This window comes from Streptomyces sp. NPDC043738 (genome assembly GCF_056436545.1).
This window is the reverse complement of sequence record NZ_JBWKCJ010000023.1, coordinates 1-47,294: the sequence shown is the minus strand read 5'-3', so window position 1 is coordinate 47,294 and position 47,294 is coordinate 1. Positions and strand designations below refer to the sequence as shown.

Sequence of the window (47,294 nt, the reverse complement as noted above, 5' to 3'; positions counted from 1 at the left end):
ACAAAAAACGACCCCTGCCGCGCAAAAAAAAGAGGAACACCCCGTGGTGACTCCCCCCCCCCCCCCCCCCCCCCCCCCCCCCCCCCCCCCCCGCGGTACGTGCGCTCAGGCCCGGGTCAGACCCTGGGGGAAGCCGAACACCTCGTCCGGGTCGTAGTCGCGGGCGACGGAGCGCAGACGGTCCAGGTTCGGTCCGTAGTAGGCCGTCGGCCAGTCGGGCAGCGCCGGGTCGATGTAGTTCACATAACCGCCTCCCATGCCCAGGGAGGCGAGTTTGGTCACGACCTCGCCGACGCTACGCGTCACTTCGGCTTCGGACGCCGCCGTCGCGGCCGCGTAGATCTGTGCCGTGGCGAAGGCGTCGCGGTGCGGGAAGGCGGTCTGCTGGGGTCGCACGTCGGCCACCGCACCACCGAGCGGGTCGAGGATCAGACTCATGCCCGCACGGCCGGTGAGCAGGCCGACCACGGCGCCCGGATCGGCGGCGGGCGAGCCGAGGACCCGTGAGGAGGCGACGAAGGACTCCCGGTCGGGCTTGCCCGAGAAGAAGCGCATGGCCTTGAAGTAGTCGCGGTCCTCGATTCGTTTGGTCGGTACGACGCCGCAGCGTGCGATCAGGTCGTCCAGCAGCGGATGGCAGGCGGTGCTCGGGCCGACGAAGCAGCCGGCGACCGAGCAGCTCGGTTTGGTCCCGCCCGAGATGTTGCAGTTCGCCCACAGCTCACGGGGCGCTTCCTTGATCCACGGTTGCCATGCGGTCAGCACCGCCGGCACCGTGCCCTCGCGGAAGGCGAGCCGGAAGATCGTCAGCGCCGGAGCCGGATCGGTCTGGAAGGTGAACTGGGTGACGACCCCGAAGTTGCCTCCGCCGCCCCCGCGCAGCGCCCAGAACAGGTCCGGTGCCCGGGAGGCCGAGACGGTCAGGGACCGGCCGTCGGCAGTGACGATCTCGGCGCCCACGAGGTGGTCGCAGGTGAGGCCGAACTTCCTTTGCAGTACGCCGATTCCGCCGCCCAGGGTCACCCCGGCGATGCCGACGGTGAAGCAGGAGCCCGCGGGTATGCAGCGGTCCGCCTGGCCGAGGGCGCTGTAGACCTCCCGCAACGTGGCGCCGGCACCGACGGTCGCGGTGCCGTCCTCCCGGACGTTCACGGCCGACATACGGCGCAGGTCGAGGGTGAGCCCGCCGTGCGGCGCCGAGTAGCCGACGTAGGAGTGCCCGCCGCTGCGGGCGGCCAGCGGAACCCGGTGGGCGGCCGCCAGCACCGCCTCGCGGACGTCGGACACCGACTCGCACTGCGCCACCGCTGCGGGTACGTGGTCGTCGTTGAGCGGGTTGAAGAGCTTCCTGGCGTCCTCGAACCCGAGATCTCCGGGCCGCAGTAACGATCCGCGCATCCGTTGGCGGAGGCCTGCCCAGTCCACGTTGGCCTGGAGGGCAGCCGTTCGTGCCGCGGTCCAGGTGGTGGTCTCCTCGGCTTTCCGGGCCTTGGTGCCGGCCCGGGGCGCATGGAACAGGTGGTTCCGCGCCATGGTCACCATCTCCCTCTGGTGGTTCGAGGAAAGCGGGGGAGAACGGGCGAGCGCAGCTATCCGCACGTCCGTTCGATGCGGATACGTTCACGCTAACACGGTGTGATCACCCCCTCCAGTCGAGGAGGGAGTGCCCCGTCATGCGTCGGGCGCGCCAGGGGCGAAGTCCGCTGCCGCGCCGCCGTCATCACACTCCGTAGGACTTCTGGGAGCGGTTTTCGAGACACGCCGACTCGAAGGGGTGAATTCGTGCACCCATTGTGACGCCTCCGCCTCGCAGCCCGGAGTGAGGCGATCCTACGTTTGAGGCCTTCGGGGAGATATGCGTGTCCGCCCAAGGAAAGGCCCCTAGATGGACAACTCGACGGACCAGCAGATAGTCCAGGTGAAGATCCACCCGGCCATCGGCATCGCCCGCGTCGGCAACAGCCCCCAACCGCACTTCATCGGCCCCGAGTCACCGGACCAGCCGCCGCTGGCGCACGGCTCCTACAAGGACGCATCCGGGAAGATCATCCGGCAGGCCGCCCGCTTCCGGCTCTACGGCTACAACCAGGCGGGGGAGGTCGTGCGGGAACTCACCCTGGACGACCCGGACGTGACCGAGATCAAGTGGTCGGTGCACCTGGCCAACAAGAAGGCCGCCTGGTACCAGTTCCACATCCCGCTCGACATCCCCGAGGCCACCAGCCTGACGACCGACAAGCGGAGCCGGCGGAACGCCGACGTCACGGGCGCGGCGCGCAAGGGCCTCGTCAACGACCCCGGCCGCAAGACCCTCCGCGCCTCCGCGCACGAGACCGCCACCTTCGACGGCAAGATCATGCAGAAGCCGGTCTCCCTGGGCTCGGCCTCCACCCAGGACGACGGCCGGCTGCTGGTCGTCGGCGGCGTCGGCACCTCGGCCTCCTGGGTCCAACCGGAGAAGCCGATCAGCGGCGTCGCCAACAACGACACCTGGTACGACGACGTCTCCGACGGTCCGGTCACGGCGGAGGTCACCATCGGCGGCGCCACGAAGACGGCGTCCCCGGCCTGGGTCGTGGTCGCCCCGCCGCACTACGCACCCGGCGTGAAGACCGTCCGGACCCTCTACGACGTGCTCTACGACGTGTACGTCACCGAGCAGACGCTGCCGGTGGAGCCGAAGCCGTCGTATCCGGACGACATCGAACCGCTGCTGACCCGCTTCTGCGACCTGCAATGGGTCAACCACGGCTTCGCCACCCAGTTCGGCTGGAAGGGCCCGCACGACTTCCGCCACCCGGACATGCGCAGGCGGCTCGCCGACCCGGGCACGACCAGTCGCGAGCTGCGCCGCCAGGTCTACATTCACATGCGCGACTACTGCCGGGACGGGATGTCCCCGCTGCCCTGGCCGTGGCTCTACGGCGATGCCATGTCCAGCAAGCCCAACTCCGTCCGGCAGCACATCACGCTCTCGCCCACCCAGGACACGATGCTGGCACTGTGGGCCGAAGGCCACTTCACCACCGGCCCGCCCCGCAAGGGATACCCGGACGTCGATCAGGCGCCCGTCGCCGAACGGCCTGGCCTGCTGGACCGGGCCGCGCTGGAGAACTGCGCCGCCGACGCCTTCCACCCGGGCTGCGAGGTCACCTGGCCGATGCGGCACAAGACCATGTACTCCGAGCCCTTCCGCATCCTGCACCGCACGAGCCCGGAACCCGACTACGGCGATCACTTCAACCTCCAGGAGATGCTGGGGAAGAACGGTCCGCTGCACGCGCAGGGGCCGGGCGACCTCACCCGCTGGATGGCCGCCCCCTGGCAGTGCGACACGGCCAGCTGCCGCTCCGGTTATGAGGTACTCGCCAACCTGGGTCCCCGCTACAGCCCTTATCTGCCGACCTTCTGGCCCGCTCAGATGCCCAACCACGTACTGAAGATGTCGGACTTCACCACCGTCAACACCAAGCCGAGCGGCGGTGACGACACCGCCAGGGAGAAGGCCTTCGAGAACCGGGCGGTGTGGCTGCGCGGTCTGATCGGCACCGATTTCAACGAGCAGCGCCGGCAGATGATCAAGGACTGGTACAAGTTCGGCATCGTCGAGCCCCATGAGTACACCGTGGGCGACGGCAAGTTCCCCAAGTACATCCAGGTCGAGTCGGAGCCGGGATACGAAGGCGTCCCCGACCACGCCAACCTGATCAACATCCAGGTACCCGAGGCGGGCGTACCCCAACTGGCCGCCGTGGCCGGCACCTGGCGAGGCAGCATCCCGGCCGAGGACGTCGAGGCCGATCTCGTACAGCAGACCGTCCAGGAGGTCATGGCGGCGACCGGCCAGGACGAGGCGGCGATCGCCGCCGGATACCTGGAGAAGCTCGATCCCTTCCACGGCACCCAGCAGTGAGCCCCCCTCCCGCCTACGACGTCGTGGTCGCGGGTGGCGGCCCGGCCGGCTGCGCGGCCGCGCTCGCCCTCGTAGGGGCCGGGCGCACGGTCCTGCTGGCGGACTCGGGCACCGGCCCGCCCAAGACGGGCGAGGCCCTGGTGTCCGTGGGGCGGCTGATCCTGGCCGACCTCGGCGTCGCCGAGCCGGTCCTGGCCACCGGTCATCTGCCCTGCCACGGCAACCTGTCCGCCTGGGGTTCCACCGAACTGCACGCCGTGGACTCCCTCAACGACCCCTACGGCCACGGCTGGCACCTCGACCGCCCGCTCTTCGACCGGCGGCTGCGCGCCGCGGCCCGCGAGGCGGGCGCCGACGTCGCCGAGCACACCGCCGTACGGCGCCCCTCACGGCAGCCGGACGGCACCTGGCGACTCGCCCTGTGTGACCGCTCCGGCGGCGGCGGGGAGCGCACGGTCCGCTGCCGCTGGATGGTGGACGCCACCGGACGGGGCGCCGCGATCGCCGTCCGCTCCGGCGCCCGGCGGCGCCGCGACGACCGGCTGACCGCCCTCCACCTCACCCTCGACCCGGCCCCGCGGACCGCGCCCGACGGCCGTTCGCTGGTCGAGTCCGACAAGGACGGCTGGTGGTACACCGCGCTGCTGCCCTCCCGGCGGCGTCTGGTGGCCTACTTCACCGACCCCGACCTGCCCGGCGCCGCCGGTGGCGCCGAGCGGTTCCGCGACCGGCTGCTGGCGACCCGGCACATAGCGCACCGGGCCCGTCCGCACGGACTGAGCCCGCTGCCGCCACCCCGCCGAGCCCCCGCGCACAGCGCACATCTGGACCGGGTGCACGGCGACGGCTGGACGGCGGCCGGCGACGCGGCGGTCGCCTTCGACCCGCTCAGCTCACAGGGCATCCTCACCGCCCTCTACACCGGGCTGAGCGCAGGTGAGGCGGTGCACGCCCGGCTGCGCGGCGACCGGTCGGCGCTGGCCGACTACGCGGCGAAGGTCACCACCGCCCGCACCGCCTACCAGCACGGCCACCGTGCCGTGCACGCCCAAGAGACCCGCTGGAGCGAACGGCCCTTCTGGGCCCGGCGCCGGCGCGACACCCAACCGAGCCCCACCCGATGAAAGGCGACAACGCACCATGACCAGCCACCCCGATTCCGACCACGCGGAACACCAGCACATCCACCGCTTCCTGATCCTGGGCAAGGAGAAGCTCTTCTTCTACCACCTGGCGCTGTACAACCCGCAGTCCGGCCACAACTACCAGGCGGTGTTCAGCTTCACCATCAAGGACAGCGGTGAGCTGAAGAAGATGTACCTCGACGACCGGGCGAAGCACGAGGACCAGCGGGTCTTCTACTCGCTGCGCTGTCCGCACCACTTCGAGCTCCCGGAGCTGCAGAACGGCAAGCAGTTCAAGGTCCACCTGGAGCGGGTCGTGGTGAAGCCGGACGGCAGCCGGGACTTCCAGCAGATGACGACGGCCGAGACCACGGTGGACTGCAAGAAGGAAGACGTCCTGTCCTTCCGCAAGCTGGGCGACCTGTCCTACCCCGACTACCTCACCTATCTGGTGTTCGGCGAGGGCGACGAGATCCACCTCGCCCACCAGCTCGCCGAGCGCCCGAACTGGGACGAGGCCGTCACCATCGCCCCCATGAAGGCCATCGACGCGGCGACGCTGAAGAAGGTCCCGACCCTGGTCATCGACTCGATCCAGGATGCCCACGGCAAGCTGGTCGAGAGCCCGCTGAAGAAGGGCCAGCAGTACCAGGGCAAGCTCAACGGGAACGGCGCGACGGTCGACTTCACCGTCGGACGCCAGGGCTGGTGGAACCACACCAGCCTCAACAGCTGATCCGCACCGCACCACACCATTGAGTCTCTCCCTGGCCCGGGTCGCGGCACCGTTCGCGGCCCGGGCCAGCCGGAGGGACACTCCTGTCGCCCGGAGCTACCGGGTCCGCTCGTAGACCGTCACCCGGCGGCCTCCCGTCTCGGCGCCGCCGGTGGCGGTGAAGTGCCGGTCGAGGACGGCGCGTTTGACCAGGTCGCGTGGCGAGGGCGGAACCGGGGAGGGGCCTTTGTCCGTGCCGTCGGCGTCGCTGACGACGACGATGCGCCGGTGGGCGAGCATCGCGGCCCGGATGTGTCCGGGGGCCGCCTCGACGCCGTACAGCGTCCCGGAGGCGACGGGGCTCCTGGCCAGCGCGACATCGTCGAGCCCGCGGAACGCACCGGGCGTGACGAGCGCGGCATCCCGCCGCTGGTCGGGCAGGAACACCACGCCGTCCCCCGGGTGGGCCAGCTCCGCGACCTTGTGGGCGGCCACGCGTACGTCGTCCGTCCGGCTCGCCCAGGTCCGCAGGCCCGTCTCCAGCGGCAGCAGCGCCAGGAACACGACCGCCATGACCCCGGCGAGCAGCGTCCCGCCCCGCATCCGGCCCCAGTTGCGGCCCCGCGCCCGGCCGTACGCAGGCACCGCCCGCACCGCCCAGGCGACGGTGGAACCGACCAGCAGCGACAGCCCGATGTACGTGAAGAGCACATAGCGGTCGACATAGAGCGGCTCGACGAGCAACGAGGCCAGCAGCAGCCCCAGCTGCGGCACGGCGAGCAGCGGCAGCCCCACCGGGACCGGCGACGGCTCCTCCGGTGCGCGGCGCGGTATTCGGGCGCACACCAGGCCGACCGCCAGCATCGCGGTCACTCCCAGCAGGCTGGCGGCGGAGGCCGGCGGTATCCACGCCACCTGCGACGCCTGCGGACGGCTGGCGAGTATCAGCGGCAGCGTCCCCGGCACGAGCACCGCCGCGCTCGTCAACCACCGTGACAGCAGCGGGCGTCGGCCGCGGCGCCGGGCGAGGACGACGGTCACCCCGTGGGCCGCCCAGGCGAACAGCGAGAGCCAGTTGAGCAGCGCGGTGACGAGCATGACCGCCGCGTAGGCGCCCCAGCGCCACCCCCAGGCGTCCCACCACCGGCGGCCGTCGCGGGCGGCCGTGGGCCCCGCCGGGTACACCGCCCCCACCAGCAGCCGGGTCGCCACCGCCACCCCCGCCGCGACCAGCGCGAAGGAGCGTCCCTCCTGCGCATACCGCTGCATCACCGGCAGCAGGGCCAGCACCGACCCGGCCGCGAGTCCGGCCAGGGGCCCGGCGAGCCGGCGGCCGGTCGCCGCGGTGGCCGCCACGGCGACGACCAGGCCCAGCACCGAGGGCAGCCGCAGCGCCGCCAGGCTCGCCCCGAAGACCCCGAACACGGTGTGGATCAGCAGGTAGTAGAGCCAGTGGACGACATCCACCTGCCCGACCAGGTGCCAGATCTCGGGTACGGACCGCCGCGCCACCTCCCATGTGGCGGCCTCGTCCCGCCAGATGGCGCCCTGGCGGCGCAGTCCCCACAGCCCCAGCACGAGTGCCAGCAGCGCGGGCACCGCGCAGACCAGCAGGCTCCGCGCCCGGGATGCCCCTACGCGGCCGCGGGCGGCGCCTCCCCCGAGGACGGCAGCGGTTCCGTGGCCAAGATCGAGAGACATGCCGGGCACTCTATACTTGATGCATACATGGCACCCCTGAGTGTGCGCAGCTGCGCACGCCCCGATCACCCGGGGCCGTGGGGACCCACCACACCAGACGCCCCAGGACGATCCACCAAGACCGGGGAGACACCCCCTAGACTCGCCGGATGGCGAAGTATTTCGACGTGCACCCGGAGAATCCCCAGCGGCGCACCCTCAGCACTGTGGCCGACAGCATCCGCTCGGGCGCTCTCGTCGTGTACCCGACGGACTCCTGCTTCGCGCTGGGATGCCAGCTGGGAAGCCGTGACGGCATCGACCGGATCCGCTCGATCCGCAACCTCGACGACCGCCACCACTTCACCCTCGTATGCCAGAACTTCGCGCAGCTCGGGCAGTTCGTGCACGTCGACAACGACGTGTTCCGCGCCGTCAAGGCCGCGACCCCGGGCAGCTACACCTTCATCCTCCCCGCGACGAGGGAGGTCCCGCGCCAGCTGCTGCATCCGAAGAAGAAGACGGTCGGCGTCCGGATTCCCGACCATGTCGTCGCGCAGGCCCTGCTGGCCGAGCTGGGTGAGCCGTTGCTCTCCAGCACCCTGCTCCTGCCCGACGAGGACGAGCCGATGACGCAGGGGTGGGAGATCAAGGAGCGGCTCGACCACGTCGTGGACGCGGTGGTCGACTCGGGCGACTGCGGCACCGAACCGACCACGGTCATCGACTTCTCCGGCGGCGGATTCGAGATCGTCCGCCGAGGCGCGGGCGACACCGCGCGGTTCGAGTAGCCGCGGCCGGGGACTCGGTGCGGTCCCGCGCCGCGGTGCTCCCCGCGCGGCGGGGTCGGCCTGCGCCTAGCGTGGGAAGTCGGAGAGGAGTGAGCCATACCATGACCGATTTCCCCGAGGGCGCCCCCTGCTGGGCGGACGCCATGTTCAAGGACGTCGAGGGCGCCAAGAGCTTCTACGGCCAGGTGCTCGGGTGGACGTTCGGCGAGGCCTCCAGCGAGTACGGCAACTACATCCAGGCCTACTCCGGCGGCAAGGCCGTCGCCGCCGTCGTCCCGCCGATGCCCGGCAGCGAGGACTCGCCCTCCGCCTGGTGTCTGTACTTCGCCTCCTCCGACGTGAACAGGACCGCCGAGAAGATCAAGGGCGCCGGCGGCACCCTCCTCATGGAGCCGATGCAGGTCGGCCCCTTCGGCTCGATGGCACTCGCCAAGGAGCCCAGCGGTGCCGTCTTCGGCGTGTGGCAGGCCGGCGAGCACCACGGGTTCGAGAAGACGGCCGAACCCGGCGCGTACTGCTGGGCCGAGCTCTTCACCCGCCGGCCGGACGCGGCCGACGACTTCCTGAAGAAGGTCTTCCCCTACTCCGCCCGGAAGATGGAGCCCGGTGACGCCCCCGAGGCCCAGGGCATGGACTTCAAGGTCTTCAGCCTCGGTGGCACCGACAACCCGGTGCTGGGCCGGATGAAGATGGGCGAGGAGTTCCCGAAGGAGATGCCCAGTTACGTCCAGATCTACTTCGACGTCGAGAACTGCGACGACGCCGTCGGCAAGGCCAGGAAGCTCGGCGGCCGGCTGCACTTCGGCCCGATGGACACCCCGTTCGGCCGCTTCGCCGCCCTCACCGACCCGCAGGGTGCGGCCTTCGCGGTGATCGACATGCGTACGACGGTCGGCGAGATGCCGCAGATGCGCGAGGCGTAGCGGGCGTCAGCCCGTATCCCCGTCCCTGTGCGTGGCCCTGTTCCTGTCCGTGTCCGTGGCCGCGTTGCGTACGGCGTAACCGAGGGCGCGCTCGCCCAGCAACTCCTCGACGAGGTCGAGGAGTTCCAGCGCGGCCCCGGCGATCTCGTCGGGTTGCTCGCCCGCCTCGATGCGCCGGCCGATCTCGCTGTAGAGCAGTGCGTGGAACCAGCCGATCTGGCTGGCCACCAGGCGCGGTGTCTGGTCGCCTGGGGCGGCCGCGGTCTCCTCGGCGAGGACGTCGGCGAGCGCCTCGGTCATCTGCCGGCCGAGGTCCTCCAGGCGGGCGGTGAGGGTGGGGGCGGCCCGCATCATGGTGAAGACGCGGCCGAAGCCCGCGGTCAGGCCCACCTTGCGATCACGGCGGCGCAGTTCGCCCCGGAGATGGTCGAGTACGGCCCGCGCGGCGGACTCGCCCGGCTGCCGGCCGCGGACGATGTCGGCGAGCCGCTGCGGGGACGCCTGGTCGGGCGGCAGGACGAGGTCTTCCTTGGCCTCGTAGTAGTTGTAGAGGGTGTTGACCGAGACCTCCGCCGCCGCCGCGACCTCGGCGATGGTGACGTGGTCGAAGCCCCGCTCCACGAACAGGCCGATCGCCACGTCGGAGATGCGCTGCCGCGTCTGCCGCTTCTTGCGTTCCCGCAGCCCTTCGCTCATGCCGCAACCCTAATCGCCTCACCGCGGTGCACTCGCTACTGCGGTGCACCCGCTCCCTCCGCTCAGCCGAAGAACACCGGCAGCGAGGACCACCACGACTGACCCTCGGCTACCCCCGGCCCCGTCGACCGATGCGGCCGGACCGCACGCCGTCCGCGCAGGTGGGGAGGCCGGCCTCGCGGTCGAGCGGTTCAGTTGCACGGTCAACCACTTACCCGGGTCCTAAGCTGGGAAGGAGCCCATGTAGGGAGGTTCGCCGATGTCAACAGGCACCCTTCTGGCGATCATCATTCCCATCGTGGTGGTGCTCGCGCTGCTCGCCGTCGCGATCACGCTTTACGTGCGGCGACGCAACCAGCTCCGCGAACGCTTCGGCCCGGAGTACGAACGCACCGTCGAGTCCGCCGACAGCCGGCTGGCCGGTGAGCGGGAGCTGAGATCACGCGAGAAGCGCCACGATTCGCTGGACATCAAGCCGCTGCCCAGCAGCAGCCGCGAGCGGTACAGCCGCGACTGGGTCAGCGTGCAGGAGGAGTTCGTCGACCGTCCGGAGACGGCTGTGCACGATGCGGACCGTCTGGTGACGTCGCTGATGCACGAGCGGGGCTACCCGACCGAAGACTTCGAACAGCAGCTGCGGGACCTCTCCGTCGAGCACGGCCGCACACTGGAGCACTACCGCGCCGCCCATGAGGTCGACGCGCTCGGTACCCAGCACAAGGCGACCACCGAGCAGCTGCGGGGCGCCATGGTCCACTACCGCGCCCTCTTCGACGAACTGCTCTCCGACGGCGGCCAGGCACGCCACGCCCCCGCCTGAACGCACACCGCCCACCACGACACCCAAGGGACGAAGAAATGCAACGAGCACCCAACACCGGACGCGAGACGGGTGGACTGACCACCGAGGATCTGGCCCAGCCCGGCGGGCGCGAGCCGCCTCCGGACGAGGAACCGCAAGCAACCGCCGACGCACCCACCCTCCCCGGCGAGGCCACCGCCGCGCACACGCAAGCCTCGACGGCACCCGCCACAGAGGACGCAGGCGCTGCCGACGAAGAGGCTCCGCAGCTCCTCTCCTCCGAGGACGCCGACGGGTTCCGCAGCCGCTGGCAGGAGCTCCAGAGCAGGTTCGTGGACGACCCGCGCGACGCCGTACAGGGTGCCGACGCACTGGTCGCAGAGGTCATGCAGAGCCTTGCCGCGACGTTCGCCGACCACAAGCAGACGCTGGAAGAACAGTGGAATCGCGGCGATCAAGTGGACACCGAGGGCCTGCGCATGGCACTGCGCCACTACCGGGCCTTCTTCAACCGCCTGCTTACCGAGTAGCCTCGTCGACCGGCCAGGCGCCCGCCGCCACCAGATCGGGGCGACGGCGACCGAGCGTCCCTTTGACCACGCGCCGACCTGCGAAGAACCGGCTGCGCCCGGGTCACTGCCGTGGTGGCGGCGGGCCCTCCAGACTCGGCTCGGAGAACGCGGCGAGGTCGCGGCGGCGCAGCTCCTCTTCCTCGGTCTGTTCGATCCTGCGCATCGCGATACGCAGGACGGGGGGAGCCATCACCGAGGTCACGACCGCGACCAGGACGACGATGGTGTAGGTGGCCGTGGTCAGTACGCCCAGGCGCAGGCCCGCCGTGGCGACGACGATCTGGATGACGCCGCGTGCGTTCATTCCCGCGCCCATGGCCAGCGCCTCCCACACCCCGAGCCGGGCGAGACGAGCCCCGAGGAACGCGCCGGAGAACTTTCCGAACACGGCGACCGCCAGCACCACGAGCGCGGCGACCGCCACCACGGGATGAGCCAGGGCGGCCAGGTCGATGTGCAGGCCCGCGGTGGCGAAGAACAGGGGGGCGAACACCGCCATGACGACCGCCCGGAGCGGAGCGAGCTTCCTGAGGTCGACGTTGCTTGCGGAGCCGATGAGAACGCCGCCGATGAACGCTCCGAGCATGGCCTCGAGGCCGAGCGACTGCGTGGCGGCGGCGCCCAGTACGAGGACCGTCGTGACCACGGCGATCGTGGGCGCGGTATCGCCGGCCCGTTCCGCCATGGCCAGTGCCCGGCGAACCAGGGGCCGGACGACGGTCAGCGCCAGGATCACCACGCCCGCCATGTACCCGACGGAGACGAGCACATGGCCGGCCTGGACCTGGCTGCCGGCCATGGCCGACACCACCGACAGCAGCAGCCAGCCGATGGCGTCGTCCACCATGCCGGCCCCGAGGATGAGCTGCCCCACGGTGCGATGAAGCAGCCGCATATCGGCGAGGATCTTGGCGATCACGGGGATGGCACTGACGCACAGGGCCACACCGAGGAACGCCGCGAACACCGGCTGCTCGCTCTCCACGGCGACCAGTGACGACGGCAGCCAGAACCCCGCCGCCACCCCGAGCCCCAGCGGTACCAGCAGCCCGGTGGTGCCCACGGTCAGGGTCGCCGCTCTCCTGCGGCGCAGCATCTTGGTATCGATCTCGATACCGGTGGTGCCCACCAGGAGCACGACGCCGAGCTGTCCGATCGAGTCCAGGGGGCCGTGCGGCACGGCCGCGTCGGGCAGCCAGGACGACAGGGCGGGGACGGCGTGGCCGAGCACCGAGGGGCCCAGCAGGATCCCCGCGCACAGCTCACCGACCACGGGCGGCATGCCGACGCGTACGGCCAGCCGGCCCAGCACCAGGGCCGTGGCCAGCAGCACACCGGCCTGTACGAGAAGTCCGCCGCTCATTCCGCGCCGACCACTTCCCGTCGCCCGCCCGTCGCCCGCACGGCGGTCACGGCCTCGAAGACGGAGACCCGGTCCGAGATGTCGGGAAGCGGCCTGCGCCGCCGGAGGCCCCCCGGAGGCGTACCGATGTCCAGGGACCCCAGCAGCCGTTCCCCTTCCGCCATGTGTAACAGGCCGCGCGGTCCGGGGCTGGTGCACAGCCGGCCGGTACGCCAGATGCTGCCGTAGCCACGGGCGTGCAGCAGCATCATGAGCGCGTGCGTCATGGAGCAACTGGCGGCGAGCTGCTCCCATTCGGGAATCTTGTGTGCCGGAACGGGGGCGAAGACCAGCAGCGCCCGCAGCGGCGGCTCCGGGAGGCTGCCCGAGCCCTTCTCGACGGCGCGGGGTTCCCTGGGGTCCAGCGTGCGAGCCAGAGCGGCGCGCGCTTCACCGCGCACCAGTATCCAGCGCCAGGGGCGCAGTCCGCCATGATCGGGCGCGGTGGCCGCGCCGCGGAGGAGGTACCGGAACTCCTCGTCGCTCGGGGCGGGTTGGGCGAGTATCTGCTCGCTCCTGCGGGTGACGATCGCGGTCATGACGTCCATGGGGCGTCGGTTCCTTCCAGGTCGGGTGGCAGGGCGGAGTCAGGACCAGGCGACCAGATCACCCGCCGGGGTGAGGCCGAGGAAGAACGTCACGGTGATCCGCCGGCCCTCCCCGCCCTGTCCGTTCGGCAGCACGCGGTGGTAGTGGTTGGGGTTGAACAGCAGGGCGTCACCGTGGCCCGGGGCGATGGTGACGCGCCGACAGCCGTCCACCACCCGGGGGTCGTACCCGTACCGTTGGCGGTGGACGTCGTCGGCCGCCTCCCAGCGGTGCTGCCACAGGCTCGTCCCGCCGCCCCCTTCCGGTACCACCAGGTAGGCGTTGTAGGTGAGCTGGGAGACGATCTCCTGGTCGAAGAGGCCACCGGGGTATTCGAGGTGGATGTCGTCGTAGTGCAGCAGGGTGCCCGCGTTGATCTCGCGCATCATCCCCACGAAGGCGGGCCGCCCACCGATGGTGGCGATCGTCACCTCCGCCCCCCATGCCTCCCCGAGCATGTCCAGCGATATCAGGGCCGGATCCGGATCCATGCCGGCCTCCCGCCACATCCGCTCCGCGGCGTCGGCGTCCGGCCAGTAGCGTTCCGTCTGCAGCACACCCTGGGGAGTCCGGTAGTCGTTGAGGGCCGGGCCGAACCTCGTCATGGCGACCCGGACCGGGTAGTAGTCGACCGTGGGCAGACGGTGCAGTGCGGCCGTCATGCTCTCGAGGGTCGCCCGGTCGAAGAAGCCGGGAATGCGGGCCGCGGCGAGTTTGCCCGCCGCGATATCGGTGATGTGCTGCCTGGAGAAGGCGGAGACGTCCTCGGCGGAGAAACTCGGATCGAGTGCTGTGCTGGGCATCATGCCTCCACATCCGAAATCAGGACCGGGGGTGCCGGGTTTGCAAAAGGCAAGGCAGAGCAGCGACTTCGCACACGGGAACGCACGGGCTCCGGAACATTGGCGGCGCATCGGGTGGGGACGGGGCGGTCGTCAACTCCCGGCATGAGGAGCCTGGTGGATGTCGGACGCACCACGGTATGCCCCGCTGATTATTCGCGCGAGTGGGCGGGGTGGCAACGGGCTCCGGATAGAACGCGGTCGTCGAACCGTCGAGAGGTCGAAAATGGCCGTCGTGCGATTCACGCCACGTTAATCGAGCGATGGACTGGTGAGCGGCCCGGAAGATCCAACGTGTCGTACCTCGAACGCCCGTCTGCCCATACCCCGACAGTCGATCACCCGCCACTTCGTGGTCCGGCACCTGTCGCGCTTCCCCAACCCGCGATGAGTGCACGGAGATTGTCTCCCGAGTTGACCGGAATTCACGCCTTCATGTGATCGCGTGGTTGATCAGGGCCGGGAAACGCACCTACGGTCCTGAACGCGCGTTCCACCAGGCACCACCTCTGATCAGCGCAGCCGATCCCGCATTCACCAGCCGAACATCGGAGACCCTTCGTGAGCGGTAACGGACTTGGCCCCAAGAGTGTCTGCGCCCCGCTGGACGACAGCGAAATCCGCCGGATGTCGCACCATTACCACCGGTACGGCATCGCCACCGTAACCGACCTGATCGAAGAGCACACACGTCAACTGGTTCGCGCCGAAGCGGAACGCCTCCTCGAGAAGCACGCCGAGCGGCGCGATTTACGCCTCCAGACCACCGGCTACACCCGCCGCTCCATGTCCGTGGTGCCCAGCGAGATGATCGCGGCCAACAGTGAACTGGTGACCTCGCTCTATGCGAACCCCGACCTCTTACGCGCTCTCGAAGCCCTGGCCGGCGAGAAGTTGCACCCTTGCCCCAAGGCCGACGAGGAGTTCCTGATCACTCGCCAGGAACAGCGTGGGGACACGCACGGATGGCACTGGGGCGATTTCAGCTTCGCTCTCATCTGGGTGCTCCTGGCACCGCCGATCGACGTCGGCGGCCTGCTCCAATGCGTACCCCACACCACATGGGACAAGGCGTCACCGCGGATCAACAGCTATCTCGCCGAAAACCCCATCAACACCTACCACTTCGCTTCAGGAGACGTGTACTTCCTGCGGACCGACACCACGCTGCACCGCACGATCCCGCTGCGCGAGGACACCACCCGCATCATCCTGAACATGACGTGGGCGGGCGACCGGGACCTGAAACGCGAGCTCGACGCGGACGACCGGTGGTGGGACGACGCCAATGTCTCGGCGGCGGCCGCCATCAAGAAGTGACAGCACCCGACGCCGATTCCCGTCCACGAAGAGAGACGACGATGACCGAGCTGAACACGCCGGACTCCACCACCACAGCCGTATGGGACCACTTCGACAACGTCGAACCGGGAATCCGCCGCCGGATAGCCGTCCAGGACCCGGCAATCAAGGAATACCTGGACGGCATGCTGGCCCGCATCGCCGGGCACCGTGGTGTCGAACACCCGTACCTCAACGCCTACCGCACCACGCGGCTCTCCCCCGAGCAAGAACGCCTCATGTACAGCGAGTGCCACTACTTCTTTCGCCATCTCCCCTTCTACATCACCGGGATGGCGATCAAGACCCGGGACGAGATGATCCTCCGGGAGATCATCCTGAACGTGGCCGATGAGGTCGGCGGCGACCCGACGCACTCCGTCCTTTTCGGCGATTTCCTCGCCCGGATCGGAATCGACAAGGAGCACCTCGACCGTTACGAGCCGCTCGAGGTCACCAAGCGGCTGAACGACGGAATCCGGATTCTCTACACCGAATCGTCGATCCACAAGGCCCTCGGTGCGCTGTACGCCGACGAGACCATGTCGTCCATCATGGTCTCCAAGATCAATGACGGGCTGGGCAATCAGGGCTACGACAAGGACCTGCGCCACTTCTGGCAACTGCACATCGACGTCGAGGTGGGCCACAGCAACTCCGTCTTCAACGCGATCGCTCCCTATGTGGGATCGCCCGCCACCCGGACGGAGTTCGAGGAGGGCGCCTTCGAATTCCTGGGGCTCGTGGAGCGCTACTGGGACGGCGTGCAGCGGCTCGTGGGCCTCGAGGCATGACCCTCGAAGCATCCGGGGAGTCCGGGGACATCGGGTCGGCCCGCGGTCTGCGGCACATCGCCGCAGGCCGGCCCATCCCCGGCTCCATCCACTCGGTGTCCGTCTCGATCCCCGACGTCGAGGCGGTCGTCGGCTACGAGTCGGACGACGCGGCCACCCGGAGCCGCATCTCCTGGGGCTATCCGCGCTTCCGTACCCATCCGTATGTGACACGGGTGGCGGGACTCCTCGCGCAGGACGGCATCGGACCGGGCGAGGGCCTGGTCCTGGCCCGCTCGGCACGAGCCGCGGAGGCCGCCGCGGCGTACGCCGGACTCTCCCCCGACGCCGCGTTCGCCAGTCAGGGCCTGCACGGGGTGCGGCTCCCCGCCGACGGCCCCTCGGCCGGGCGGGTCCGTGCATACGTACAGCACACGGGCAGCCACCTGTCCTCGCGCGAGGCGGAGGACGTCCTGCTGGACGCCGGTCTGATCGAGAGCCGACAAGCCGAGGCCGCGGTGGAGGAGGCGCCCTCGCAAGCCGTCAGGGCCGTCCTCGCCCACGCCTACGGTGTGCGCGACACAGCGGACGTATCGCTGTACAACAGCGGCATGAACGCCGTGGCGGCGGCCATCGCCGCGGTCTCCGGGATCCAGCGGAAGAACGGCCGGCGCAGATGGCTCCAGCTCGGCTGGATCTTCTTCGACACCATGAGCCTGTTGGAGAAGCGCATCATCGACGTCGAACACACCACGGTCCCCGACCCGTTCGACCTGTCGGAGATCGCCCGTGTCGCCGACGCGCACGCCGGGGAGCTCGCCGGCATCATCGCGGAGGTCCCGAGCAATCCGAGTCTGCGCGCCCCGGACATCCCGGCCCTGCGGGAGATCGCCGCCCGGGCCGGCTGCGCGCTGGTGGTCGACGCGACGATCGCCACCCCCTACAACGTCGACGTGCTTCCCCACGCCGACGTGGTCTGCGAGAGCCTCACCAAGTACGCCACCGGATCGGCCGACGTCCTGATGGGCGCGGTCGTGGTCAACGCGGACTCCTCCTTCGGACCGGGCCTCCGCACCGAACTGCCGCGCCACGGCGACGAGCCCTACCACCGCGACACGGCACGCGTGGCGGCCCGGATCCGCGGCTACGCGGAACGTATGGACCGGGTGAACGCCAACACCCTCGCCCTCGCCGCCTGCCTCGAACGCCACGACCGGGTCGTCCGACGCGTCGACTGGGCCTACGACGCCCGTTCCGAGGGCAACTACCGCAAGGTCGAACGCCGGTCCGACGCACCGGGGGGCCTGCTCATGATGGACCTCAAGGTCCCGCTCGAGCAGGTGTACGACCGCCTCGCGGTCGCCAAGGGCCCCAGTTTCGGTGCCGAGTTCACGATGGCGTCACCACAGATCTTCATCGCGCACTACGACCTGCTCTCGACGCCGGAGGGCCGTGCCGCGCTGCGCGCCAGGGGGCTGCACCGGGACATGCTGCGGATATCCGTCGGCACCGAGGAGCCGGAGCGCATCGTGGAGACCTTCGAGCAGGCCCTGCGCCCCCTCTGAACGAGATGAACCGCCCTGGTCGCGCGGGGCGGTTCATCCTCTTCTCCAGCAGGCGTCCCTCAGGCACGCATCAAGGACGCCTTCGCCGCCTTGCTGTACGCGTCGGCGGCCTCGAAGGTGGGCGCCAAGGCGGTCAACTCCACGAAGCCGCAGGACTTCAGGGCCCCCAGCACATGCAGGGCCACGCCCTCGCCCTTGTCCTGCTGGTAGAGCAACCCCTCCGCACGGAGCCGCTCGACAGCGGTCCGCGGGTCGATCCTGCCGAGCGCCTCCGGTTCGTGCAGCCGCCCGTGCACGTAGGACATCGGCCGTCCGTCGCTCCGCCGCAGCAGTCCGTCGTCCCCGACCTCATTGCCCACGAGTGCCTCGGCGTACTTCAGCACATGGCTGGGACCGACCTTGCGCAGGTTGATCTCCACCGCGAGCGGCCCGCGCCCTCCCGCGATCACGAAGTCGATACCGAACGTGCCCCGGTGACCGAGCTCGGCCAGCACCGCACCCGTGCGCGCGACCGCGTCGTTGATGACGGGCCGCCACCGCTCCTCCGCCGGGAACCGGCACCCCCAGTACTGGCCGCCCGACAGCACCTGGTCGTGGCTGGCGACCACCTTGACCGTGCCGTCCGCGCGGATGTCCCCGAGCCCGCTGGGCGACGAGGTGACGTCGTCGAGGAACTCCTCCACGATCGCCCCTCCGTCGGCGAGCTCCCGGTAGAAGTCGTCGGAGGGCATCCGGATCACCTCGGCGGCCGCGAGGAGATCCCCCGTGCTGCCGAGCTTGTCGCAGTCGACCAGCACATTGCCGATCGACGCGGCATAGGTGTCCGGGCTCAGCTTCACCATGACGCGCCGCGCCCGGCGCGGGCCCGAGGCGAGCCGCTCGATCTCCCGTACCACGGCCTCCTCGCTGCGCAGCTCCTCCGCCGTCCCATCGGGTACCGCGACACCGGCGCGCAGGAGGATCTCCTTGCCGCCGGCCTTGCTTCCCCAGCGCGCGACGAAGGACCGGTGGCCCTCTTCGAGATCGGCACCGACCCGGCGGGCCAGCTCGTCGAGGGAGTCGGAGGCCATGAAGTGGACGATGGACGTCCGCGCGCTCTGCTGCGCGGCGCCCCGCAGCGCGTCCACGATCCGCTCCTCCTCCAGGACCAGATCATCGAGCGGGCGCGGCTGGTGGGAGCCCGGCGTCAGCAGGGTCAGCCGCTCACGGGCGCTTTCGACCATGCGGTCGTCGAACCGGAAGACGTCGCGGAAGTGGTACTCGAGCGTGTAGGGATCGACTGGTTCCGACGTGATGACGACAGCCCGCACCGCCGGGTCGCGGAGTTCCCACAGGAAACAAAGGCTCCGCTCCGCCGAGTAGCGAAGGTACGACACCTCCTGCAGTATCCGGTCGGCGTAGTTGAACGCATAGATCAGAATCCGCGTGAAGTCGAAATCAGCCATAAGAAGCGCTCTGCCTCGCTTGTCTGGGTTGCGGCCGACGGTCCGCACAGATCCATACGGACCGGGTGCTCCAGGCGAGGCTACGAGCTTGTCGGTAAAAGTGGGATCGGAATTACCCGTTCCGGTGATTTCTCGCAAAAAAGTACGAGTGATCACCGTGAAGTGTGTGGCCAGAAATGACCCGACACCCCTTTATTTGCGTCTGGGGCATTTGCTCCGGACATGCGTCGGTGACACGATCGGGCTCGTGAAGATCCCGAAAGCCATCTGGGCTCTGGCCCTTACTGTCTTCGCGTGGGCGTCGGCCTTCCCCGCCATTCGCGTGGGCTTGGAGGGCTTCGGTGTCGCCGGTCTCTCGCTGGCCCGCCTCATGGTCGCCTCGGTCGCCCTGGCGATCGCGGCACCGTTCCTCGGCGTACGCACACCGCGCCGCCGCGACCTGCCCATGATCGTGCTGTGCGGTGTCAGCGGCATGTCGGCTTACCAAGTCCTTCTGAACTGGGGCGAGGTGCACGTCCCCGCCGGCACCGCGAGCCTGCTCATCGCCGTCGCACCGGTGTTCAGCGTGCTGCTCGCGGCGGCCTTCCTCGGGGAGCGGATCACCTGGTTGAAGGCCGTCGGCAGCGTGGTGGCGATCGTCGGCGCGGCGGTGATCGCGGTGGCCGGAGGTCACGCCCAATACACCGCGTCGGCATGGGTCGTCCTCGCCGCGGCCGTCGTCCAGGGCGTCTACCACTTCGCGACCAAGCCCCTCCTGGCCTGGTACACCGGCCTCGAGGTCGCCTGTTACGCGATGTGGGCGGGAACCCTCTTCCTGCTCCCCCTCTTCCCCTGGATGGTGCACGGCTTCGCGACCGCGTCGGCGGCGTCACTGGCGTCCACCGTCTTCCTTGGACTGTTCCCCTCCGCGGTGGGCTTCGTAGTCTGGGGTTACGCGGTCGCCCGGCTGTCCATCGCCTCGTCCACCGCGGCCCTGTACCTCGTGCCACCGGTCGCCCTCGTCGTCGCGTACGTATGGCTGGGGGAGGTGCCCTCCCCTCTGGCGCTGGTCGGCGGGGCGCTCGGGATCACGGGCGTCGCACTCATCAACCGCCGTCCGCGCCGGGCGGCTTCCGGCGACGCCCCCGACGCGCTGACCGGAGAGCCCGAAACGGCCCACACGGACGAGTGGGACGGGGCGGGCGGGAAGGAGCCGCCGGCCCAGCACAGAACGGCGCGACCGGCCGAGCGGCACGGACCGGCGGCACCCGGGCTCAAATAATTCGCCATTTCCACCCCTCGATCTTCTCCTGTAGCGCACCATGAGCACTCTCCCGCAGCACACCGTGAGCCATATGGAAGGCACCCCAAAGACAGTGGGCACGCAGAACAACGTCTATCTGACCCAGACGTACACCTACGAGGCCAAGAGCAGGATTCTGAGTTGCGCGTCGAGCGCCGCCGGGATTCGCCTGGCCCTGGTGGACAACATTTTCCATCCGCAGGGCGGAGGACAGCCGAGCGATCGGGGCTGGGTCGACGATATTCCCGCGTCCCCCGTCCGCGACCCCGAATCGGGACGGGTCTACGTCGAACTGGTCCCGGAATCCGGGAACGAGCCCCTCGGATTCTCCGAGGGCCAAGTGGTCACGGCGGCCATCGACGCCGAACAACGCCGCCTGCATGCCGCCCTCCACACCGCGGGCCACCTGGTCGACGCGCTGATTCGCCCATTCGGGGTGCGGCACGTGGGCAGCAACCACTTTCCCGGTCAGGCTCGGGTCGAATACGAGCTGGAGGGCGCGGAAGTGGACAAGGAGCAATTGGCCGATTCCCTGCGGGAGGGAGTGGCCAAGGCCCTCGCACAGGGCCTCCCGATCAGCTCCGGCGAGTGCGACGGGCGGCGGACGATCACCATCGAGGGGCTCGCGACGGAGTTCTGCGGTGGCACGCACGTCACGGATCTGAGCTGCCTCACCGACGTCTCCATCCGCTCCGTCAAAATCAAGTCGAGCCGGCTGAAGGTCGGCTACGAGGCGGTCCACGTGGCGCTCGGCTGATCGGCACCGGCCCGGGCGTCGGTGGGGCGTCCGTCCCGCTCGTGACCGAAGCCGCGCGCCAGGAAGAGGCCGCAGCCACTGCGGAGATGCGTTGCCGTGGCTGCGGCCTCTTGCGTTCGCGCAGCCCTTCGCCCCTAACCGGTGGCCGGGCCGCGCGGCGAAGGGAATTCCGTCGGGAGCCAAGAGGCGGAGTCCCGGGCCCGGGCCGTGAGATGGGCGACATAGGCGTGGCGGACCTCTGCCGCGGTGGCGAATCCGGGCTCGTCGGTGAGCCAGGCGTCGGGAACGGCGGAGAGCACTTCGTGCAGCAGATCCGTGGTGACGCGGGAGGCGAACTCGGCGTCGGCCGCGGCCATGTCGGGCTGTCGGGTGCCGAGCGCGTGCCGCCGGAAGTCGTACGCCTTCGTGGTGGTGTCGGTGGCGGTGTCCCAGCGGTGGTGGAAGACGAGGGCGGCGCCGTGGTCGATGAGCCACAGGCGGGGGCGCTGGTGGCCGGAGGTCGGCCAGGTCATGAGGTTGGGGCTGTGGATCGTGCGGTCGACGTTCGCGGTGAACGCGTCCAGCCAGATGACCCTGGCCGCCTCCGCCGGATCGACCTCGACGGCGTCCACGGCGTCGGGGGTGAAGTCGGCCGCTCCCGGCAGATAGTCCATACCGAGGTTGAGCCCCGCGCTGGCGTGCAGCAGGTCCTGTACTTCCTGGTGCGGTTCCTCCGCGGCGACCGAGGGGTCGAAGTCGACCAGTACCAACTCCGGTACCCGCAGGTCGAGTCGCCGTGCCAGCTCGCCGACGACGACCTCGGCGACGAGCGCCTTGCGCCCCTGCGCCGAGCCGGTGAACTTGACGACGTACGTCCCCAGGTCGTCCGCCTCGACGACGCCGGGGACCGAGCCCCCGTTCCGCAGCGGGGTCACGTACCGGACGGCGGTCACCCTGCGCAGCGCGTCCGACGCCGTGGTGGTCATGGCTTCCCGCCCCCTGCTTCGTCATGGGGCCCACCGGGCCCGCTTCGTCATGGGCCCACCGGGCCCGCCTCGGACAGTAATAGTGAAGCCTACTGCAAATATGCAGTGCATTATAGTTTTTTGCACGTTGCGTGCGCCGACCGCGCGCGCTCTCACACGACGGACCGCTTCGACGGGAGATGCGAACCTGGCGACGCCGAAGGCGCACGATGCGGCGGTGCAACGAGCCAATGAGGCCCTTGGGACGTACACGCTCTCGGGCGAGGGCTGGCGCCGCAGCCCCAGTGAGACCTTGCAGTGCGTCCTGGCCGATCTGCTGCACTGGTGCGACGACACCCAGCGCGACTTCGACGCCGCCCTGGCGCGGGCGCGAACCCGGCACGCCCGGGAAGTCGGGCGGGCGGCCGGCTGAGGCCGGGGCGCGCAGGTCGCCCGGGGTGCCGCCCGGGGCCGGGTGTCGGGCATCCGGCCCCGGGCGGCCGTGGACCGCACGGATCAACTGGTCTGGCAAGTCAGCTGGTTTCGCGGGTCAGCTGGTCTTTGCGAGGCCCTTGAGGAAGCCCATGCTGGGCATGAAGAAGTATTCGCCGCCCTTCATGTGCACGGACTGCTTCAGGCTCAGGGTGACCTTCTTGTCGGAGCCGTACTTCGCGGGCCACTGCTGGGCGACCGGCTTGCCCTGGCCGACCACGGGGTCCAGGCCGGTGGGCGGTTTCGGCTGGACGAATTCTGGGGCGTTGACCCAGGCCGACTGCATGAACTCGAACTGGTTTTGAATGTTCCCCTGGACACACAGGAAGAGCAGACCGACCTTGCCCTTCTGCTCATAGCTGATGGCCCGGCGGGAAATGCGGTGGGTTCGCTCCTCTTTGAGCGTCCCGCCCAGCTTGGTGGTGTCTCCGCGTGGGTTCGTCTTGCGGATGTGCGACTGGAACGGGCACTTCAGTCCGTCGGTGTCGGCGCTGAAGTTGAAGTTGTTGGGAATGTCCTTGTCGGCGCCGTCGGGAGTCGCGTGCTCCGAGACCGGGAATCCGTCGGGGAAGCGTCCCACCAGGTAGGCGCCCGCCAGTTCGCGGTCGGCGTGGTTGGGTTCGGTCCGGTTGTCCTCCTTCGCCAGGGCCTTGGCCAACTCATGCCGGTCCATGTTGAACTGGTCGACGTTCTGTTCGAGCTTGCGGTACACCAGGAATGTTCCGTAGCCGGTCTTCGAGTGCCCGCCGGGGTCCTTGACCAGGGCGAGCTTGAGCGGCGCCCCGGGGTTCCACTGCTTGCTGTTCTTGGGGATGTCCTTGGCGAAGAACAGCGGGTCGCTCACGCCGTCGACGAAGCCGAAGTGCTCGTGGACGGGGCCGTTCTTGCCGCGCCGCAGGGCCCGGCCGACCTCGGTGTGCACCACCTTGCCGGCCTTGAGGGAGCTCGCGATGGCCTTGGCCTCGGCGGCGACCTTGCCGGGGTCGTCGTCCGCGATGACGACGAGCGCGTGCAGGTCCTCCTTGAAGGGCGTCTCCCAGTCCTTCCGGGGAGGGTCGGCGAGCCTGCTCACCGCGCCGGCGGCGCCGTTGCCGAACGTGGTGTCCGTCGGCTTCTTGCCGCTCAGGCCGAGGGCGTCGTACCCCTTGGCCGACAGCATGACGTTGACGAAGATGCTGCTGGACTTCTTGGACAGCTCAACACCGAGATACGCCTCGGGGTCCTCCTCCTTCTTCGACTTCTCGAAGATTTCGGCGCGGGTGCGTGATTCGTCCCACTGCTTCAGCGCGGATGTCACCTTGGTCTTGCTCAATTCGCCGAGCCAGGCTCTGGCTTCCTGCGCCTTTGTCGCGTCGAATTTGATGAAAAGGTGCCGGCTGTGGTCCCGGCCGTGGCTCTTCAGGATGTTTCCCTGAATATCACGGAGGAGGGCCTTCTCCTCGGTGGTGAGTTTTCCCTTCGGGTCCGTGGGGCCGATACCGGTTTCCTTGTCGAAGTCGACGTCCATCGATTGCTCCTTTCGTTCGGGTTCGGGAAGGGCGGCAACGCCGCGCTTCCCGCATTCCCGATCGGGAGCTGCTCGCCACGGTGGGGGCCGGCAGATCCCCCGTACGTCCGTGCGATTCATCCATATGGCCACGTCATATGACAGAACTCACCGCCGTCCCGCTCCATTTGACCGGTACGCCGGGCGGCCCGGAGCTGGAGCCGCCCTTCGGGCCGTGGGCGGGCGCCGGCTCACCCGGGCGGCGTGGCCCGAGCGCCCGCTGCGCCGTCCGAGTCGGCGCCGATGAGCAGGGCGATCAGTCGTTCCGCCGGTTCGCGGGGGTGCGGGGCACCGGCCCAGCCGGTCATCAGCAGATGGTGCAGGGTGCCGACGAGAGCGAGTGCGACGGTCGCGGTGTCGGTGCCGTCCGTGAGGCGCCCGAGCCGCCGTTCGGCGTCCAGGTACTCGGTGATCGCGTCCTGCATCGCCGCGAAGCCCGGCGCGCCGGCCTCCAGCGCCCGGCGGATCCGGAGGGCGGCGCCGGAGCGGGTCATGGCGAGGCCGATGACCGCGGGTTCCAGGGAGTTCAGCAGGGCGAGGGCGACCGCGACGAGGTTGTCGGCCACGGTTGCCCGACCGGCGCGCCCGGGGAGTCGCGCGGCTTCCCGGGCGGTGCGCGCGAGCCGGTCCAGAGCCAGCTCGGCGACGAATTCGTCCAGGCCGTCGAAGTGCGCGTGCAGCAGCCCCTTGGCGCAGCCCGCCTCGGTGGTGATCGCTCGGCTGGTGAGAGCGGCCGGACCCTCGCGGGACAGGACCCGCTCCGCGGCGGCGAACAGCCGCTCGCGAGGGTCGGGGATCGCTACCCCACGTGGTGACATGAGACCTCTCCTGGTACGTGCTCGCGGTGAACACTCCGGCACACAAAGGGCGTTGCCAGTATGGGCAAGCGCCCATACTGTTTGGGCGAGCGCCCATTCTAGGTCGCGGCAGACAAGGCAGCCAGCAGGAGGTCACGGATGCAACACCTCGTCAACACCGATCAGGCGCAGGCATGGAACGGCTACGAGGGCACCCACTGGGCCCGGAACCAGGACCGCTGGGACGCCGTGAACGGGGGCTTCGACACCCCCCTGCTCACCGCCGCCGCCCTCACCGAGCGCGACCGCGTCCTGGACATCGGCTGCGGAGCCGGGAGCACGACCCGGCTCGCCGCACGCCGGGCCGCCCGCGGCAGTGCCCTGGGCCTGGACCTCTCCGCCCCGATGCTGGCGCGCGCACGCCGGACCGCGGAGCTCGAAGAACTGGGCAACGTGGCCTTCGAGCAGGGCGACGCGCAGGCCCACCCCTTCGAGCCGGGCGCGTTCGACGTCATGATCAGCCGCTTCGGAGTGATGTTCTTCGCCGACCCCGTCGCCGCCTTCGCCAACATCGGGCGGGCCCTGCGCCCCGGTGGCCGCCTCGCCTTCGTCTGCGCGACGCGTGCCGAGGCCAACGAGTGGCTGCGGGCCGTCGCCGCACTGCGCGACATCCTGCCCATGGGGGGCTTCGGCGCGCCGGGAGGCCCGGGGATGTTCTCCCTGGCGGATCCGGACCTGCTGCGCGAGGTGCTGTCCGCCGCCGGGTACCAGGACATCGAGGTGGCCGGGACCGAGGCCTACGGGACGTGGGGGCGCGACGCCGCCGACGCGGCCGCCCTGCTGCTGGAATCCGGCCCCGGACGCCACCTGACCAGCCAGGTCGGACCGCAGGAGCAGGAGCGCGCACGGAAAAGGCTCATCGACATCCTGCGCCCCCACGAGGACGACGGCGCGGTACGCCTGCGCAGCGCCGCCCTGCTGGTCACGGCCCACCGTCCCGGCCCTGACCCATCGGACACTCCCTAGCCCGGCCGCCCGACGGCGGCGGACGCAGGAGAGCCGGCGGGCCGGTGGACCCGGCCGCTGAGCAGACTGCCCGCGCCGGGCACGAACGTCGCAAGGTCCAGTGCGGTCAGGATGCGGTACGCCGTGGCGGTGGCCGCCGAGAGCACCGGCAGGCCCGCCGCGTCCTCGACCGGCTGGATCGACGCCAGCGACGGCATCTGGACGCAGGCGGAGAGGACCAGCGCGTCGGCCCGGGAGAGGTCCAGGCGCCGCCAGTGTGCGCGCAGGTCGGCGGGGTCGAGGCGGGCCACCGCCAGATTGTCCGGCACCTCCAGGCTCAGCGCGTCCACCACCTCGGTGCCCGCGTCCTCGATGTACTCCGTGACCAGGCGGGTCAGCGGCTTCATGTACGGAGTGATGATCGCGACCCGCTGCGCCCCCAGCGCCCTGATCCCGTCGAGCAGGGCCCCGGCGCTGGAGACGACCGGGGCCGGCGCACCCTGGTCGCGCAGCACGGTGGCGATGTCTTCCTCCGCGGTGCAGTGGTGCCCCGGGCCCTGCGCCATGATCGCCACGAGGCAGGCCGTGGCGACCACGTCGGGCCGCGCGTCGGCGAGTTCCAGGGCGGCGCGTCCGGTCTGTGCGTTCATGGCGCGCAACTGCTCCGGCGTGACGTGCTGCAGGCGCATCCGGCTGCTGTGGAAGACGAACCGGTCCTCCGTCAGGACGGACTCCCGCGCACGCAGCATGCGCGGCAGCTCCGTTTCCATGGTGAGGTTCGAGCTGGGCACGATCAGGCCGATGTGGTGGTCGGGGCGGGGCACGGGCATCCTCCGGGTTCCGGTGTGCAGACGGTCGTTGACGAGCGGGACCGGGACCCGTGGAGTGCCGCGGCGCGCGGCTACAGGTCCTCGGTGAGGTGCTCCCAGTGGTCGGCGAGCGACGTGAGCAGGTGCACGATCTCTTCGCGGCGCTCGCTGCCGAAGGGCTCCAGGAGCCGCTGGTCGAGCTGCCGCGCACGGCTGTTGGCGTCGTCGAGGGTCTGTTTGCCCTCCTCGGTCAGGTAGAGCAGCTTGCGGCGGCCGTCGTCGGCGGCCGTCCTGCGGACGATCAGACCCCGGGTCTCCAGCCGCCGGGCGACGTCCGCCATCGTCGAGGTGTCCAGGGCCACCGCCGACGCCATCGACCGCTGATCGTGCCCCGGCGCCGCGTCCACGGTCTGCAGTACCGCGAACTGCGGCCCGGTGAGCGTCGGGTCCACCGCGCGGATCCAGACCGCGAGATACGCCTGGTAGAGGCGCCGGACCTGATATCCGGGCGCGGTCGTCAGGGCGGCGGGAGGCCGGGGCGGGGTGGAGGTCGAGGGTGCGGGTTCGTCAGCCATGGGCTCACTTAAGCATGGCTCCGTATCGGTTCGGCAGCCGGAACGGGACGGTCCGGGAACCGGTCCACGGGCGCGGTGTCAGGTCAGCATCGGGCCCAGGGCCTCGCGCAGCGCCGCGAGCGCGGCCGACGGGTTGTCCCAGAACAGCATGTGGCCGGCGTCCGGAATCCTGACGAGCGTGGCGGACGGGTGCAGCCCGGCCGCCTCCCGCGCGCCCTCGGCGGTGACGACGGGGCTCTCGGCGCCGTACAGCAGCGCCGTGGGGCCCGGCACACCGGGCCACCAGCGGAAGAAGTCCTGGCTCTCGAAACCGCGATGGGTGGCCACGACGGCCTCCCGCCCGCAGCTGGCCAGCCAGCGCGCCCGCAGCTCCTGCTCCGGCCGCGGCCAGCGCGGCCACGACGCGGCCACCTCGTCCGCGTCCGTGCCGCGTGCGGCCTGCGCCAACTGGTCCAGGAACGCGGTCAGCGCCGTCGGGTAGGGCCCGCGCCCCGGTCCGCTCATCGGCGGGTCGCCCAGCACCGTGCCCCGCAGTGCGACCTTGCCCCGGACGGCCGTCACGGCCGCGATCCGCGCACCCATGGAGTGCCCGAAGAGCACCGGGCGGTCCAGTCCGAGCCCGCTGACGACGGCTTCGGTGTCCTCGGCGTACGCGTCGAGGTCGTAGCGGCCGCCGTCGTCGGACAGCCCACGGCCGCGGACGTCGAGCACCAACGGGCGTACCAGATCTGTCAGTTCACGGACGACGAAGTCCATCGTGATCGCGGGGCTGGTGATGCCGGGCAGCACGACGAGCGGGACGCCGTCGCCGCCGTAGTCCAGGACGTGCAGACGGGTGCCGCCCGAGCGCACCCAGCGGCTCGTGGCGGGTACGTCGGCGAGATCGGCGAGCGCGGACTGCGGCAGACAGCGGGTGGGCGGGTTCGGCGGCACGGGCACCTCCAGTGGCGGACGGGGGAGTGGGGGCGGGCTCACCGGGCCGAGCCCGGTAGCCCGCCGAGATAGCCGACGGCGTCCGCGAGGCCGATCACATCGCCGTACTTGGCCTGGATGTCGAAGAGATTCGCCTGGTGCGGGCCGGCCGCCCGGTCGCCGACGCACTCGCGCGGCACCAGCACCGAGAACCCGGACTGCACGGCGTCCACGGCCGTCGCCCGCACACAACCGCTCGTCGTCGCCCCGCACACCAGCACCGTGTCGCAGCCGAGGCCGGTCAGCAGGGCGGCCAGCGAGGTCCCGAAGAAGGCGGAGGCGCCCTTCTTCACGATCAGGTGGTCCGCGGGCCGGCGCGGAAGCCGGGGATCGACCACGACCTCCGCGCTGCCCTCGCGCAGCGCCCGCATGCCCTGCGCCTTGTGCAGCCAGGGCAGGGCGTCGCCCGTCGCCTCGGCCGGCGTGTACGCGATCGCGGTGAACACGACGGGCACGCCGGCCCCGCGCCCGGCCTCGATCAACTCGCTCGTGGCGCCGACGACATCGGTCAGGTCGGCGCCGGACGGAAAGACGTCCTCGGTGAAGCCGCGGGTGAGGTCCACCACGACGATCGCGGGCCGCTCACCGCGGCGCACGGGGCCGCCGAAGCCCGCCCGGGCATAGGTGTGCTCGGTCCCCGGCCCGTACCGCGCGGCGCTCATGACGTCCTGCGCAGGGCGCGCAGCTCCCGCGCCTGGGCGCCGAGCCGGCCCAGCAGCCAGCCTTCGAAGAGCCCGAACGCGAACGCCCCGGCGACCAGGCCGTACTTGGCGGCGGACGGGCCGAGCAGCGTCGCCAGACCGTCGAGTTCGGTGCTCTGCGCGGGAGCGGGCCGTGGTGCGGCGGGCGCGGTGGAGGCGGCGGCCGTGTCCCGGGGCACCGGAGCGCCGGCCCGGTCCTGGTCCAGCAGACTCCCCAGATTCCGGGCGAACTGCTGCAGGATCCGGTCCGACACGGTGGCGATCGCACCCTTCCCGAACTGGGCGATCTTGCCGCGGATCACCAGGTCCGTGCAGAGCTGGAGCACCGCGCCCCCGGGCGCCGCCACCACCTCCAGCGCGACCTCGGCCTCCGCGTCCCCGCTGCCGTGCGCGTCGGCCCCGCGGGCGTGCACCCGCAGCCGCCGCCGGTCGGCGTCGACGTCCAGGAACCGGACCGTGCCCGCGTACGCGGCACTGACCGGACCCACCCTGATCTTCACCCGGCCCTGCCAGACGTCGCCTTCCTGCCCGTCGAGCGCGGCGCCCGGCATGCACGCGGCGACCCGCTCGACATCGTTCATCAGGGCGAAGACCTCGTCCGGCGAGGCCTGCACCGGCACCTCGTGGGTCAGTTGCATACGTCATTTCTCCTTGCTGTCACAAAGACCCGCGCAGGCCCCGCGCCGGGTCCGTGCGCACCCGTCGATCGCTTCGACGATGGTCTGGTAGCCGGTACACCGGCACAGGTTGGCGGCGACGACCTCCCGGATCTCCTCCTTGGTCGCCTCCGGCCGCTCGGCGAGGAACCCCTCGGCGAGCATCAAAAAGCCCGGCGTGCAGAACCCGCACTGCAGCCCGTGGTGCTCGCTGAACGCCCGCTGCAGATCGCTGAGCCCGTCCCCGTCCGAAAGGGATTCGACGGTACGGATCCGGGCGCCCTCGGCCTGCGCCGCGAACATCAGGCAGGCGCGCACCGGCCGGTCGTCGACGAGGACGGTGCAGGCGCCGCAGATGCCGTGCTCGCAGCCGACGTGCGTACCGGTCAGCCGCAGCTCGTGACGGAGTACGTCGACGAGGGTGCGGCGCGGCTCGGTGATCACCTCGTGCTGCTCGCCGTTGACGTCGAGGGTCAACAGCTGCAACTCCCGCTGCGTCACGACTGCGTCATCGGTCATCGGGTGGCCTCCTGGTGCAGGGCGCGGTACACGGTCTCCGGGGTGACCGGCGTGTGGTCGAGCTCGACGCCCGTGGGGCGCAGGGCGTCGTTGACGGCGTTGAGGACGGCGGCGGGTGCCCCGATGGTGCCGCCCTCGCCGGCGCCCTTCGCGCCGGTCTCGGTGAAGGCGCAGGGCGTCTCCAGGTGGTGGATCAGGACATCGGGGATCTCGTGGGCGGTGGGCACCTTGTAGTCCATGAAGCTGGTCGCCGACGGCTCGCCCTGGGCGTCGTAGGTGACCTGCTCGAACAGCGCACCCGCGATGCCCTGTGCGATGCCGCCGCGGCACTGCCCCTCCACTACCTGCGGGTTGATGGCGACCCCGCAGTCCTCCACGCAGACGTACCGGAGGATCTCCACCTGCCCGGTGCCCTCGTGCAGTTCGACGACGACGCCGTGGGTGGCGTTGGAGAAGGTGCCGTCGTTGAAGACGTCGAAGGTGGCGGTGGCCGACAGGCCCGGTTCGATGTCCTTGGGCAGCAGCTGCGCCTGGAGGTAGGCGATGTCGGCGATCTCCTCGTAGCTCAGGACGGCGGAGTGGTCGTCGCGGCGGCGGACGCGGCCGCCCGCCAGTTCCACCTCGTCCGGGCCGACGTCCCAGCGGGCCGCGGCGATGGCGCACAGCTTGTCGCCGAGCTTCGCCGCGGCCAGCCGCACCGCGCTGCCGCCGACGGTGATGGAGCGGCTGGCGAAGGTGCCCCAGCCGTAGGTGATGCGGTCGGTGTCGCCCTGGTGGAGCCGCACCTTGGCCATGTCCAGACCGAGTTCGTCGGCGACGATCTGCGCCATCGTGGTCTCGTGGCTCTGCCCGTGGCTCATGGTGCCGGTGGTGACGGTCACCGCGCCGCTGGTGTCCATCCGCACCTCGGAGATGTCGAAGCCCGGCACGACCTGCATCTTGCGCTGGGCGAAGGTCGCCGAGCCGTAACCGGTGCGCTCGCTGAAGCACGCGTAGCCGATGCCGAGGTGCCGCCCCTCGGCCGCCGCCGCGGCCTGCTCGTCGTACCAGCCCTCGTCCCTGACGAGCCGCTCGCAGAGGTTCAGGGACTCCAGATAGGAGCCGGGGTCGTAGGTGATGCCGTTGACGCCCGTGTACGGGAAGTCGGTGATGACGTTGCGGCGGCGGATCTCGACCGGGTCCAGGTCCAGTTCCCGGGCGGCGCGCTCGAAGAGCCGCTCGACGACCATCACGTACTGCGGCCGGCTCACGCCCCGGTACGGCGCGGTGGGCGCCTTGTTGGTGGTGACCGCCCGGCCGCGCACCCGGTAGGCGGGCACCCGGTAGACGCCGGGCATCTCGGCGGAGGCCATCAGCGGCTCGATGCCCGCCGTGAACGGATAGCAGGAGTAGGCGCCCATGTCGCACACCACGTCCGCGTCGAGCGCCAGGATCCGGCCGTCCGCGTCGAAGGCGGCGCGCACCCGATAGTGCTGTTCGCGGGCGAGGAACGACGCGGACAGCGCATCCTTGCGGTCCTCGATCCACTTCACGGGCCGCCGCAGCCGCAGCGCGGCCGCGCCGGCCGCGATCTCCTCCCGGCCGACGACGCACTTCTGGCCGAAGCCGCCGCCCATGTCGGGCACCACGACCCGCACCGCGCGCTCGTCGAGACGCAGACTGCGGGAGGCCACCGTCCGTACCTGATGCGGGACCTGGGTGCAGGTCTGCAGGACGAGCTGTTCCTCGCGGTCGTCCCAGTGCGCCACCACGCCGCGGGTCTCCAGCGGCAGCGCGTTCTGCCGGCCGGTCCTGGTGTCGACGTGGACGACACAGGGCGCGGAGTCGAAGATGTCGTCGATCCCGTCCGTGGCGAACAGCGAGACGTCGACGAGGGTGTTGCGGGCGGCCTCGGCGTGGACGAGGGGAGCGCCCGGGGCGAGGGCCGCCTCCTCGGACGTGACCGGTGGCAGCGTGGTGTACGTGACCCGCGCCGCCTCCAGTCCGTCCTCGGCCGCGTAGGCGTCCCGGGCCACCACGATCGCGACGGGCTCACCGACGTAGCGGACCTTGTCGCGGGCCAGGACGGGCATCGCGGTCGGGACGAACTCCGAGGCGGGACGCCCCAGTTGGGCGGTGATGTCGCCCAGCGCCAGGTCGTCCGCCGTGAACGCGGCCACGACACCCGGGACGCGGCGGACCGCCGTCAGGTCGACCGAGGCGATCTCGCCGTGGGCGACCGTACTGCGCACGAACTGGGCGTGCAGCATGCCGGGCAGCGCGATGTCGTCGACGAACCGGCCGCGTCCGGACAGCAGTCGTGGGTCCTCGCGGCGGGCCACCGACCTGCCCACCAGTTTCCGTTCCGTCATCGGGACATCGCCTCCTCACAGGCCCGCCGGACCAGCGTCCGGACCAGTCCCCGGCGGTAGTGCGTGCTGCCGGACGCGTCGGCGGGGGGATCGACGGCCTCGGCGGCGGCGGCCGCGCAGGCCTCGAAGGAGCCTTCGCCGGCCAGCACGGCCTCCGCCTCGGGCACCCGCACCACCGTGGCCGCCACACCGCCGAGCGCCACCCGGCCGCCGCGTACGGTCCCCTCCTCGACGTCGAGGTCCACGGCGGCCGCCACCAGGGCGAAGTCACCGCGCCGCTCGGCGAATTCGGTGAGGGCCGCATGCGGAGCGGGCCGGGGAAAGACGATCTCGACGAGCAGTTCGTCCGGGTCGAGGGCGGTGGTGTAGTAGCCGAGGAAGAAGTCCGCGGCCGGGATGCTCCGCTCGCCGCGCGGGCCGCGCGCCACGAACTCGGCGTCGAGGGCCACCGCGAGCAGGCACCACTCGGCCGTGGCGTCGGCGTGCGCGATGCTGCCGCCGACCGTGCCGCGCGTGCGGATGGGCAGATGCCCGATCCAGCGCATGGCGTCCCGCAGGACCTCGAAGCCCGTCCCGAGCACCTCCGCGGGAGCGGTCTCCACCGTGTGGTGGGTGGTGAGCGCCCCGATGCGCAGACCGCCCCCGGCGTCCCGGTGCAGCCGGTCGAGCTCCCGGATCCCGCCGATGTCGATCAGGTGTCGCGGGCGGGCCAGTCGGAAGTTCATCATCGCGACCAGGCTCTGTCCGCCGGCGATGGCCTTGGCGTCGTCACCGAGCTCGGCCAGCAGCCGGGTGGCTCCTTCGACGTCGGGGGCCCGGTGATACCGGAACGGTGCGGGCTTCATGGTTCTCCTGCCGTGCGTGGTGTGCTGTGGTGCTGAGGGTTCGTCAGAGCTGCGCCTGCTCGGGCACCGCCCGGGCCGCGGCCGCCGACGGGTCCTGGCCGGCGCTGTCCAGGGCCCGGCCCTTGGTCTCCGGTGCCGCTACGGCCATCCACACGACGGCCACCAGCACCGCCAGCGCCAGCACCGCGAACGTCACCGGGAGCCCCAGCACCGGCCACATCACCGAGCCGAACAGCAGCGGCGCGAAACCGGTCAGCGCCCGGCTGACCGAGGAGGCCCAGCCGAAGCCGCTGGCCCGCAGGGGAGTGGGGTACAGCTCGGCGACGTAGGCGTACAGGACGGGGATGGCCAGCTGCATCAGGAAGCCGAACACGGCGATGGTCACCACCGACCCGGTCGGCATCTTCATCACCAGCGCGAAGACCACCAGCGCCAGCGACCCGACCGGCGCCGAGACGCCGATGAGCCACTTGCGGCCGAGCACGTCGACCAGCGCGGTGGAGACCAGGACACCGAGGATGCCGACGCCGCTCATCAGGGTGGTGCTCATGAAGGCGGCCGTGTCGCCGAGGCCCTCCTCCTTGAGGATGGACGGCAGCCAGCTCAGCGCCGCGTAGTAGACCAGCATGATGGTGGCGAACAGCAGCCAGGCCGCGGAGGTGATCCGGGGGCTGAACTTCCAGATGCGGCCCAGCTGTTCGGCGGCCGCGGCCACTCCGCGCGGCCCCGACGCGGCGACCGGTTCGGGGATGACGTACGGCTCGGCGGGGGCGCCGGTGCGGGCGACGAGTCCGTCGATGACCTGCCGGGCCTCGGCCTCCCGGCCCTTCTTCGTCAGATAGATCGGCGACTCGGGGATGCCGCGGCGCGCCCAGAACAGCAGCAGCGCGGGCAGCACCATCGTCGCGAGCATCCAGCGCCAGTTCCCCTCCAGGGGCAGCATCGCCGTCGAGACGAACCCGCACAGCGTCACACCGATCGGCCACCACAGATCGAGCGCGGTCAGCACCCGGCCCCGGTACTTGCGCGGCGAGAACTCGCCCACCAGCGCGTAGTCGACGGGAATGCAGCCGCCCAGCCCCACACCGGCGAGGAAGCGCAGCCCGAGGAAGACCGGGTAGTTCGGCGCGAGCGCGCCGAGCACCGAGAACAGCGCGAAGATCAACAAGGTGACGCTGAAGGCCTTCTTGCGCCCGATCCGGTCGGCGACCGCGCCCCAGGCGATGGCGCCCACGGCCATGCCGACGAGGTTGGCGGTGGCCACCAGGCCGCGTGCGCTGAGCGAGAGGTCGAAGTGCGCCCCCAGCAGCGGCATGAGGAAGCCGTTCAGGGCGATGTCGTAGGCGTCGAAGAGGTAGCCGAGGCCACCGATGATGAAGATCCTTCCCTGGACGGACCATCTCCAGGGGAGTTCCTGAACGATCTGATCTCCTGTTTTCACGTTCGCTCCACGGTGTTGCGGGTCGGTACGTGCCGCATCATCGCGGACGTGAAGCTCACCGCCCTCGCATGCGGGTGTCGGATGCAGGTTCCTGCAAGAAGAAATTTCAGCGGGCGAACTGGTAGGAGAATGTGCCGCTGTCGTGGTCGTTGAGGGGGGTGCCGCCCCACAGCCAGCGGTACGACAGGTCCGACTCGCCGTCGAAGTTCCGCAGCTTGGCGTCCCTGGCCCGCTGCTCCGGGCCGTCCGGCAGGTGGTAGAAGGTCTTGTTCTGAAGTGAGGCGTCCTGGACCATTCCGGCGTGTCTGGCGCGCCGGTCGACATAGCGGCGCAGCGCCTCCTCGACGCCGCCGGCGGTGACCGCGCCCAGCTCCTCGGCGAGGACGGCGGCGTCCTCCATCGCCTGCGAGGCGCCCTGTGCCTGGTAGGGCAGCATCGCGTGGCAGGCGTCGCCGAGGAGGGCGACCCGCCCGTCCATCCACACGGGGTCGCGCCGCCGGTGGTGGAGCGCGAAGACGGAGACGTCCTCCTTCGCCTTGGACAGCATCGCCGGAACCCGGTCGTCCCACCCCGGGAAGGCGTCGACGAGGTCCCCAGCCGTCGCGGGGAGGGCCCATTTCTCGCGGACCTCGTCCGTGCACGGCACGCACGCCACGATGTTGAGGTACTCGCCGCCGCGGATCAGATAGTGCACGAGGTGCCGGTCGGGCCCGTACCAGATCGTGCTCTGGTATCGGTCCACGAGCCAGCGTGTCGCCGGGTCGGCCGCGATCAGCTCGCCCGGGATCAGCGCCCGGTAGGCCATCTCGCCGGAGAACAGCAGTGTGTCGGGGGCGCCCATCAGCTCGCGGACCCGCGAGCGGATCCCGTCGGCGCCGATCAGCACGTCGCAGGCGTGGCGCCGGCCGTCCTCGGTGACCGCCACGGGGCGCTGTGGATCCGTGCGGTCCAGCGCGGTGACCTTGCTCGCGGTGTGCACCGCCACGACGGGGCCGGGCCCCGCGGGGTCGAGGCAGGCGTCGAGCAGGATGCGGTGCAGGTCGGCCCGGTGGTAGTGCCAGTAGGGGGCGTTGAACTCGTCCTTGCAGCGCTGCCCCAGCGAGGTCTGGCCGATGACGCTGCCGTCCTTCCAGCGTCGCCGGACCTGGTCGAGCGGTTCGGTGTGGATGGCCTCCATCTGCCGGCGCAGTCCGAGACCCAGCAGGATCCGGCTGGCGTTGGGCGCGGTCTGGATGCCCGCGCCGACCTCGCCGAGCTGCGCCGCCTGCTCCAGGACGGTGACCCGCAGACCGCGCTGCCGCAGGGCCAGCGCGGCGGTCAGTCCACCGAGACCTCCCCCTACGACGCCGACTTCGTACGACTGACTGGACGCCACTCTTCCTCCAACTCACGGGCGACTACGGACGGTTCGCGGTACGGCGGGGCGGGCTCAGCGGTCGGCGAGCCGTCCCGCGGTGACCACTTCGGTGCCGTCCACCGCGACGGTGCAGCCGCGCATGGCGATGTCGAGATGCGCGTAGGACTCACGGCCCAGCACCGGATGGGGCCCGGTCGACCACAGGAAGTTCCCGGCGAAGGCGCGGGCGTCCATGCCCATCAGGTCGTCCTTGCCGTACATCGCCGTGGCGAACCAGTCGGCCGAGCGCATCAGGCCCCAGCCCATGTGGGAGAGGCTGCGCGCCCACTGGTCCTGCGCGTCCTCGAAGAACATCGACAGCATCGCGGCCTCGGCGCCGCCGGACACCTTCTCGATGTGCCCGCCGGCGATCTGCAGCGTGACGGGGTCGCGCACGTACTCCTTGAAGGGCAGCAGGATGTCGCCTTCGGCCAGCACGATCTGCCCGTCGGAGATCTCCGGCCAGCACAGCACCATCGTGCTCGGCCAGTGGTCCCAGCGGCCCGGATCGTCGGCGAACCCGCACTGGAACTCCGGCTTGGCGCCCGTCAGTTGCACGGTCAGGTCGGTGCCGGCGTCCGAGGTGACCCGCATGACGGACGACCGCTTCAACAGGTCGACGCCTGCTTGCACCTCGGCCTTGTCGCCCTCCTCGGGCAGATTGCGGACGAGCACGTCGGGGGCGTCGCAGACGAAGATGATGCGGGTGCCCGCGCGCAGGATCTCCTGCTGGACCGGTGCGTGGATGAAGCCCTCACGGGTCAGGTCGACGACCAGGTCCGCGGACTTCAGCAGGTCCTGCGCGGTGGTGTCGTCGAGGACGGAGACCAGGCCCGGGCCCGCACCGGTGTGGGTGCTGGGCATCGGGGCGGGGCTGCCGCCCGGCACCGTCGCGGCGATGACATGCGCCCCGCACGCCTTCGCCGCGCCGAAGGCCGCCGCCACATAGTCGCCACGGCTGCCGGGCTCCGCGAGGACGACGACATGCTCGCCGCTGCGCACCTTGCACAGCCGCAGTTCGCGGGTGAACGCATCGAGCAGATCGACGGACGAAAGATCGAACACGGGGTTCCTCCCAGGGCTCGCTTACGGGTACCGCTCACGGCCTTCGTGCCGGCCGCGGCATCCGGCGGCCCTGCTCGGGACGCGCCGGTCGAGGGGGACGGGGAGCGCGGGGCAGCGCGAAATCGCCCCGCGGCACAGGGGTTGACGAGCGGATTCGACACGATCGGGGCCGTCCGACGGAGATAATCCGAACACGTACGATCTACCTTGGCAAGGGGGCGCGCACCGAGTGGACACGGTTCTTTGCTGACGACCCGACAGGAGGACGCGCCCTTGGAGGGGGATCGTCGCAGGGCCCCGGTGCCGGAACGGCGCCGTCCCCCGGCCCCGCCGAGGAGGCAGGACCGGGGGACGGGGCGTGCGGGATGGTTCAGGTGGCGAGATGGAAGCCGGCGCCGACTCCGCCCTGGGCGTTCATCGCGTCGATGATGCTCAGGATCGGCGAGCTGTGCTGGGCGCCCCAGGCGTTGCCGACCAGTGTCTGACCGTTGACGACGGGGGAGCCCGAATCGCCGCCGTCGGTCCAGATGAGGTGGGTGAACCAGATCCCGTTGGTCCCCAGCTTCACGCCGCAGGTGAGGCCGGTCCGGTGGCCCTCCTTGCACATGCGGGTTCCGTTGGCGGGCGGGGCGCCGATCGAGGTGATGGTCACCTGTCCGACGGTGCTGGTGGGGGCGACCCGGCTCTCGTCGAGTTTGATCACCGCGTAGTCCAGGCCCTTGGGGCCGGAGTTGAGCAGGTTGTTGGGTGTGCTGACGTACGTCACCGTGCCGATGGCCCCGGTTTCCAGGTCGGGGCGGCTGTCGGCGATCGGAGCGGGGGCGAAGGCCGTGCCCGCCGGCGAGGCGTCGCGGTAGACCTGCTCGCCGACCAGCTTGTTGCCCTGCTCGTCGATGAAGCAGTGTGCGTTGGTCAGCCCCACCAGGTTGCCGGCCGAGTCCCTGCCGACCGCGGTGAGGGTGCAGATGTAGTAGCTCGTGGGCGTCTGCGGTGTGGGCTTCAGCCGGAAGACGATGCCGGTGCCGCCTCCGACGGCCGTGCGGGTGTCGGCGCTCGCGGACGGGGCCGCGGCGATGGTCGTGCCTGCCAGGAGGAGGGTGAGGCCGAGGGCGCGTAACACACGTAACATGCGATCACTTCCCTTGTGGGCTGCAGCAGTCGGAACAAGGACTGCGTCCTCAGCCAATCGCGGAACCGACGCCTCAGGAGCGTCATCGTCTCTTTTGGACTATGTGATCCGCGTCACCTGCCCTCCCGTTCGTTCGGACGGGCGTGAACTCCGCCAAGAATGGGCTCAGTTGGCGGGGCATCCGACATGTCGGTCGTCGGGCGCCGGGTCGGTCACCCGTACACCAGCGCCCGCGCGTCGGCGTAGGCCTCACGGATGCGGCGGCCGGCCGAGCCGTCGGACGGTACGGGGATCCGCCGAGCCGCGGCCAGTGGCCAGTGCGGCGGCTCGGGCGTGCCCGCCAGGGCCCAGGCGGCCTGCCGGGCGGCGCCCAGGGCGACGTACTCCCCGGGTTCGGGCACGGTGACCGGGGTGCCGAAGATCTCGGCGGCGATCTCGCCGACCACCGGGGCCTTGGCCGCCCCGCCGATGATGTGGACGCGTCGGGCGCTGACGTCCTGGGCGCGCAGCCGGTCCAGGGCGTCGGCCATGTTGCACAGCATGCCCTCGACGGCCGCCCGGGCGAAGTTCGGCGGGTGCATGTTCGCCTTGCGCATGCCCATCAGACTGCCCGCGGCCTCGGGGAGGTTGGGGGTGCGCTCGCCCCCGAGGTAGGGGAGCAGCACCAGGCCGCCGGCGCCGGGCGCGGCCTCGCGGGCCAGGGGGTCGAGGTCGTCGAGGGCGATGCCGAGCATGCGGGCGGTGGAGCTGAGGACCCGCGCGGCGTTGAGGGTGCACACCAACGGCAGGAAGCGGCCGGTGGCGTCGGCGAAGCCGGCGACGGCGCCGGTGGGGTCGCCCGCGGGGTGCTCGGAGAGGGCGAAGGCGGTGCCGCTGGTGCCCAGCGAGATCACCACGTCGCCCGGCTGGATGCCCAGGCCCAGGGCCGCGCCCATGTTGTCGCCGGTTCCGGCCGCCACCAGGGCCCCGTGCGGTGTGCGGCCCGCCGCTTCGTTCGGGCGCAGCACGCGGGGCAGTTCGGGGATCCGGCCGCCGAAGGCGAGGGCGAGCAGATCCCTGCGGTAGGCGCCCTCGGCCGGTGACCAGTAGCCGGTACCCGAGGCGTCTCCCCGGTCCGTGACCGCTTCGGCGCCGGCACCGGGGCCGCCGCACAACTGCCAGGTCAGCCAGTCGTGCGGCAGCAGCACCCGGTCGGTGCGGTCCGCGAGGTGCGGCTCGTGCTCGGCCAGCCAGCGCAGCTTGGCGACGGTGATGGCGGCGACCGGTACGGTGCCGACCGCCCGGGCCCACTTCTCCGGCCCGCCGAGCTCGGCGACGAGATCCGCGGCGGCCTGCGCGGAGCGGGTGTCGTTCCACAGCAGTGCGTCGCGCACCGGCCGGCCGGCCCCGTCGAGGGCCACCAGGCCGTGCTGCTGTCCCGCGACCGCGATGGCGTCGGTGTGTTCCAGCAGGCCGTCGCCCGCTTCGAGCAGGGCCTGCCACCAGGCCTCGGGGGAGACCTCGGTGCCGTCGGGGTGGGCGGCGCGGCCCTGGTGGAGGACCTCCCCGGTGTCGGCGTCGCAGACGACGACCTTGCAGGACTGGGTAGAGGAGTCCACCCCGGCAACTGTGGGCATGACGATGTCGCTTCCGTGCAACTCGACGGGACGGTGAGGGGGTTCAGGCCTGCGGACGGAGCTGGATCTTGCGGCCCGATCCGTCGCGGAACGTCTGCAGGGCGGCGGCGAAGTCCTCCAGCCCGAAGCTGTGGGTGATCATCGTGTCGGCGTCGATGACCCCCTTGGCCATCAGGTCCACGGCCCGCCCGAAGCTGTGCAGGACGGCCATCGATCCGACGATGGTGATCTCGTCGTTGTACACGCGGAACGGTGAGAAGGACGCCTTGGCGGCGGACGGCGCGACGCCGAACTGCTGGAAGGTGCCACCGCGTCGCACCCGGCCGAGGCCGTCCTCGATCACGGGGATGACGCCGGTGCAGTCGATCACGGTCTCCCAGCCCTGCGGCCGGTCCAGCGCCGCGGAGTTCACCGCCGTGGCGTCCGCCCCCAGCCGCCGGGCGACCTCCAGCCGGTCGGTGTTGATGTCGACGACCGAGAGGGAGGCCGCGCCGGCGGCCTTGGCGAGCTGGAGCATCATCAGCCCCATGGTGCCCGCGCCGTAGATCAGGTAGTGGTCGCCGAGTCGGCGCGGCAGCACGTCGAAGCCGCGTACCGCGCACGACAGCGGTTCGATCAGCGTGCCCTGCGCGACGTCGACGCCCTCGGGCAGCCGGTAGCAGTTGGCCGCCGGGACCTTGACGTACTCGGCCATCGCGCCGTCCACGGTGTCGCCGATCGCGCCCCAGTTCTCGCACAGGTTGCCGTGCCCGATCGAGCAGTAGTGGCAGGCGCCGCAGAACAGCGACGGGTCGACGGCGACCTGCTCCCCGGTGCGCAGCCCGGTCACCCCCGCGCCCAGCGCGACGACCTCGCCGGTGAACTCATGGCCGGGAATGATCGGGTACGGGGTGGGTGCGAACTCCCCCTGGACGATGTGCACATCGGTGCCGCAGATGCCCACCGCGGCGGGGGCGACGACGACCTCGCCGGGGCCCGGGGTGGGGTCCTCGACGGTGGTGACCTCGTGGTGCCCGGGGGTGTGGATGACGACAGCGCGCATGGATCGGGGCCTTTCTCGGGGCGGCGCTCGGGGGAGTGCGCTCGGGGGTGCGGGGAGCTGCGGCGGGGGCCGGCTCAGCCGTGGGGGGTGACGGTGCGGACCTCGACGCCGAGGTCGCGGACGGGCTTGAGTTCGCTCTCGGGGGTCTCGGCGTCGGTGACCAGCAGGTCGTAGCCGCTGACATCGCCGTACGGATAGGTGGCCGTGCGGCCGAACTTGCTGTGGTCGACGGCCAGTACGGAGCGGTCGGCGGCCTGCAGATACGCCTGCTTGTTGTCCGCGTACTCGCGCACCGGGTGGAAGAGGCGGCCGCCGCTTATCGACGTGGCGGTGACGAAGGCGACGGTGGCGCGGATGTCCTGCAGCTGCCGCCGGGTCTGCGGACCGGCGCAGGACTCGAAGTCCTCGTAGAAGCGGTCGCCGAGCAGCGTCACCTCGGCCGGCGAGGCCGCCAGGAGGTAGGTGATGCGCAGCGAGTTGGTGATGACGCGGATGCCCTCGACGGCCGCGAGCCGGCGGGCGAGCGGGAAGAGCGTGGAGCCGCAGTCGATCAGCACCGTGTCGCCGGGGGAGACCTCCGCCACCAGCGCGTCCGCGATGGCGGTCTTGACCGCGACGTTGGCGTTCTCCCGGAAGCGCAGCGCGCTCTCCATGGCGACGTTGGAGAAGGCCGTCGCCACTCCGCGGCCCTTGCGCAGCAACTGCCGCTCATGGAGGTTGTCCAGGTCCCGGTGCATGGTCATCACGCTGACGCGCATCCGCTCGGCGAGGTCGGCGATGCGGATCTCGCCTTCCTGGGCGACATGGCGCAGCACCGCTTGCCGGCGCTCCTCCACCTCTGCCTCGGAGCCGCGACTCGGTCGCATCGTGGGCACCCCCGTTCGTTTCCGCCGGCGGTCGTCGCCGTGCTCTCACCCTAGAACATCACACACTTTATGTGAAGCTCTTGAAATTCTCTGTGAGGTTGTTCAGTCTGATGGCCATGTTCGGGCGAACGCCCGGCCCATCAGGAAGGTCCCCGCCGTGCTGCGCACACCCCGAAAGCGCGATCTGTCGCCGCCCCGCCCCGCCGTCCTCGGGATGCCCCGGGCCCTCATATGGGGCTATGTCGGCGTTCTGCTGTTCATGATCGGCGACGGTGTGGAGACCAGCTATCTGCCCGCGTACTTCAAGGCCGACCTCGGCTTCGCGGAGGCCGGCGTCGGCATCGTCTTCACGGTGTACGGAGTCACCGCCGCGGTGGGCGCCTTCCTGGCGGGCGGGCTGTGCGACCTGTGGGGGCCGCGCCGGGTGATGATGGCCGGGGCGGCCTGCTGGGTGGTCTGCCACGCGCTGATGCTCGCGGTCGCCGTCCCCGCCCACTCCTACCCGCTGATCGTCGCCACCTACGGCCTGCGCGGCTTCGGGTATCCGCTGTTCGCCTACGGGTTCATGGTCTGGATCATGGCGGGCGCCCCGGAGCGGCAGCTCGGCAAGGCGCTCGGCTGGTTCTGGTTCTGCTTCACCATGGGCTACCCCGTCCTCGGCTCCGCCCTGGTCACGTTCCTCAAGCCCTCGATCGGCTTCTACCGCACGCTGTGGGTGTCGCTCGCGATGATCGTCGCGGGCGCCCTGGTCGTCCTGCTGCTGTTGCGGGAACGCACCGGATTCCAGGGACTGTCCAGGGAGTCCGAGCGCGTCAGCCTGCCCCGTACGTTCCTGGGCTGCTTCACCGTCATGTTCGCCGAGCCGCGCGTGGGCATGGGAGCGGTGGTCCGGCTCATCAACACCACGTCCCAGTTCGGTGTGTGGGTCTTCGTCCCGCTCCACCTCGTCGACCAGGTCGGCTTCCGCGCCCAGGAGTGGGCCTCACTGCTGATCGTCATGATGGTCAGCAACCTCGCCTGTGTGGTGCTCTTCGGCGCGCTCGGCGACCGGTGGAGCCGGCGCAAGACCGTCGCCTGGCTCGGCGGTGTGGTCTCGGCCCTCGCGTGCCTGGCGCTGTACTACGTACCCGAGGCCGCGGGGCACGACTACCTGCTCGTCGCGATCGCCGCGGGCGCGCTGGGTGTCGGCATGGCCGGATACGTTCCGCTGCCCCCGCTGATGACCGCGCAGGCCCCCGAACGCAAGGGCCAGATCATGTCGGCCTACACGCTGGGCGCCGGGGCCAGCATGGCCCTCGGCCCGCTCATCGGCACGCTCTTCATCGGGTCGATCGGCATCGGTGGAGTCATGTGGATCTACGCCGCACTGCATCTGCTCAGCACCGTCCTCGTGCTGTGCATCAAGACGCCCGAGCCGCGCACGGAACCCGGTGCGCCCGCCGTCGTGCACCAGGCGGAGCGGCAGGAGGCGGAGGCGTTGACAGCGCCACCCCGGGGGCTTTAATGGAGAAAGGTGCATATGAGGCGCGTGTGCTCACGTGAGCAGTGAGTGAGACGGCGTCCCGTCCCGGAAGGCCAGGGCTGTTATGCGCACACACCACACCGGCCCGGAATACCTGGTGCAGACCGCCGCGATGGCCAAGAGGTTCTACCTCGAAGGCAAATCCAAGATGGAGATCGCGGAGGAGTTCGGGATCAGCCGGTTCAAGGTGGCCCGGACGCTGGAGTCCGCCCTCCGCGACGGCCTGATCCGGCTGGAGATACGCCTGCCCGCCGAACTCGACGCCGGTCTCTCCGACGCCCTGCGCACGCGATACGGCCTGCGGCACGCCATCGTCATCGACTCCCGGCACGAAGACCCGGACGACACGGCCCAGGCCACCCGCCGCCTCGGTGCGGTCACCGCCGACCTGCTGGCCGAGATCGTCACCGAGAACGACGTCCTCGGTCTCGTCTGGGGCCCCGAGGTCGAAGCCCTCGGTCTCGAACTGACCACACTCGCCCGATGCACGGTCGTCCAGCTCTGCGGAGTCACCCCGCTGCGTCCGGTCAATGTGTCGGCCGTCGAGGCGGTGCGCCGGGCCGCGACCATATCCAGGGGCGTGGTCTACCCCATCTACGCGCCCCTGCTGCTGCCCGACGCCACGGCGGCCCGGATGCTGCGCGAGCAGCCCGGCGTCGTCGACGCGGTGCGCCGCTTCGGCGACGTGACCAAGGCCGTCGTCACGGTCGGCGGCTGGGGCCCGGGGCTCTCCACCGTCTTCGACGCGCTCAGCGACGCCGACCGGGAGGACTACCGGCGCCGGGGCGTATGCGCCGAGGTCGCCGGCCGGCCGCTCGACGCCGAGGGCCGCGACATCGTCCCCGAACTCACCGAACGGATCATCGCCATCAGCTTCGACGAACTGCGCAAGGTCCCCGACGTCATCCTCATGGCCGACGGCGTCGAACGGGCCACCGCCGCCGCGGCGGCACTCAAGACCGGCCTCTTCAACGGCGTGGTCACCGACGCCGGGGTCGCCCAGAGCCTGCTCTGAGGCGGCGCCGTGCACTACGGCGACGTCTGCGCGACCCGCGACCCGCGACCCGCGACCCGCGACCCGCGCGCCGCCTCCGTGGGCGCGGGTTCCCTGCTCCGTTGGTGGGAGTGCGGAGGAAAACCGGCATGGTTGCCGCGGGCGGGTGAAAGGTGCCAGCCGTGAGAGCACGACGCCGTGGCAGGACCGGCCGTGGCCGCTTCGGCCGCGCGGTCGGTGGGGCCGGCGTGGCCCTGACCGTGGCCGTGGCGGCCGGCGGCTGCTACCGCGGCGCCGGCGATGTCGGCAACCGCGGCCGCGACACCATCAACGTGCTGATGGTGAACAACCCGCAGATGGTGGACCTGCAGAAGCTCACCGCCGAGCACTTCACCAAGAAGACCGGCATCAAGGTGAACTTCACCGTGCTGCCGGAGGACGATCTGCGCGACAAGATGAGCCAGGACTTCTCCAGTCAGGCCGGGCAGTACGACGTGGCGAGCGTGAGCAATTACGAGACGCCCATCTACGCCCGCAACGGCTGGCTGACCGAGCTGGGTACGCGTGCCGCCGAGGACCGCTCGTTCGACCAGGGCGACATCCTGGCGCCGGTCCGACAGTCACTGACGGCCGCCGACGGGAAGGTCTACGCGGAGCCGTTCTACGGCGAGTCGTCGTTCCTGATGTACCGCAAGGACCTCTTCAGGGCCGCCGGGCTGAGGATGCCCGCCCGTCCCACGTGGCGTCAGGTGGCCTCCATGGCCGGGAAGCTGGACGGCTTCCGCAAGGGGATGAAGGGCATCTGCCTGCGCGGCCAGCCCGGTTGGGGCCAGCTGGTCGCCCCGCTGACGACCGTGGTGAACACCTTCGGCGGCACCTGGTTCACCAAGGACTGGCACGCCGAGGTGGCCAGCCCGGAGTTCGCCAAGGCCACCCGGTTCTACGTCGATCTGGTGCGCAAGCACGGAGAGGCGGGCGCACCGCAGGCCGGCTACACCGAGTGCCTCAACGACATGCAGCAGGGCAAGGTCGCCATGTGGTACGATGCGACCGCCGGCGCCGGCTCCCTGGAGGGCGCCGATTCCAAGGTCGCGGGCAAGGTCGGCTACGCACCGGCCCCGGTGGAGCGGACCGCCAATTCGGGCTGGCTGTACACCTGGGCGTGGGGAGTGCAGAAGGCCGGTACGCATCAGGACGCGGCCTGGAAGTTCATCCGCTGGGCCTCCGGCAAGGAGTACGAGCAGCTGGTGGGCCGCACCCTGGGCTGGTCGAAGGTGCCCGGCGGCAAGCGGGCCTCCCTCTACCGCAACCCCCAGTACCTCCGCTCCGCCCGCGCCTTCGCCGGCCCGACCGAGCGGGCGATCAGCTCGGCCCGGCCCGACGACCCGGGGCTCCAGCCCCGCCCCGCGCCTGGCATCCAGTTCGTGGGCATCCCCGAATTCGCCGACCTCGGCACCAAGGTCTCCCACGAGATCAGCTCGGCCATCGCCGGCAAGCAGAGCGTGCCCGCCGCACTCCGTCACGGCCAGCGACTGGCGCGGGAGGTGGCCCGTGCCTACGGAGGCAACTGACGCATCGCGGCACGGCCCACACGGAACCTCCCACACCCGCCGCCGTCCGGCCCTGGACCGCGCCAGGGCCCGGGCCCGCCGCGCGCCCCTCCTGCCCGCCCTGGTCTTCCTCGTCGTCGTCACCCAGCTCCCGTTCGTGGCGACGGTGGTGATCTCCTTCCTGCGCTGGAACGCCCTCGCCCCGGACAACCGCGGCTTCGCCGCCTTCGGCAACTACCGGGCCGTCTTCACCGACCCCGTGCTGCGCGACGCGGTGTGGACCACGATCCTGCTGACGGTGACCGTGGTGCTGGTCAGTCTGCTGCTGGGGCTGGGCCTCGCGCTGCTGCTGGACCGGAGCTTCCGCGGCCGCGGCATCGTCCGCACCCTGCTCATCACCCCGTTCCTGGTGGTGCCCGTCGCGTCCGCGCTGCTGTGGAAGCACGCCCTGTTCAACGCCTCGTACGGGCTCCTCAACGGCTCACTGACCTGGCTGTGGAGCCTGTTCGGCAGCGACGACCCACCGCAGCCGGACTGGTTGACCAGCGCTCCGCTGGCCGCGGTGGAGGTGGCGCTGATCTGGCAGTGGACACCGTTCATGATGCTGATCCTGCTCGCAGGGCTGCAGAGCCGGCCCGCCGACGTCGTCGAGGCCGCGCGGGTGGACGGCGCCTCCGCCTTCGACATCCTCCGCTATCTGACGCTGCCCCACCTGCGGCGCTATCTGGAACTGGCCGCGCTGCTGGGGACCATCTTCATCATCCAGAACTTCGACGCGGTCTTCACCATCACGTCGGGCGGCCTCGGCACCGCCAATCTCCCCTACACCATCTACCAGACCTTCTACCAGGCCCACGACTACGGACGGGCCTCCGCACAGGGCGTCGTCGTGCTGATCGGCTCCCTGCTCGTGGCCACCCTCGCGCTGCGCACCGTCTCGTCCCTGCTCCGCGAGGAAGGCCCCCGATGACCGGCGCACCGCATGCCGCACACCGGCTTCCGGCTTCCGCCCGCCGCCGACGCCGCCGGAGCGCGTACCTGGGTCTGCTCGCCTGGCTGTGCGGTCTGCTCTTCTTCGTGCCGGTGGCGTGGATGGTGCTGACGTCCTTCCACGGTGAGACGGACGCGGCGAGCAATCCGCCGAGCGTGGGTGCTCCCCTCACCCTGCACGGCTACCGCGAGTTCTTCGGCCAGGGCACCGGCGTCAGCCCCTGGCCGCCGCTGATCAACTCGCTGACCGCCTCGGTCGT

General features: G+C 70.6%; 43 protein-coding genes and 1 pseudogene. 19 read left to right on the top strand and 25 right to left on the bottom strand.

Going from position 1 to position 47,294, the window contains the following annotated elements; translation table 11 throughout:
* Nucleotides 1-105 precede the first annotated feature (105 nt).
* Nucleotides 106-1,533 (bottom strand): FAD-binding oxidoreductase, encoded by a 1,428-nt coding sequence (locus tag AC0680_RS26640; protein WP_478633294.1) that lies wholly within the window; start codon nt 1,531-1,533, stop codon nt 106-108.
* A 352-nt stretch (nt 1,534-1,885) separates the two neighbouring features.
* On the opposite strand from AC0680_RS26640, the gene AC0680_RS26635 reads away from it, so the two are divergent.
* Genes AC0680_RS26635 through AC0680_RS26625 form a run of 3 tightly spaced genes read left to right on the top strand, consistent with a single transcriptional unit; the run spans nt 1,886 to nt 5,773 of the window.
* Nucleotides 1,886-3,913 carry a LodA/GoxA family CTQ-dependent oxidase gene (locus AC0680_RS26635; protein WP_478633292.1) on the top strand — a complete coding sequence of 676 codons (2,028 nt, stop codon included), beginning with the start codon at nt 1,886-1,888 and terminating at the stop codon, nt 3,911-3,913.
* Nucleotides 3,910-5,037 (top strand): NAD(P)/FAD-dependent oxidoreductase, encoded by a 1,128-nt coding sequence (locus tag AC0680_RS26630; RefSeq protein ID WP_478633290.1) that lies wholly within the window; start codon nt 3,910-3,912, stop codon nt 5,035-5,037. Before AC0680_RS26635 ends, AC0680_RS26630 begins: the two co-directional genes overlap by 4 nt.
* A 16-nt stretch (nt 5,038-5,053) precedes the next feature.
* Nucleotides 5,054-5,773: a hypothetical protein gene (locus tag AC0680_RS26625; protein ID WP_478633287.1), complete on the top strand. Its 720-nt coding sequence runs from the start codon at nt 5,054-5,056 to the stop codon at nt 5,771-5,773.
* Nucleotides 5,774-5,869: 96 nt separating this feature from the next.
* Here the strand turns inward: AC0680_RS26625 and AC0680_RS26620 are convergent, their stop codons facing one another.
* Entirely contained in the window at nt 5,870-7,453 is a 1,584-nt protein-coding gene (locus AC0680_RS26620) for a glycosyltransferase family 39 protein (RefSeq protein ID WP_478633284.1), read from the bottom strand.
* Nucleotides 7,454-7,602: 149 nt separating this feature from the next.
* Here AC0680_RS26620 and AC0680_RS26615 point away from each other — a divergent pair, with 149 nt between their 5' ends.
* Together AC0680_RS26615 and AC0680_RS26610 are read left to right on the top strand one after the other, a co-directional pair.
* Complete coding sequence (locus AC0680_RS26615) at nt 7,603-8,223, top strand: L-threonylcarbamoyladenylate synthase (protein ID WP_478633282.1); 621 nt, start codon at nt 7,603-7,605, stop codon at nt 8,221-8,223.
* Nucleotides 8,224-8,324: 101 nt separating this feature from the next.
* Nucleotides 8,325-9,146 carry a VOC family protein gene (locus AC0680_RS26610; RefSeq protein WP_478633280.1) on the top strand — a complete coding sequence of 274 codons (822 nt, stop codon included), beginning with the start codon at nt 8,325-8,327 and terminating at the stop codon, nt 9,144-9,146.
* 6 nt (nt 9,147-9,152) lie between these two features.
* Here the strand turns inward: AC0680_RS26610 and AC0680_RS26605 are convergent, their stop codons facing one another.
* Nucleotides 9,153-9,842: a TetR/AcrR family transcriptional regulator gene (locus AC0680_RS26605; RefSeq protein WP_478633277.1), complete on the bottom strand. Its 690-nt coding sequence runs from the start codon at nt 9,840-9,842 to the stop codon at nt 9,153-9,155.
* A 259-nt stretch (nt 9,843-10,101) separates the two neighbouring features.
* On the opposite strand from AC0680_RS26605, the gene AC0680_RS26600 reads away from it, so the two are divergent.
* A complete protein-coding gene (locus AC0680_RS26600) occupies nt 10,102-10,662 on the top strand; it encodes a hypothetical protein (protein WP_478633274.1) in 561 nt (186 codons plus the stop codon).
* 38 nt (nt 10,663-10,700) lie between these two features.
* Nucleotides 10,701-11,174 carry a hypothetical protein gene (locus AC0680_RS26595; RefSeq protein WP_478633271.1) on the top strand — a complete coding sequence of 158 codons (474 nt, stop codon included), beginning with the start codon at nt 10,701-10,703 and terminating at the stop codon, nt 11,172-11,174.
* A 103-nt stretch (nt 11,175-11,277) separates the two neighbouring features.
* Here AC0680_RS26595 and AC0680_RS26590 read toward each other — a convergent pair whose 3' ends face one another.
* From AC0680_RS26590 to AC0680_RS26580, 3 genes are read right to left on the bottom strand one after another with little or no spacing between them, the layout of a single operon-like run.
* Nucleotides 11,278-12,579: a cation:proton antiporter gene (locus tag AC0680_RS26590; RefSeq protein ID WP_478633269.1), complete on the bottom strand. Its 1,302-nt coding sequence runs from the start codon at nt 12,577-12,579 to the stop codon at nt 11,278-11,280.
* A complete protein-coding gene (locus AC0680_RS26585) occupies nt 12,576-13,166 on the bottom strand; it encodes a nitroreductase family protein (RefSeq protein ID WP_478633266.1) in 591 nt (196 codons plus the stop codon). Before AC0680_RS26585 ends, AC0680_RS26590 begins: the two co-directional genes overlap by 4 nt.
* Nucleotides 13,167-13,205: 39 nt before the next feature.
* Nucleotides 13,206-14,009 (bottom strand): 2OG-Fe(II)-dependent halogenase WelO5 family protein, encoded by an 804-nt coding sequence (locus AC0680_RS26580; protein WP_478633263.1) that lies wholly within the window; start codon nt 14,007-14,009, stop codon nt 13,206-13,208.
* Nucleotides 14,010-14,609: 600 nt separating this feature from the next.
* Between AC0680_RS26580 and besD the strand changes: the two genes are divergently transcribed.
* Genes besD through besB form a run of 3 tightly spaced genes read left to right on the top strand, consistent with a single transcriptional unit; the run spans nt 14,610 to nt 17,727 of the window.
* Nucleotides 14,610-15,368: an L-lysine 4-chlorinase BesD gene (gene besD, locus AC0680_RS26575; protein WP_478633260.1), complete on the top strand. Its 759-nt coding sequence runs from the start codon at nt 14,610-14,612 to the stop codon at nt 15,366-15,368.
* Between the two features lie 41 nt (nt 15,369-15,409).
* Nucleotides 15,410-16,183: a 4-chloro-allylglycine synthase BesC gene (gene besC / locus AC0680_RS26570; protein WP_478633259.1), complete on the top strand. Its 774-nt coding sequence runs from the start codon at nt 15,410-15,412 to the stop codon at nt 16,181-16,183.
* A complete protein-coding gene (gene besB, locus AC0680_RS26565) occupies nt 16,180-17,727 on the top strand; it encodes an L-2-amino-4-chloropent-4-enoate dechlorinase/desaturase BesB (protein WP_478633257.1) in 1,548 nt (515 codons plus the stop codon). The genes besC and besB overlap by 4 nt, the downstream gene beginning before the upstream one ends.
* 59 nt (nt 17,728-17,786) lie before the next feature.
* Here the strand turns inward: besB and besA are convergent, their stop codons facing one another.
* Nucleotides 17,787-19,172, bottom strand: coding sequence for an L-propargylglycine--L-glutamate ligase BesA (gene besA / locus AC0680_RS26560; RefSeq protein ID WP_478633255.1), 1,386 nt, complete (start codon nt 19,170-19,172; stop codon nt 17,787-17,789).
* Nucleotides 19,173-19,419: 247 nt separating this feature from the next.
* Between besA and AC0680_RS26555 the strand changes: the two genes are divergently transcribed.
* Nucleotides 19,420-20,433 carry a DMT family transporter gene (locus tag AC0680_RS26555; protein ID WP_478633252.1) on the top strand — a complete coding sequence of 338 codons (1,014 nt, stop codon included), beginning with the start codon at nt 19,420-19,422 and terminating at the stop codon, nt 20,431-20,433.
* A 94-nt stretch (nt 20,434-20,527) separates the two neighbouring features.
* The gene (locus AC0680_RS26550; protein ID WP_478633249.1) at nt 20,528-21,211 is read left to right on the top strand and encodes an alanyl-tRNA synthetase; all 684 of its coding nucleotides are present in this window, start codon (nt 20,528-20,530) and stop codon (nt 21,209-21,211) included.
* 134 nt (nt 21,212-21,345) lie between these two features.
* Here AC0680_RS26550 and AC0680_RS26545 read toward each other — a convergent pair whose 3' ends face one another.
* Entirely contained in the window at nt 21,346-22,176 is an 831-nt protein-coding gene (locus AC0680_RS26545) for a HipA family kinase (RefSeq protein ID WP_478633247.1), read from the bottom strand.
* Between the two features lie 217 nt (nt 22,177-22,393).
* On the opposite strand from AC0680_RS26545, the gene AC0680_RS26540 reads away from it, so the two are divergent.
* Entirely contained in the window at nt 22,394-22,588 is a 195-nt protein-coding gene (locus AC0680_RS26540) for a hypothetical protein (RefSeq protein ID WP_478633245.1), read from the top strand.
* Nucleotides 22,589-22,705: 117 nt separating this feature from the next.
* On the opposite strand, the gene AC0680_RS26535 is transcribed toward AC0680_RS26540, so the two are convergent.
* The gene (locus AC0680_RS26535; protein WP_478633243.1) at nt 22,706-24,154 is read right to left on the bottom strand and encodes a Dyp-type peroxidase; all 1,449 of its coding nucleotides are present in this window, start codon (nt 24,152-24,154) and stop codon (nt 22,706-22,708) included.
* Nucleotides 24,155-24,384: 230 nt separating this feature from the next.
* On the bottom strand, nt 24,385-25,011 hold the full coding sequence (locus AC0680_RS26530; RefSeq protein ID WP_478633242.1) for a TetR family transcriptional regulator: 627 nt from the start codon (nt 25,009-25,011) through the stop codon (nt 24,385-24,387).
* Between the two features lie 138 nt (nt 25,012-25,149).
* Between AC0680_RS26530 and AC0680_RS26525 the strand changes: the two genes are divergently transcribed.
* Nucleotides 25,150-26,016, top strand: coding sequence for a class I SAM-dependent methyltransferase (locus AC0680_RS26525; RefSeq protein ID WP_478633239.1), 867 nt, complete (start codon nt 25,150-25,152; stop codon nt 26,014-26,016).
* On the opposite strand, the gene AC0680_RS26520 is transcribed toward AC0680_RS26525, so the two are convergent.
* From AC0680_RS26520 to AC0680_RS26450, 15 genes are all read right to left on the bottom strand, one after another.
* A complete protein-coding gene (locus AC0680_RS26520) occupies nt 26,013-26,819 on the bottom strand; it encodes a maleate cis-trans isomerase family protein (RefSeq protein ID WP_478633237.1) in 807 nt (268 codons plus the stop codon). The genes AC0680_RS26525 and AC0680_RS26520 overlap by 4 nt on opposite strands.
* Nucleotides 26,820-26,896: 77 nt before the next feature.
* Entirely contained in the window at nt 26,897-27,379 is a 483-nt protein-coding gene (locus AC0680_RS26515) for a MarR family winged helix-turn-helix transcriptional regulator (protein ID WP_478633234.1), read from the bottom strand.
* Nucleotides 27,380-27,457: 78 nt separating this feature from the next.
* Nucleotides 27,458-28,318: an alpha/beta fold hydrolase gene (locus AC0680_RS26510; RefSeq protein WP_478633232.1), complete on the bottom strand. Its 861-nt coding sequence runs from the start codon at nt 28,316-28,318 to the stop codon at nt 27,458-27,460.
* Nucleotides 28,319-28,350: 32 nt separating this feature from the next.
* The gene (locus tag AC0680_RS26505; protein WP_478633229.1) at nt 28,351-29,013 is read right to left on the bottom strand and encodes an isochorismatase family protein; all 663 of its coding nucleotides are present in this window, start codon (nt 29,011-29,013) and stop codon (nt 28,351-28,353) included.
* Nucleotides 29,010-29,690, bottom strand: a complete 681-nt coding sequence (locus AC0680_RS26500; RefSeq protein ID WP_478633227.1) for an SRPBCC family protein — start codon at nt 29,688-29,690, stop codon at nt 29,010-29,012. Before AC0680_RS26500 ends, AC0680_RS26505 begins: the two co-directional genes overlap by 4 nt.
* 3 nt (nt 29,691-29,693) lie before the next feature.
* Nucleotides 29,694-30,227, bottom strand: a complete 534-nt coding sequence (locus AC0680_RS26495) for a (2Fe-2S)-binding protein (RefSeq protein ID WP_478633225.1) — start codon at nt 30,225-30,227, stop codon at nt 29,694-29,696.
* The gene (locus AC0680_RS26490; protein ID WP_478633223.1) at nt 30,224-32,578 is read right to left on the bottom strand and encodes a xanthine dehydrogenase family protein molybdopterin-binding subunit; all 2,355 of its coding nucleotides are present in this window, start codon (nt 32,576-32,578) and stop codon (nt 30,224-30,226) included. The genes AC0680_RS26495 and AC0680_RS26490 overlap by 4 nt, the downstream gene beginning before the upstream one ends.
* The gene (locus AC0680_RS26485; protein WP_478633221.1) at nt 32,575-33,423 is read right to left on the bottom strand and encodes an FAD binding domain-containing protein; all 849 of its coding nucleotides are present in this window, start codon (nt 33,421-33,423) and stop codon (nt 32,575-32,577) included. Before AC0680_RS26485 ends, AC0680_RS26490 begins: the two co-directional genes overlap by 4 nt.
* Before the next feature lie 43 nt (nt 33,424-33,466).
* Nucleotides 33,467-34,864 carry an MFS transporter gene (locus AC0680_RS26480; protein WP_478633219.1) on the bottom strand — a complete coding sequence of 466 codons (1,398 nt, stop codon included), beginning with the start codon at nt 34,862-34,864 and terminating at the stop codon, nt 33,467-33,469.
* 106 nt (nt 34,865-34,970) lie between these two features.
* Nucleotides 34,971-36,239, bottom strand: coding sequence for an FAD-dependent monooxygenase (locus AC0680_RS26475; protein WP_478633218.1), 1,269 nt, complete (start codon nt 36,237-36,239; stop codon nt 34,971-34,973).
* A 54-nt stretch (nt 36,240-36,293) separates the two neighbouring features.
* Nucleotides 36,294-37,325: a 2,5-dihydroxypyridine 5,6-dioxygenase NicX family protein gene (locus tag AC0680_RS26470; RefSeq protein WP_478633216.1), complete on the bottom strand. Its 1,032-nt coding sequence runs from the start codon at nt 37,323-37,325 to the stop codon at nt 36,294-36,296.
* Nucleotides 37,326-37,695: 370 nt separating this feature from the next.
* Nucleotides 37,696-38,454, bottom strand: a complete 759-nt coding sequence (locus AC0680_RS26465; RefSeq protein WP_478633215.1) for a trypsin-like peptidase domain-containing protein — start codon at nt 38,452-38,454, stop codon at nt 37,696-37,698.
* Nucleotides 38,455-38,666: 212 nt separating this feature from the next.
* The gene (xylB, locus tag AC0680_RS26460) at nt 38,667-40,070 is read right to left on the bottom strand and encodes a xylulokinase (protein WP_478633214.1); all 1,404 of its coding nucleotides are present in this window, start codon (nt 40,068-40,070) and stop codon (nt 38,667-38,669) included.
* A 43-nt stretch (nt 40,071-40,113) separates the two neighbouring features.
* Nucleotides 40,114-41,112, bottom strand: a complete 999-nt coding sequence (locus tag AC0680_RS26455) for a zinc-dependent alcohol dehydrogenase family protein (RefSeq protein WP_478633211.1) — start codon at nt 41,110-41,112, stop codon at nt 40,114-40,116.
* 74 nt (nt 41,113-41,186) lie between these two features.
* On the bottom strand, nt 41,187-41,978 hold the full coding sequence (locus AC0680_RS26450) for a DeoR/GlpR family DNA-binding transcription regulator (RefSeq protein ID WP_478633209.1): 792 nt from the start codon (nt 41,976-41,978) through the stop codon (nt 41,187-41,189).
* Nucleotides 41,979-42,135: 157 nt separating this feature from the next.
* Here AC0680_RS26450 and AC0680_RS26445 point away from each other — a divergent pair, with 157 nt between their 5' ends.
* The 5 genes and pseudogenes from AC0680_RS26445 to AC0680_RS26425 all read left to right on the top strand — a co-directional run.
* A complete protein-coding gene (locus tag AC0680_RS26445) occupies nt 42,136-43,482 on the top strand; it encodes an MFS transporter (protein WP_478633207.1) in 1,347 nt (448 codons plus the stop codon).
* Nucleotides 43,483-43,564: 82 nt separating this feature from the next.
* Nucleotides 43,565-44,515, top strand: a complete 951-nt coding sequence (locus AC0680_RS26440) for a sugar-binding transcriptional regulator (RefSeq protein WP_478633204.1) — start codon at nt 43,565-43,567, stop codon at nt 44,513-44,515.
* 161 nt (nt 44,516-44,676) lie between these two features.
* A complete protein-coding gene (locus AC0680_RS26435) occupies nt 44,677-46,065 on the top strand; it encodes an ABC transporter substrate-binding protein (RefSeq protein WP_478633201.1) in 1,389 nt (462 codons plus the stop codon).
* Between the two features lie 52 nt (nt 46,066-46,117).
* Nucleotides 46,118-47,014, top strand: a complete 897-nt coding sequence (locus AC0680_RS26430) for a carbohydrate ABC transporter permease (protein ID WP_478633464.1) — start codon at nt 46,118-46,120, stop codon at nt 47,012-47,014.
* Nucleotides 47,011-47,294 (top strand): annotated as a pseudogene (locus AC0680_RS26425) (carbohydrate ABC transporter permease); the annotation flags it as partial. The gene AC0680_RS26430 and the pseudogene AC0680_RS26425, both read left to right, overlap by 4 nt.

Bases quoted from the DNA above. Each gene is read 5' to 3' on its own strand.
- AC0680_RS26495 (WP_478633225.1), bottom strand. From the start codon at position 30,227: ATGACCGATGACGCAGTCGTGACGCAGCGGGAGTTGCAGCTGTTGACC.
- xylB (WP_478633214.1), bottom strand. From the start codon at position 40,070: ATGCCCACAGTTGCCGGGGTGGACTCCTCTACCCAGTCCTGCAAGGTC.
- AC0680_RS26605 (WP_478633277.1), bottom strand. From the start codon at position 9,842: ATGAGCGAAGGGCTGCGGGAACGCAAGAAGCGGCAGACGCGGCAGCGC.
- AC0680_RS26515 (WP_478633234.1), bottom strand. From the start codon at position 27,379: ATGGCTGACGAACCCGCACCCTCGACCTCCACCCCGCCCCGGCCTCCC.
- AC0680_RS26595 (WP_478633271.1), top strand. From the start codon at position 10,701: ATGCAACGAGCACCCAACACCGGACGCGAGACGGGTGGACTGACCACC.
- AC0680_RS26485 (WP_478633221.1), bottom strand. From the start codon at position 33,423: ATGAAGCCCGCACCGTTCCGGTATCACCGGGCCCCCGACGTCGAAGGA.
- AC0680_RS26615 (WP_478633282.1), top strand. From the start codon at position 7,603: ATGGCGAAGTATTTCGACGTGCACCCGGAGAATCCCCAGCGGCGCACC.
- AC0680_RS26640 (WP_478633294.1), bottom strand. From the start codon at position 1,533: ATGGCGCGGAACCACCTGTTCCATGCGCCCCGGGCCGGCACCAAGGCC.
- AC0680_RS26600 (WP_478633274.1), top strand. From the start codon at position 10,102: ATGTCAACAGGCACCCTTCTGGCGATCATCATTCCCATCGTGGTGGTG.
- AC0680_RS26505 (WP_478633229.1), bottom strand. From the start codon at position 29,013: ATGAGCGCCGCGCGGTACGGGCCGGGGACCGAGCACACCTATGCCCGG.
- AC0680_RS26625 (WP_478633287.1), top strand. From the start codon at position 5,054: ATGACCAGCCACCCCGATTCCGACCACGCGGAACACCAGCACATCCAC.
- AC0680_RS26545 (WP_478633247.1), bottom strand. From the start codon at position 22,176: ATGACCACCACGGCGTCGGACGCGCTGCGCAGGGTGACCGCCGTCCGG.
- AC0680_RS26465 (WP_478633215.1), bottom strand. From the start codon at position 38,454: ATGTTACGTGTGTTACGCGCCCTCGGCCTCACCCTCCTCCTGGCAGGC.
- AC0680_RS26530 (WP_478633242.1), bottom strand. From the start codon at position 25,011: ATGTCACCACGTGGGGTAGCGATCCCCGACCCTCGCGAGCGGCTGTTC.
- AC0680_RS26535 (WP_478633243.1), bottom strand. From the start codon at position 24,154: ATGGACGTCGACTTCGACAAGGAAACCGGTATCGGCCCCACGGACCCG.
- AC0680_RS26450 (WP_478633209.1), bottom strand. From the start codon at position 41,978: ATGCGACCGAGTCGCGGCTCCGAGGCAGAGGTGGAGGAGCGCCGGCAA.
- besB (WP_478633257.1), top strand. From the start codon at position 16,180: ATGACCCTCGAAGCATCCGGGGAGTCCGGGGACATCGGGTCGGCCCGC.
- AC0680_RS26500 (WP_478633227.1), bottom strand. From the start codon at position 29,690: ATGCAACTGACCCACGAGGTGCCGGTGCAGGCCTCGCCGGACGAGGTC.
- AC0680_RS26440 (WP_478633204.1), top strand. From the start codon at position 43,565: ATGCGCACACACCACACCGGCCCGGAATACCTGGTGCAGACCGCCGCG.
- AC0680_RS26580 (WP_478633263.1), bottom strand. From the start codon at position 14,009: ATGCCCAGCACAGCACTCGATCCGAGTTTCTCCGCCGAGGACGTCTCC.
- AC0680_RS26455 (WP_478633211.1), bottom strand. From the start codon at position 41,112: ATGCGCGCTGTCGTCATCCACACCCCCGGGCACCACGAGGTCACCACC.
- AC0680_RS26525 (WP_478633239.1), top strand. From the start codon at position 25,150: ATGCAACACCTCGTCAACACCGATCAGGCGCAGGCATGGAACGGCTAC.
- AC0680_RS26610 (WP_478633280.1), top strand. From the start codon at position 8,325: ATGACCGATTTCCCCGAGGGCGCCCCCTGCTGGGCGGACGCCATGTTC.
- AC0680_RS26590 (WP_478633269.1), bottom strand. From the start codon at position 12,579: ATGAGCGGCGGACTTCTCGTACAGGCCGGTGTGCTGCTGGCCACGGCC.
- AC0680_RS26620 (WP_478633284.1), bottom strand. From the start codon at position 7,453: ATGTCTCTCGATCTTGGCCACGGAACCGCTGCCGTCCTCGGGGGAGGC.
- AC0680_RS26585 (WP_478633266.1), bottom strand. From the start codon at position 13,166: ATGGACGTCATGACCGCGATCGTCACCCGCAGGAGCGAGCAGATACTC.
- AC0680_RS26490 (WP_478633223.1), bottom strand. From the start codon at position 32,578: ATGACGGAACGGAAACTGGTGGGCAGGTCGGTGGCCCGCCGCGAGGAC.
- besA (WP_478633255.1), bottom strand. From the start codon at position 19,172: ATGGCTGATTTCGACTTCACGCGGATTCTGATCTATGCGTTCAACTAC.
- besC (WP_478633259.1), top strand. From the start codon at position 15,410: ATGACCGAGCTGAACACGCCGGACTCCACCACCACAGCCGTATGGGAC.
- AC0680_RS26635 (WP_478633292.1), top strand. From the start codon at position 1,886: ATGGACAACTCGACGGACCAGCAGATAGTCCAGGTGAAGATCCACCCG.